57 protein-coding genes and 2 pseudogenes (1 of these 59 only partly in view) are annotated in these 55,089 nt (G+C 66.0%); 27 read left to right on the top strand and 32 right to left on the bottom strand.

The features are described 5' to 3' along the window. Positions 1-154: 154 nt before the first annotated feature. From EV674_RS12265 to EV674_RS12295, 7 genes are all read right to left on the bottom strand, one after another. Positions 155-1,285 (bottom strand): acyl-CoA dehydrogenase family protein, encoded by a 1,131-nt coding sequence (locus tag EV674_RS12265; RefSeq protein WP_119013672.1) that lies wholly within the window; start codon positions 1,283-1,285, stop codon positions 155-157. Positions 1,286-1,436: 151 nt separating this feature from the next. Then, positions 1,437-2,630 carry an acetyl-CoA C-acyltransferase gene (locus EV674_RS12270; protein WP_119013671.1) on the bottom strand — a complete coding sequence of 398 codons (1,194 nt, stop codon included), beginning with the start codon at positions 2,628-2,630 and terminating at the stop codon, positions 1,437-1,439. Positions 2,631-2,674: 44 nt separating this feature from the next. Then, positions 2,675-4,459, bottom strand: coding sequence for a bifunctional isocitrate dehydrogenase kinase/phosphatase (gene aceK, locus EV674_RS12275; RefSeq protein WP_119013670.1), 1,785 nt, complete (start codon positions 4,457-4,459; stop codon positions 2,675-2,677). 51 nt (positions 4,460-4,510) lie between these two features. After that, positions 4,511-5,170: a carbonate dehydratase gene (gene can / locus EV674_RS12280; protein ID WP_119013669.1), complete on the bottom strand. Its 660-nt coding sequence runs from the start codon at positions 5,168-5,170 to the stop codon at positions 4,511-4,513. A 31-nt stretch (positions 5,171-5,201) separates the two neighbouring features. Continuing rightward, positions 5,202-6,392, bottom strand: coding sequence for an isovaleryl-CoA dehydrogenase (locus EV674_RS12285; RefSeq protein ID WP_119013668.1), 1,191 nt, complete (start codon positions 6,390-6,392; stop codon positions 5,202-5,204). Between the two features lie 62 nt (positions 6,393-6,454). Beyond that, on the bottom strand, positions 6,455-6,916 hold the full coding sequence (locus EV674_RS12290; RefSeq protein ID WP_119013667.1) for a PaaI family thioesterase: 462 nt from the start codon (positions 6,914-6,916) through the stop codon (positions 6,455-6,457). Positions 6,917-6,970: 54 nt separating this feature from the next. Then, complete coding sequence (locus EV674_RS12295) at positions 6,971-7,366, bottom strand: MerR family transcriptional regulator (protein ID WP_119013666.1); 396 nt, start codon at positions 7,364-7,366, stop codon at positions 6,971-6,973. 120 nt (positions 7,367-7,486) lie between these two features. On the opposite strand from EV674_RS12295, the pseudogene EV674_RS12300 reads away from it, so the two are divergent. Further along, positions 7,487-8,556 (top strand): annotated as a pseudogene (locus EV674_RS12300) (MBL fold metallo-hydrolase). Positions 8,557-8,711: 155 nt separating this feature from the next. Here the strand turns inward: EV674_RS12300 and EV674_RS12305 are convergent. Next, the gene (locus EV674_RS12305) at positions 8,712-9,431 is read right to left on the bottom strand and encodes a YggS family pyridoxal phosphate-dependent enzyme (protein ID WP_119013665.1); all 720 of its coding nucleotides are present in this window, start codon (positions 9,429-9,431) and stop codon (positions 8,712-8,714) included. A 36-nt stretch (positions 9,432-9,467) separates the two neighbouring features. On the opposite strand from EV674_RS12305, the gene EV674_RS12310 reads away from it, so the two are divergent. From EV674_RS12310 to EV674_RS12325, 4 genes are read left to right on the top strand one after another with little or no spacing between them, the layout of a single operon-like run. Further along, complete coding sequence (locus EV674_RS12310) at positions 9,468-10,511, top strand: type IV pilus twitching motility protein PilT (protein WP_119013664.1); 1,044 nt, start codon at positions 9,468-9,470, stop codon at positions 10,509-10,511. 57 nt (positions 10,512-10,568) lie between these two features. Next, complete coding sequence (locus EV674_RS12315) at positions 10,569-11,213, top strand: cyclic nucleotide-binding domain-containing protein (protein WP_241524962.1); 645 nt, start codon at positions 10,569-10,571, stop codon at positions 11,211-11,213. Between the two features lie 39 nt (positions 11,214-11,252). Next, positions 11,253-12,389: a PilT/PilU family type 4a pilus ATPase gene (locus EV674_RS12320; protein ID WP_119013663.1), complete on the top strand. Its 1,137-nt coding sequence runs from the start codon at positions 11,253-11,255 to the stop codon at positions 12,387-12,389. Between the two features lie 46 nt (positions 12,390-12,435). After that, positions 12,436-13,350, top strand: coding sequence for an NAD(P)-dependent oxidoreductase (locus tag EV674_RS12325; protein WP_119013662.1), 915 nt, complete (start codon positions 12,436-12,438; stop codon positions 13,348-13,350). Between the two features lie 34 nt (positions 13,351-13,384). Here the strand turns inward: EV674_RS12325 and EV674_RS12330 are convergent, their stop codons facing one another. The 3 genes from EV674_RS12330 to EV674_RS12340 form a co-directional block, all read right to left on the bottom strand. After that, entirely contained in the window at positions 13,385-14,056 is a 672-nt protein-coding gene (locus EV674_RS12330) for a BON domain-containing protein (RefSeq protein ID WP_119013661.1), read from the bottom strand. Further along, a complete protein-coding gene (locus EV674_RS12335; RefSeq protein ID WP_119013660.1) occupies positions 14,056-14,652 on the bottom strand; it encodes an SIS domain-containing protein in 597 nt (198 codons plus the stop codon). Before EV674_RS12335 ends, EV674_RS12330 begins: the two co-directional genes overlap by 1 nt. A 77-nt stretch (positions 14,653-14,729) precedes the next feature. Further along, on the bottom strand, positions 14,730-15,128 hold the full coding sequence (locus EV674_RS12340; RefSeq protein WP_119013659.1) for a YraN family protein: 399 nt from the start codon (positions 15,126-15,128) through the stop codon (positions 14,730-14,732). On the opposite strand from EV674_RS12340, the gene rsmI reads away from it, so the two are divergent. The 7 genes from rsmI (at position 15,128) to EV674_RS12375 (ending at position 21,087) form a co-directional block, all read left to right on the top strand. Then, positions 15,128-16,054: a 16S rRNA (cytidine(1402)-2'-O)-methyltransferase gene (gene rsmI / locus EV674_RS12345; protein WP_119013658.1), complete on the top strand. Its 927-nt coding sequence runs from the start codon at positions 15,128-15,130 to the stop codon at positions 16,052-16,054. The genes EV674_RS12340 and rsmI overlap by 1 nt on opposite strands. Then, the gene (locus EV674_RS12350; protein ID WP_119013657.1) at positions 16,051-16,308 is read left to right on the top strand and encodes a cysteine-rich CWC family protein; all 258 of its coding nucleotides are present in this window, start codon (positions 16,051-16,053) and stop codon (positions 16,306-16,308) included. Before rsmI ends, EV674_RS12350 begins: the two co-directional genes overlap by 4 nt. Before the next feature lie 25 nt (positions 16,309-16,333). Further along, a complete protein-coding gene (locus EV674_RS12355) occupies positions 16,334-17,806 on the top strand; it encodes a DHA2 family efflux MFS transporter permease subunit (protein WP_119013656.1) in 1,473 nt (490 codons plus the stop codon). 27 nt (positions 17,807-17,833) lie between these two features. Further along, positions 17,834-18,598 carry a class II glutamine amidotransferase gene (locus tag EV674_RS12360; RefSeq protein WP_119013655.1) on the top strand — a complete coding sequence of 255 codons (765 nt, stop codon included), beginning with the start codon at positions 17,834-17,836 and terminating at the stop codon, positions 18,596-18,598. A 112-nt stretch (positions 18,599-18,710) separates the two neighbouring features. Further along, entirely contained in the window at positions 18,711-19,397 is a 687-nt protein-coding gene (locus EV674_RS12365) for a phasin family protein (RefSeq protein ID WP_119013685.1), read from the top strand. Between the two features lie 200 nt (positions 19,398-19,597). Next, a complete protein-coding gene (locus EV674_RS12370) occupies positions 19,598-20,260 on the top strand; it encodes a TetR/AcrR family transcriptional regulator (RefSeq protein ID WP_119013654.1) in 663 nt (220 codons plus the stop codon). A 53-nt stretch (positions 20,261-20,313) separates the two neighbouring features. Further along, the gene (locus tag EV674_RS12375) at positions 20,314-21,087 is read left to right on the top strand and encodes a tetratricopeptide repeat protein (RefSeq protein WP_119013653.1); all 774 of its coding nucleotides are present in this window, start codon (positions 20,314-20,316) and stop codon (positions 21,085-21,087) included. 27 nt (positions 21,088-21,114) lie between these two features. Here the strand turns inward: EV674_RS12375 and EV674_RS12380 are convergent, their stop codons facing one another. Then, positions 21,115-21,882 carry a type III pantothenate kinase gene (locus EV674_RS12380; RefSeq protein ID WP_119013652.1) on the bottom strand — a complete coding sequence of 256 codons (768 nt, stop codon included), beginning with the start codon at positions 21,880-21,882 and terminating at the stop codon, positions 21,115-21,117. Between the two features lie 167 nt (positions 21,883-22,049). Between EV674_RS12380 and lysM the strand changes: the two genes are divergently transcribed. Continuing rightward, entirely contained in the window at positions 22,050-22,532 is a 483-nt protein-coding gene (lysM, locus tag EV674_RS12385; RefSeq protein WP_119013651.1) for a peptidoglycan-binding protein LysM, read from the top strand. Between the two features lie 136 nt (positions 22,533-22,668). Here lysM and EV674_RS17805 read toward each other — a convergent pair whose 3' ends face one another. The 14 genes and pseudogenes from EV674_RS17805 to EV674_RS12450 form a co-directional block, all read right to left on the bottom strand. Beyond that, positions 22,669-23,082 carry a rhodanese-like domain-containing protein gene (locus EV674_RS17805; RefSeq protein WP_374761685.1) on the bottom strand — a complete coding sequence of 138 codons (414 nt, stop codon included), beginning with the start codon at positions 23,080-23,082 and terminating at the stop codon, positions 22,669-22,671. 18 nt (positions 23,083-23,100) lie between these two features. Further along, positions 23,101-23,781 (bottom strand): annotated as a pseudogene (locus tag EV674_RS17810) (MBL fold metallo-hydrolase); the annotation flags it as partial. 244 nt (positions 23,782-24,025) lie between these two features. Then, positions 24,026-24,940 carry a M48 family metallopeptidase gene (locus EV674_RS12395; RefSeq protein WP_119013650.1) on the bottom strand — a complete coding sequence of 305 codons (915 nt, stop codon included), beginning with the start codon at positions 24,938-24,940 and terminating at the stop codon, positions 24,026-24,028. Between the two features lie 64 nt (positions 24,941-25,004). Next, the gene (gene gmhB / locus EV674_RS12400; RefSeq protein ID WP_119013649.1) at positions 25,005-25,619 is read right to left on the bottom strand and encodes a D-glycero-beta-D-manno-heptose 1,7-bisphosphate 7-phosphatase; all 615 of its coding nucleotides are present in this window, start codon (positions 25,617-25,619) and stop codon (positions 25,005-25,007) included. 29 nt (positions 25,620-25,648) lie between these two features. Beyond that, a complete protein-coding gene (locus EV674_RS12405; RefSeq protein WP_241524961.1) occupies positions 25,649-26,323 on the bottom strand; it encodes a hypothetical protein in 675 nt (224 codons plus the stop codon). Then, entirely contained in the window at positions 26,320-28,452 is a 2,133-nt protein-coding gene (glyS, locus tag EV674_RS12410; protein WP_119013648.1) for a glycine--tRNA ligase subunit beta, read from the bottom strand. Before glyS ends, EV674_RS12405 begins: the two co-directional genes overlap by 4 nt. Before the next feature lie 20 nt (positions 28,453-28,472). Next, positions 28,473-29,423: a glycine--tRNA ligase subunit alpha gene (gene glyQ, locus EV674_RS12415; protein WP_119013682.1), complete on the bottom strand. Its 951-nt coding sequence runs from the start codon at positions 29,421-29,423 to the stop codon at positions 28,473-28,475. Between the two features lie 225 nt (positions 29,424-29,648). Next, a complete protein-coding gene (locus EV674_RS12420) occupies positions 29,649-30,722 on the bottom strand; it encodes a type II asparaginase (protein ID WP_119013647.1) in 1,074 nt (357 codons plus the stop codon). 239 nt (positions 30,723-30,961) lie between these two features. Next, on the bottom strand, positions 30,962-32,176 hold the full coding sequence (gene fabB / locus EV674_RS12425; protein WP_119013646.1) for a beta-ketoacyl-ACP synthase I: 1,215 nt from the start codon (positions 32,174-32,176) through the stop codon (positions 30,962-30,964). Then, a complete protein-coding gene (fabA, locus tag EV674_RS12430; protein ID WP_119013645.1) occupies positions 32,173-32,703 on the bottom strand; it encodes a 3-hydroxyacyl-[acyl-carrier-protein] dehydratase FabA in 531 nt (176 codons plus the stop codon). The genes fabB and fabA overlap by 4 nt, the downstream gene beginning before the upstream one ends. 201 nt (positions 32,704-32,904) lie before the next feature. After that, a complete protein-coding gene (lnt, locus tag EV674_RS12435; RefSeq protein ID WP_119013644.1) occupies positions 32,905-34,533 on the bottom strand; it encodes an apolipoprotein N-acyltransferase in 1,629 nt (542 codons plus the stop codon). Then, a complete protein-coding gene (locus EV674_RS12440; protein WP_119013643.1) occupies positions 34,533-35,432 on the bottom strand; it encodes an HlyC/CorC family transporter in 900 nt (299 codons plus the stop codon). The genes lnt and EV674_RS12440 overlap by 1 nt, the downstream gene beginning before the upstream one ends. Positions 35,433-35,569: 137 nt before the next feature. Next, positions 35,570-36,310, bottom strand: a complete 741-nt coding sequence (locus EV674_RS12445) for a GNAT family N-acetyltransferase (RefSeq protein WP_119013642.1) — start codon at positions 36,308-36,310, stop codon at positions 35,570-35,572. 140 nt (positions 36,311-36,450) lie between these two features. Beyond that, positions 36,451-36,933, bottom strand: a complete 483-nt coding sequence (locus EV674_RS12450; RefSeq protein WP_119013641.1) for an Lrp/AsnC family transcriptional regulator — start codon at positions 36,931-36,933, stop codon at positions 36,451-36,453. Between the two features lie 196 nt (positions 36,934-37,129). On the opposite strand from EV674_RS12450, the gene hppD reads away from it, so the two are divergent. Continuing rightward, positions 37,130-38,275, top strand: coding sequence for a 4-hydroxyphenylpyruvate dioxygenase (gene hppD / locus EV674_RS12455; protein WP_119013681.1), 1,146 nt, complete (start codon positions 37,130-37,132; stop codon positions 38,273-38,275). 83 nt (positions 38,276-38,358) lie between these two features. Continuing rightward, the gene (phhA, locus tag EV674_RS12460; protein WP_119013640.1) at positions 38,359-39,192 is read left to right on the top strand and encodes a phenylalanine 4-monooxygenase; all 834 of its coding nucleotides are present in this window, start codon (positions 38,359-38,361) and stop codon (positions 39,190-39,192) included. 96 nt (positions 39,193-39,288) lie between these two features. On the opposite strand, the gene EV674_RS12465 is transcribed toward phhA, so the two are convergent. Further along, entirely contained in the window at positions 39,289-40,194 is a 906-nt protein-coding gene (locus EV674_RS12465; RefSeq protein WP_119013680.1) for an esterase/lipase family protein, read from the bottom strand. A 276-nt stretch (positions 40,195-40,470) separates the two neighbouring features. Here EV674_RS12465 and EV674_RS12470 point away from each other — a divergent pair, with 276 nt between their 5' ends. Further along, positions 40,471-41,400: an MBL fold metallo-hydrolase gene (locus EV674_RS12470; RefSeq protein WP_119013639.1), complete on the top strand. Its 930-nt coding sequence runs from the start codon at positions 40,471-40,473 to the stop codon at positions 41,398-41,400. Between the two features lie 121 nt (positions 41,401-41,521). Further along, complete coding sequence (locus tag EV674_RS12475; RefSeq protein ID WP_119013638.1) at positions 41,522-42,916, top strand: phenylacetate--CoA ligase family protein; 1,395 nt, start codon at positions 41,522-41,524, stop codon at positions 42,914-42,916. 31 nt (positions 42,917-42,947) lie between these two features. On the opposite strand, the gene EV674_RS12480 is transcribed toward EV674_RS12475, so the two are convergent. Then, on the bottom strand, positions 42,948-44,984 hold the full coding sequence (locus tag EV674_RS12480) for a lytic transglycosylase domain-containing protein (protein WP_119013637.1): 2,037 nt from the start codon (positions 44,982-44,984) through the stop codon (positions 42,948-42,950). 14 nt (positions 44,985-44,998) lie between these two features. On the opposite strand from EV674_RS12480, the gene EV674_RS12485 reads away from it, so the two are divergent. From EV674_RS12485 to EV674_RS12495, 3 genes are all read left to right on the top strand, one after another. After that, a complete protein-coding gene (locus EV674_RS12485; protein WP_119013636.1) occupies positions 44,999-45,571 on the top strand; it encodes a 5-formyltetrahydrofolate cyclo-ligase in 573 nt (190 codons plus the stop codon). An 83-nt stretch (positions 45,572-45,654) separates the two neighbouring features. Continuing rightward, the gene (locus EV674_RS12490; RefSeq protein ID WP_119013635.1) at positions 45,655-46,347 is read left to right on the top strand and encodes a glutathione S-transferase family protein; all 693 of its coding nucleotides are present in this window, start codon (positions 45,655-45,657) and stop codon (positions 46,345-46,347) included. Between the two features lie 8 nt (positions 46,348-46,355). Then, complete coding sequence (locus EV674_RS12495; protein ID WP_119013634.1) at positions 46,356-46,664, top strand: NIPSNAP family protein; 309 nt, start codon at positions 46,356-46,358, stop codon at positions 46,662-46,664. Between the two features lie 89 nt (positions 46,665-46,753). On the opposite strand, the gene EV674_RS12500 is transcribed toward EV674_RS12495, so the two are convergent. Then, complete coding sequence (locus tag EV674_RS12500) at positions 46,754-47,209, bottom strand: hypothetical protein (protein WP_119013679.1); 456 nt, start codon at positions 47,207-47,209, stop codon at positions 46,754-46,756. A gap of 34 nt (positions 47,210-47,243) precedes the next feature. Here EV674_RS12500 and EV674_RS12505 point away from each other — a divergent pair, with 34 nt between their 5' ends. Then, the gene (locus EV674_RS12505) at positions 47,244-48,521 is read left to right on the top strand and encodes a multifunctional CCA addition/repair protein (RefSeq protein ID WP_119013633.1); all 1,278 of its coding nucleotides are present in this window, start codon (positions 47,244-47,246) and stop codon (positions 48,519-48,521) included. Here the strand turns inward: EV674_RS12505 and trxC are convergent, their stop codons facing one another. The 3 genes from trxC to EV674_RS12520 form a co-directional block, all read right to left on the bottom strand. Continuing rightward, positions 48,522-48,956, bottom strand: a complete 435-nt coding sequence (trxC, locus tag EV674_RS12510) for a thioredoxin TrxC (protein ID WP_119013632.1) — start codon at positions 48,954-48,956, stop codon at positions 48,522-48,524. It abuts the gene before it with no gap. A 197-nt stretch (positions 48,957-49,153) separates the two neighbouring features. Further along, positions 49,154-49,348, bottom strand: coding sequence for a DUF2905 domain-containing protein (locus EV674_RS12515; protein WP_119013631.1), 195 nt, complete (start codon positions 49,346-49,348; stop codon positions 49,154-49,156). Positions 49,349-49,373: 25 nt separating this feature from the next. Further along, positions 49,374-50,510, bottom strand: coding sequence for a class I SAM-dependent methyltransferase (locus tag EV674_RS12520; RefSeq protein ID WP_119013630.1), 1,137 nt, complete (start codon positions 50,508-50,510; stop codon positions 49,374-49,376). A 9-nt stretch (positions 50,511-50,519) separates the two neighbouring features. On the opposite strand from EV674_RS12520, the gene EV674_RS12525 reads away from it, so the two are divergent. From EV674_RS12525 to mgtA, 6 genes are all read left to right on the top strand, one after another. Then, positions 50,520-51,311: an SDR family oxidoreductase gene (locus EV674_RS12525; RefSeq protein ID WP_119013629.1), complete on the top strand. Its 792-nt coding sequence runs from the start codon at positions 50,520-50,522 to the stop codon at positions 51,309-51,311. A gap of 102 nt (positions 51,312-51,413) precedes the next feature. Next, a complete protein-coding gene (locus tag EV674_RS12530) occupies positions 51,414-51,785 on the top strand; it encodes a dihydroneopterin aldolase (protein ID WP_119013628.1) in 372 nt (123 codons plus the stop codon). An 8-nt stretch (positions 51,786-51,793) separates the two neighbouring features. Continuing rightward, positions 51,794-52,762 carry a tRNA 2-thiocytidine(32) synthetase TtcA gene (ttcA, locus tag EV674_RS12535; protein WP_165887099.1) on the top strand — a complete coding sequence of 323 codons (969 nt, stop codon included), beginning with the start codon at positions 51,794-51,796 and terminating at the stop codon, positions 52,760-52,762. A gap of 51 nt (positions 52,763-52,813) precedes the next feature. Next, positions 52,814-53,407: a DUF4136 domain-containing protein gene (locus EV674_RS12540; RefSeq protein WP_119013627.1), complete on the top strand. Its 594-nt coding sequence runs from the start codon at positions 52,814-52,816 to the stop codon at positions 53,405-53,407. Between the two features lie 64 nt (positions 53,408-53,471). Beyond that, on the top strand, positions 53,472-54,110 hold the full coding sequence (locus tag EV674_RS12545; RefSeq protein WP_119013626.1) for a histidine phosphatase family protein: 639 nt from the start codon (positions 53,472-53,474) through the stop codon (positions 54,108-54,110). A 172-nt stretch (positions 54,111-54,282) separates the two neighbouring features. Then, positions 54,283-55,089: the beginning of a magnesium-translocating P-type ATPase gene (mgtA, locus tag EV674_RS12550; RefSeq protein ID WP_119013625.1), read on the top strand. 1,923 nt of this gene lie beyond the right edge of the window; 807 of the gene's 2,730 nt are visible here — the first part of the coding sequence; its start codon is at positions 54,283-54,285; its stop codon lies beyond the right edge, outside the window.

Genomic DNA, 55,089 nt, shown 5'->3' on the forward strand with positions numbered 1-55,089 from the left:
CGCAAGTTTGGGGCCCAACTACAGCCCCAGACGGGCGCGCTTGTCAGCGAACGACTGTGGAATCAGGCTATTGAGATACCTATTTAGCAATCCCCCAAATCGACTTCCAGCCCTTACGCGCTGAGCGCTAGCAGCTATCGAATCAGGAGCATTCTCAGGCCAGCGCGCGCTGGATGATGATTTTCTGCACGTCGCTGGTGCCTTCGTAAATTTGGCAGACGCGCACGTCGCGGTAGATGCGCTCGACCGGAAAGTCGTTCACCACGCCGTAGCCGCCCAGCGTCTGGATGGCGGCGCTGCACACTTTTTCGGCCATTTCGCTGGCAAACAGCTTGGCCATGGCGGCTTCTTTCAGGCAGGGGCGGCCTGCATCGCGCAGCGCGGCGGCATGCCAGATGAGCTGGCGTGCGGCTTCGAGCTGCGTGGCACAGTCGGCCAGCCGGAAACCCACGGCCTGGTGGTTGAAGATGGCGGTGCCAAAGCTCTCGCGCTCTTTGGAGTAGGCCAGTGCGGCCTCGAACGCGCTGCGCGCCATGCCCACGCTTTGCGCGGCAATGCCGATGCGCCCGCCTTCGAGCGCGCCCAGCGCAATCTTGTAGCCCTCGCCCTCGGCACCGATGAGGTTCTCGGCGGGGATGCGGCAGTGGTCGAAGTTGATCTGCGCGGTGTCGCTGCTGTGCTGGCCCAGCTTGTCTTCCAGCCGCGCCACAACGTAACCGGGGGTGTTGGTGGGCACCAGAAAGGCGCTCATGCCGCGCTTGCCCGCGCCCTTGTCGGTCACGGCAATGACGATGGCCACATGGCCGTTCTTGCCGCTGGTGATGAACTGCTTGACGCCGTTGATGACGTACTCGTCGCCCTCTTTCACCGCCGTGGTGCGCAGCGCCGAGGCATCACTGCCCACATGCGGCTCGGTCAGGCAGAACGCGCCCAGCATCTCGCCGCGCGCCAGGGGCGTGAGCCAGTCGCGCTTTTGCTGGGCGTTGCCGTAGCGCATGAGGATGGCGTTGACGGGGCAGTTGGTGACGGAAATGGCCGTGCTGGTGCCGCCGTCGCCCGCGGCAATCTCTTCCAGCACCAGCGCCAGGGTGACGTAATCGAGGTGGGCGCCGCCAAATTCTTCGGGCACGCAGATGCCGTAGGCGCCCAGCGCGGCCAGGCCCTGGTGGGCGTCTTTGGGAAAGTGGTGTTCTTTGTCCCAGCGCGCAGCGTGGGGCCACAGCTCTTGCTGGGCAAAGTCGCGCACGGCGTCGCGGATCATTTCCTGGTCTTGGGTGAGCAGCATGGGGGGAGTCTCCGTTGTAGGGGGTGGCGGGCACTGCGCAAAAGGCCAGCACCGCCGGTGCTGGCCTGGTGAGAAACCCGGCCTGTTATTTCAAGCCCAAACAGGCTCTGGCGCTTTGCTGGTGAGCGCGAGCAGCTATGAATTCAGGAGTTCACAGCAGCTCGATGGCCATGGCCGTGGCTTCGCCGCCGCCGATGCACAGCGTGGCCAGCCCCTTCTTCAGGCCGCGCGCTTGCAGGGCGTAAATCAGCGTGACCAAAATACGCGCGCCGCTGGCGCCGATGGGGTGGCCCAGCGCGCAGGCGCCGCCGTTGACGTTGACCTTGTCGTGCGGAAGGTTCAACTCGTGCATCAGCGCCATGGGCACCACGGCAAAGGCTTCGTTGATTTCCCACAAGTCCACATCGCCCACGCTCCAGCCCGCTTTGGCCAGGGCTTTTTGCGTGGCGCCCAGCGGGGCGGTGGCAAACCACTCGGGCTCTTGGGCGTGCGTGGCGTGGGCCACGATGCGGGCCAGCGGCTGGCGGCCCAGCTTGTCGGCGGTGGACTGGCGCGCCAGCACCAGGGCGGCAGCGCCGTCGTTGATGCTGGAGCTGGACGCTGCGGTGATGGTGCCGTCCTTTTTGAAGGCGGGCTTGAGCGTGGCCAGCTTGTCCAGCTTGATCTTGCCCGGGCCTTCATCGACCGACACCACGGTCTCGCCCGCGCGGGTCTTGACGGTGACGGGGGCGATTTCTGCGGCAAACGCGCCCGAGGCGATGGCGGCCTTGGCGCGCTCCACGCTGGCGGTGGCAAAAGCGTCTTGCTGGGCGCGGGTGAAGCCGTATTTAGCAGCGCAGTCTTCGCCAAAGGTGCCCATGGAGCGGCCTGGCTCGTAGGCGTCTTCCAGGCCGTCGAGCATCATGTGGTCAAAGATGCGGTCGTGGCCGATGCGGTAGCCGCCACGGCCTTTTTGCAGCAGGTAGGGGGCGCAGGTCATGCTTTCCATGCCACCGGCCACCATCACATCGTGCGAACCGGCCAGCAGCATGTCGTGGGCGAACATGGCCGCCTTCATGCCCGAGCCGCACATCTTGGACAGCGTGACGGCGCCCGCTTCTTTGGGCAGGCCGCCCTTGAAGGCCGCCTGGCGCGCAGGCGCCTGGCCCTGGCCGGCCATCAGGCAGTTGCCAAACAGCACTTCGCCCACGGTGTCAGGCGCTACACCGGCGCGCTCCACAGCGGCGCGGATGGCCACGCCGCCCAGGTCGTGCGCGGCCAGGCTGGAAAAATCGCCCTGGAAGGCGCCCATGGGGGTGCGTGCGGCGCCCAGAATAACGATGGGATCGGTGGTGGATGTGCTCATGAAAGTCTCCTGTGTGGTGAAAAAAATGCGGGCCCCAGGCCCTGTCAGGCACCTGCTGCGTGCGTAAAGCGGCGGCGGGTGTCGTAGGGAAAAACGTCGTACACATGGCCCGCCAGAATGCGCTCCTTGTGCGACTGCCAGAACTCCACGCCCAGCAAGTCGGCGTGGTGCTGCATGAACACCTCGCGCACGGCGTCGTTGCCCAGCAGAAAAGGCGCAAAGGTTTCGGGAAACACGTCGTGCGGGCGCACCGTGTACCAGATCTCGCCGCTCATTTCCTCTTCTTCGGTGCGCGGCTGGGGCACGCGCCGGAAGTGGCAGTCGGTGAGGTATTCGATCTCGTCGTAGTCGTAGAACACGACCTTGCCGTCGCGCGTGACGCCAAAGTTTTTCCAGAGCATGTCGCCGGGAAAGATGTTGGCGGCCACCAGGTCTTTGATGGCGTTGCCGTACTCGATCACGCTGTGCTCGATCTGCTGGCGCGCACCGGCCTCCAGGGCCTCTTGCAGGTGCATGTTCAGCGGGATCAGGCGCCGCTCGATGTAGAGGTGCTGGATGATGACTTCCTGCTGGCCATCGCCATCGCGGTCGCTGATCTCGATCTGGCTGGGCGCGAACTTCTGGATCTCGGCAATCAGCTCGTCTGAAAAACGCTGGCGAGGAAAGGCCACCAGGCTGTATTCAAGGGTGTCGGCCATGCGGCCCACGCGGTCGTGCTGCTTGACCAGCAGGTACTTGCCCTTGACCTGCTCGCGCGTGGTTTCCTTGGGTGGCGGGTAGTAGTCCTTGATGAGCTTGAACACGTAGGGAAAGCTGGGCAGATCAAACACCAGCATGACCATGCCCTTGATGCCGGGCGCGATGCGCAACTGGTCGGTGCTGTGGCGCAGGTGGTAGAGAAAGTCGCGGTAAAACAGCGTCTTGCCCTGCTTGGCCAGGCCCAGCGCGTTGTACAGCTCGGCCCGGGGCTTGCGCGGCATGAGGCTGCGCAGAAACTGCACGTAGGCCGACGGAATCTCCATGTCCACCATGAACGAGGCCCGCGCAAAGGCAAACAGCATTTGCAGGTCGTCCTCGCCGAACAGGGCCGCATCGATGGTGAGCCGCCCCGCTTCGTCGTGCAGTATGGGCAGCGCAAACGGCAGCTCGGTAAAGCCGTTGATGACTTTGCCCACCACGTAAGCGCCCTTGTTGCGGAAGAACAGGCCCGAGAGCACCTGGATCTGGAAGTTGGCGCGCAGCTGAGCCTGCTGCAACCGCTCTTGCAGCGCGGCCAGCACCTGGGCCACATCGCCGGGCAGGTCGGCAAACTCGCGCTGGAGGCGGAAGTTGTGGATGAGCTGGGTCAGGGTCTCGCGCAGGGTCTCGCGCGAGGGGTAATAGGCCCAGTAGGTGGGGCGGGCGGTTTCCTCGTTCTCGATGTACTCCGTGCTGACGGCGGGGCGCACAAAGATGAAGTCGTTGTGGAAATGCGTGCGGTGCAGGATTTTGGTGGTCACCGAGTTGAAAAAAGTCTCGGCCAGCTCGGGCTGGTGGTGGTTGACCAGCAGCCCGATGTAGTGCAGCTTGATCTGGTGCCACACGTCCATGGGCTGCGCACCGGCCTGGAACTCTTTCTCCAGCCGCATCGTGCATTCCTTGACGCGCAGGTCGTAGAACTCGATGCGCTCGCGCTGGGCACGCTGCTGGCCGTGCCAGTCAGCGGTTTCAAAACGGTGCTTGGCGCGGGCCGATTCGGCACGGAACAGGCGGTAATGGCGGTTGAAGCCGTCCATCATCGCCTTGGCAATGGCATAGGCGTGGGGAGAGTCCAGGCGCTGGGGAAACATGGGCCAAGCTGGTGTGAAACCGCCAGTGCCAAGGCTGGTGCGCTGGCGCCTTCAGCGGCGCGCAGCGGCCACGCCCGCCACGGCAGCGCGGTACTTCGCATCCAGCCCCTCGTTGCTGTCGATGGACATGTGCAGGTTGTTGATGAGCCCGTCTTTCAGGCCATAGCACCAGCCGTGCAGGGTGACTTTTTCTCCGCGCGTCCAGGCGTCTTGCAGCACGGTGGTCTGGGCAATGTTCATCACCTGCTCGATGGCATTCAGCTCGCACAGCGCGTCGTGGCGCCACTCGGGGGCCAGGGCGGCCAGCAATTCACGGTGTTTGTCGCGCACATCCTTGACGTGGCGAATCCAGTTGTCGGCCAGCCCGACGCGGATGTCTTGCAGCGCCGCCAGCACGCCGCCGCAGCCGTAGTGGCCCACCACCATCAGGTGCTCCACGTGCAGCTGATCGACCGCGTACTGCACGGTAGAGAGGCAGTTGAGGTCGGTGGGCACCACCACGTTGGCCACGTTGCGGTGGACGAACACCTCGCCCGGCTCCAGCCCGGTGATCTGGTTGGCAGGCACGCGGCTGTCGGAGCAGCCAATCCACATATAGCGGGGTTTTTGCTGCGCCATCAAGCCGGTAAAGAACCCCGGTCGCTCACGCTCCATCTGCGCAGCCCAGGCACGGTTGTGGACAAACAGCTCTTCGATGGAGGTAGCGGGCATGGTCAGGGTTCTTTCAGGGTGGTCAAGGGTTTCAACAGGTTTCAGCGAACAGCTCGCGGCCAATCAGCATGCGGCGGATTTCGCTGGTGCCGGCACCGATTTCATACAGCTTGGCATCGCGCCACAAACGGCCCAAGGGGTACTCGTTGATGTAGCCGTTGCCGCCAAAAATCTGGATGCCGTCGCCCGCCATTTTGGTGGCTTGTTCGGCACACCACAGGATGACGCTGGCACAGTCCTTGCGCACTTGGCGGACATGGTCGGTGCCCAGCATATCGAGGTTCTTGGCCACGGTATAAGCGAACGAGCGGCCCGCTTGCAGCAGCGTGTACATGTCAGCCACCTTGCCCTGGATGAGCTGGAACTCGCCAATGCTCTGGCCAAACTGCTTGCGGTCATGGATGTAGGGCACCACGTTGTCCATCACGGCCTGCATGATGCCCAGCGGGCCGCCGGTGAGCACGGCGCGTTCGTAGTCCAGGCCGCTCATCAGCACCTTGGCGCCCATGTTGAGGCCGCCCAGAATGTTCTGCGCGGGCACTTCCACGTCCTGGAACACCAGCTCGCCGGTGTGGCTGCCGCGCATGCCCAGCTTGTCGAGCTTTTGCGCAATCGAAAAGCCCTTCATGCCCTTTTCGATCAGGAAGGCGGTGACACCGCGCGCGCCCAGCTCGGGCTCGGTCTTGGCATACACCACCAGGGTGTCGGCGTCGGGGCCGTTGGTGATCCACATCTTGGAGCCGTTGAGCAGGTAGTAGCCGCCCTTGTCCTCGGCCTTGAGCTTCATGCTGATGACGTCCGAACCCGCGCCGGGCTCGCTCATGGCCAGGGCGCCCACGTGTTCGCCGCTGATGAGCTTGGGCAGGTATTTGGCTTTTTGCTCGGCGTTGCCGTTGCGGTTGATCTGGTTGACGCACAGGTTGGAGTGCGCGCCGTAAGACAGGCCCACCGAGGCGCTGGCGCGCGAGATTTCTTCCATGGCCACCATGTGCGCCAGGTAGCCCATGTTGGCGCCGCCATGTTCTTCGGGCACGGTAATGCCCAGTACGCCCAGATCGCCCATCTTGCGCCACAAGTCCATGGGGAACTGGTCAGAGTGGTCGATTTCAGCGGCGCGCGGGGCGATTTCAGCCTGCGCAAATTCGCGCACGGCGTCGCGCAGGGCGTCGATGTCTTCGCCCAACTGGAAGTTCAGGCCGGGGATGTTGCCGGGAATGCTCATGGGGTTTGTCTCCTGGGGTGCTTGTGGGAAAGAAAAAGAAGAAAAGGCGGGGCGGGCGCGTGTCAGGTGCGCACGTCTTCGCGGCCCGTGATGGCCATCAACGTGCAGCCCATGGTGGCGACCAGTTTTTCGGTGCCGCCATGCAGCGCATAGGCGCGGCCCTCGCAGACGGTCACGGTGCGACCTGGCTTGAGCACCCGGCCTTCCATGCGAAAACACTCGCCGCGCGCAGGGGCCAGCAGATTGATCTTGAACTCGATGGTCAGCACTTCGGCATCAGCGGGCATCAGCGTGAAGGCGGCATAGCCGCAGGCCGAATCCAGCGCTGCCGACACCACGCCCGCATGCAAAAAGCCGTGCTGCTGCGTGAGGCCGGGTGCCCAGTCCAGCGCAATGTCCACGCTGCCCGGCGCCACCAGGCCCAGGCGTGCGCCCAGGGTCTGCATGATGCCTTGCAGGGCAAAGCTCTCATGCACACGCTGGGCGTATTGCGGGTTGCGGGGCTCCAGGCGGGATGTGCTCATGTGGTCTCCGATGGTATTTTTAATTTACGTTTACGTAAACGTCATAGCCAATTATTACTTCTTTTTTTCCATCTTGGCCAGCAGGGTGCGGGCTTCTTTTTCGTGCTCTTTGATTTCGTCCAGCGTGGCCTGCAAATCGGCCATCTGGTCTTCCAGCTGCAAGCGGTGCCCGGCCAGCACCGACAAAAACTTGTGCAGCTGCACGCCCGTGTCACGCGGGCTGTCGTAGATGTCGATGATGTCTTTGGCCTCGGTCAAGGACAGGCCCAAGCGCTTGGCGCGCAGCGTCAGCTTGAGCCGGGTGCGGTCGCGCGCGCTGTAGGTGCGGTTGCGCCCGCCGGGGCCGGTGCGCTCGGGCTGGAGCAGGCCCATGTCCTCATAAAACCGCATCGCGCGGGTGGTGAGGTCAAACTCTTTGGCGAGGTCGCTGATGGTGTAGGTGGTGGCCATGTGGTGCGGTAAGTGCTGCAACCCCGGGACGCGCAGATGACAGGCCCTGTGCCTGGTGGCTGCCTACAATGCGGCCCGTTATTGACGTTTACGTCAATCCTACCCCATACCGCCACGCCCATGAACACCCTCGAAAGCCAGCTCCTCTACCCCTGGGCAGACGCCCTGCCAGCGCCGGGCACCGCCCTGGAAGTGGCCCCCGGCGTGCGCTGGCTGCGCATGGGCTTGCCGTTTGCGCTGGACCACATCAACCTGTGGCTGCTGCGCGACCGCCAGCCCGGCCCCGGCGGCATGGTCGAGGGCTGGACGGTGGTCGATTGCTGCGTGGCCACCGAGGCGGCACGCGCGCAGTGGGAAGCGATTTTTGCCACCCAGCTCGAAGGGCTGCCGGTTCTGCGCGTCATCGTCACGCACATGCACCCCGACCACATCGGGCTGGCGCACTGGCTGTCCAGCGCTGGCAGGCGCCGCTGTGGATCAGCGCCACCGATTACTACACCGCACGGCTGGCCTGCCACGCCGGCCCGGGTCTGCACAGCGAGAGCGCCACCGACTTTTACGCCGCGCACGGCCTGCGCGACCCCGACTTTCTGGCCCACGTGCGGGGCCGCAGCCGCTACTACCCATCGCTGGTGCCCAGCGTGCCCGATCACTTCCACCGCCTGCTCGATGGCGACCGCCTGCGCATCGGCGCGCACCACTGGCACTGCCTCAGCGGCTACGGCCATGCGCCCGAACACATCGCGCTGCACTGCCCCGACCTGGGCGTGCTGATCAGCGGCGACATGGTGCTGCCGCGCATTTCCACCAATGTCAGCGTCTATGCCAGCGAGCCCGACGCCGACCCGCTGCGGCTGTTTCTGGCCTCGCTGGAGCGCATGCGCGCCCTGCCCTCAGACACGCTGGTGTTGCCCTCGCACGGACGGCCTTTTCGGGGGCTGCACCAGCGCCTGAACCAATTGCAGGCGCACCACGCCAGCCACCTGCACACCGTGCTGGCCGCATGCCAGCGGGCGCCGCAATCGGCCGCCGACATCCTGCCGCTGCTGTTCACGCGCGCACTGGATGCCCACCAAAGCACCTTTGCCATGGGTGAGGCCCTGGCCCACCTGCACCTGCTGTGGCACGCCGGGCAGCTCCAGCGCCACACCGACAGCGAGGGCGTGCTGCGCTTTGCGCCCGCCGCCTGAATACGCGGGCAAGCCTGCGCCGAGCGCATCCCACGGCACCCCCCCGCGCTGCGGGGTGGCACGGCGCCTCGAAAATACTCTTCTTTTGATAGCTGGTAGCGCGCACCACGCAAGGCTTTGAGGCCGATTTGACCTCAAAAAAGCAGCGTACAGCGTCAGGCAGCCGGGTAGTGGCGGCCACCAAAAATGCCGCTGCCCACGCGCACCAGGGTGCTGCCAGCGGCGATGGCCGCCTCCAGGTCGGCGGTCATGCCCAGCGACAACGTGTCCCAGGCAGGCGCACTGTCGCCCAGCGCAGCCTGAATCTGGTCAAACAACGCCTTGGCACGCAAATGAACGGCCAGCTGCGCGGCAAAGTCCGGCGCAGGCTCGGGGATGGCCATCAACCCACGCAACAGCAAGCGCGGGCACTGCACCACCGCGCGGGCCAGCGCCAGCGCCTCTTCAGGCGCCACGCCCGACTTGGCCACGCCGCCATCGACATTGACCTGTATGCACACTTGCAGCGGTGCCAAGTGCGCAGGCCGCTGCTCGGACAGGCGCTGGGCGATCTTGGCGCGGTCTACCGTGTGCGCCCAGTCAAAGTGCTCGGCCACCAGGCGCGTCTTGTTGCTCTGGATGGGGCCGATGCAGTGCCACTGCAACACAGGCAGTGCCGGATCGGCGCGCAGCAGCGCCATTTTTTCCACGGCCTCCTGGATGTAGTTTTCACCAAACGCGCGCTGACCGGCCAGCGCGGCATCGCGCACCGCCTCGGGGCCAAAAGTCTTGGAAACCGCCAGTAAAGCCACCGCACTTACGGGGCGATCAGCGGCGATACAGGCACGCTCTATGCGTGCATGAACCTGTTGGAGGTTGTTGAAAATCGTGGTCATAATGGCCGCCGAGCGTACCAAACGACAGAGGAATCCGTGGACATCACCCAGCTGCTGGCATTCAGCGTCAAGAACAAAGCTTCCGATTTGCACCTGTCCGCAGGGTTGCCACCAATGATCCGGGTTCATGGCGATGTGCGCCGCATCAACGTCGATGCGCTGGACCACAAAACGGTGCATGGCATGGTGTACGACATCATGAGCGACTCGCAGCGCAAAGCCTACGAGGAGTTTCTGGAGGTGGACTTCTCTTTCGAGATTGAGGGCCTGGCGCGCTTTCGTGTCAACGCCTTCAACCAGAACCGGGGCGCAGCCGCCGTGTTCCGTACCATTCCCAGCAAAATCCTCACGCTGGAACAGCTCAACTGCCCCAAGATTTTTGGCGATCTGGCCCTGAAACCGCGCGGCCTGGTGCTGGTCACGGGCCCCACGGGTTCGGGCAAATCGACCACGCTGGCGGCCATGGTCAACTACCTCAACGAAACCGAGTACGGCCACATCCTCACCGTGGAAGATCCGATAGAGTTCGTCCACGAATCCAAGAAGTGCCTGATCAACCAGCGCGAAGTGGGGCCGATGACGTTGTCGTTCGCCGCTGCCCTGAAGTCCGCGCTGCGCGAAGACCCAGACGCCATTCTGGTGGGCGAAATGCGCGACCTGGAAACCATCCGCCTGGCCATGACCGCTGCGGAAACCGGTCACCTGGTGTTTGGCACGCTGCACACGTCCAGCGCGGCCAAGACCATCGACCGGATCATTGACGTGTTCCCCGCCGACGAAAAAGAAATGGTGCGCGCCATGCTGTCCGAATCGCTGCAAGCGGTGATCTCGCAGACGCTGTGCAAGCTCAAAGACGGCTCGGGCCGCGTGGCCGCCCACGAGATCATGCTGGGCACCAGCGCCATCCGCAACCTGATCCGCGAGGCCAAGGTGGCGCAGATGTACTCCACCATCCAGACCAGCAGCAGCATGGGCATGCAGACCCTGGACCAGAACCTCACAGACTTGGTGCGCCGCAACATCATCAGCCCGGCTGAAGCGCGCAGCAAGGCCAAAATCCCCGACAACTTTCCCGGCTGACCAGCCTTTGACCATGACATTAGCCGCTTGCAGTGCAGCGGCAGCAGGAGTTTTGCCATGAAGAGCATTCTGGACAAATGGCGTTCGGCCACATCGGACGCCCACGGAGGCCATGCCCACACCGATTCCCAGGATTCGGTGTTCTTTTCTGCGGCCATGACCGAACATGAACAGGATGGCAACACCATCGCCCCGTGGGAAGCGCGGGCGGTGGAAATCGATGCCAAGCGCATGTCCGCCAGCCGCGGCGGCAAGCTCCTACAGGAGCAGTGCGCCAAAAACAAATTCATGGCGCAACTGCCAGGCGATCTGGTGGCGCGCATGGCGCCGTTCATGGATTTTGCCCAGATTGCCGCCGATCGCGATGTGGTGCGCCAGGACGAGTATGGCGACTTCATGTTCTTTCTGCTCTCGGGCACCATGGCCGTCAACCGCATCCAGCCCTGGGGCGAGAAACTGCTGCTGGCGCAAACCCGGCCCGGCGACCTGATTGGCGAGATGTCGCTGCTCGACAGCGGCATCCGCTTTTCCGCATGCACCACGATGACGGAATGCGAGATTGCCGTCCTCACCGCCCAGGCACTCGACGACATGATGCTCAAAGACCCGCAGTTGGCTGCTGCCTTGGTGGCGCTGCTGGCGCGCAAACTCTCGCTGCGGCTGCGTGCCGTCAGCGCTCGGCTGAGCGAAAACCAAAAATAAACACTGGCACACCGATGCCAGTCTGCGGGAGGAAATCTGATGGAACGCGATCAGGCCAGTAAATTCATCAACGATCTGCTCAGGCTGATGGTCAGTCGCAATGGCAGCGACCTGTTCGTCACCGCCGACTTTCCACCGGCCATCAAGGTCGATGGTGCTGTTACCAAGGTGTCGCCCCAACCGCTCTCGCCCAACCACACGCTGACGCTGGCACGCTCCATCATGAGCGACAAGCAGGCCGCCGAGTTCGAACGCACCAAAGAATGCAACTTCGCCATCTCGCCCTCGGGCATCGGGCGCTTTCGGGTCAACGCTTTTGTGCAGCAAGGCCGTGTCGGCATGGTCTTGCGTACCATCCCCCTGACGCTGCCCACCATCGATGGCCTGGGCATGCCGCAGGTGCTCAAGGAAGTGACCATGGCCAAGCGCGGCCTGTGCATTCTGGTGGGCGCCACGGGCTCGGGTAAATCCACCACGCTGGCGGCCATGGTGGACTGGCGCAACGAAAACTCGTTCGGCCACATCATCACCGTGGAAGACCCGGTCGAATTCGTCCACCCGCACAAGAACTGCGTGGTCACGCAGCGCGAGGTCGGCCTGGACACCGACAGCTGGGAAGCGGCCCTGAAGAACACGCTGCGCCAGGCGCCCGACGTGATCCTGATGGGCGAAATCCGCGACCGCGAGACCATGGAGCACGCCATCGCGTTCTCGGAAACCGGCCACCTGTGCATGGCCACGCTGCACGCCAACAGCGCCAACCAGGCGCTGGACCGGGTAATCAACTTCTTCCCCGAAGAGCGCCGGGCACAGTTGCTCATGGACTTGTCGCTGAACCTGCGCGCCATGATTTCGCAGCGCCTGCTGCCCAAGCAAGACGGCAAAGGGCGCGCAGCGGCGGTGGAGATCATGCTCAACACGCCCCTGATCACCGACCTGATCTTCAAAGGCGAAGTCTCCGAGATCAAGGAGATCATGAAAAAAAGCCGCAACCTGGGCATGCAGACCTTTGACCAGGCGCTGTTTGACCTGTTCGAGGCCAACGTCATCAGCTATGAAGACGCACTGCGCAATGCCGATTCAGTGAACGATTTGCGCTTGCAGATCAAGCTCAGCAGCCAGCGCGCGCGCGAAACCGACCTGTCTGCGGGCACCGAGCATTTCGCGATTGTCTGAACCGCACCCGGCCCCCTTTTTTCTGTACCGAACCCACGACCGCACCATGCCCAGCACCGCACCCCGCTCTTACACCGCCACCCCTGCCCGCAAGGTCGCCTTTCTGGGCCTGGGCGTCATGGGCTACCCCATGGCTGCGCACCTGGCGCTGGCAGGCCACCAGGTCACGGTGTACAACCGCACCACTGCAAAATCCATAGCATGGTGCGCAGAGTACGAAAGCCTTGGAGGCCAAAAACATGCCTCAACGCCGCGCCTGGCCGCCCAGGGCGCTGATCTGGTGTTTTGCTGCGTGGGCAACGACGATGACCTGCGCTCGGTCACGCTGGGGGCCGATGGTGCCTTTGCCGGCATGGAGCCGGGCGCGATTTTCATCGACCACACCACGGCCTCTGCCGAAGTGGCGCGCGAACTCTACGGCGCCGCGCGCACGCTGGGGCTGCAATTCATCGACGCGCCCGTCTCGGGTGGCCAGGCCGGGGCGCAAAACGGTTTGCTCACGGTGATGTGCGGCGGCGACCAAGCGGCATTCGATGCCGTGCAACCGGTGGCCATGGCCTTCTCGCGCGCCTTCACCCGCCTGGGCGATTCGGGTGCCGGGCAGCTGACCAAGATGGTCAACCAGATTTGCATCGCCGGGCTGGTGCAGGGTCTGGCCGAGGCGGTGGCGTTTGGCCAACGTGCCGGGCTGGACATGAACCAGGTGCTGGACGTGATCGGCAAAGGCGCCGCGCAAAGCTGGCAACTGGACAACCGGGGCAAAACCATGGCCGAGGGCAAATTCGACTTCGGCTTTGCCGTGGACTGGATGCGCAAAGACCTGGGTCTGGTGCTGGCCGAGGCCCAGCGCAACGGTGCGCGCCTGCCCGTCACGGCCCTGGTCGATCAGTTTTATGGCGACGTGCAACAAATGGGCGGGTGCCGCTGGGACACCTCCAGCCTGATCAAGCGCCTGGGCTGACCTGCGGCGCAGCGCCAGCAGCCCTGCGGCGCTATCAGGGCTCGTTGCGGGACGACGGCGCCTTGTCGGTGGTGACGGGGGCCGGGCGGGGGGTGCTCAGCCGCACCAGTTCGTCTTCGGTCAGGTACTCAAAAACCCGCACGACCTTGCTGACACCGTTCACGCCCCGGGCAATGTCGCTGGCGCGCTGGGCTTCGCGCTGCGTGACACGGCCCATCAGATAGACCACGTTGCGCTCGGTCACGACCTTGAAGGCGCCCGCAGTCAGGTCTTTGGCGTCCACCAGACTGGCGCGCACCTTGCCGGTGATGAAGGTATCGCCCGAGCGCGTGACCAGGGAGGAAGCGGGCAGCGCCGCCAGCTCGTTGACCACCGAATGGACGCCCTCCAGGCCGCGCACCATTTTCTCGATGGCCTGCACCTGCTCGGCGGTGGACGCCTCGCCGGTCAGCAGCACCTGGCGGTTGTAGCTGGTGATGTTGACGTGAACCCGGTCAGCGTACTGGCCGTGGATGCGGTTGACGGCCTGCAACTCGATGCGCTCGTCTTCGACCTGGGTGCCTGTGGTGCGCCGGTCTACGGCCATCATGCCGCCCACGGCGACGCCGCCCAGCACCACCGGGGCGCAACCGGCCAGCGCGGTGGTCAAGGCGGTGGCCGCCAGCAGCGCCATCAGCGGGCGGCGGGTGGTGCAAAGTGTTTTCATCACGGAATCTCCTGTTCACCAAACAATTGCGCATCCACGCCGTCGCACAGACAGTGCAACACCAGCGCATGGACTTCGCGCACGCGCGCGGCGCGGTCGTGGGGCACGCACATGAGCACATCGGTTTCACGCAGCACCGAGGCCAACGCGCCGCCACTGCGCCCGCTGATAACGACCACGGTCATGTCGCGCTCGTGCGCAGCGTGGACGGCAGCGATCACATTGGCATCGTTGCCGCTCACGCACAGCGCCAGCAGCAAATCACCCGCCTGCCCCAGCGCGCGCACCTGGCGGGCAAACTGCTGGCCGATATCGCCATGGCCGGCCACGGCCATGGCCAGCGCCGTATCCGAAGACAGCGCCACGGCAGCCAGCTCGGGGCGTTCGCGCTCAAACCCACCGACGCAGAAAGCCGCAAACTGCTGTGCATGCGCCACAGACGGGCCGTTGCCGCAAGCCAGAATCTTGCCGCCACTGGTAATGCAGGCCAGTACGGCCTGCACCGCATCGGCGATAGGTTTGCCAAGGGCCTGCGCGGCCTGGTATTTCAGGTCGGCGCTGTCGATGAAGTGCTGTTGGATGCGTTGCTCTAGCATGGGTGGTGGCAATGATAACGGTCTGTAGTGTTACAAATTTAGTAGCAGGTAGCGCCCACTGCACGGGCGCTGGCGGCTTATTGGGCATCAAAGGCAGCGCGCAGCCACTGCACACTCTGGCCATCGATCAGCACGGCATCAAAACGGCACGGCGGCGGCGCCCCCAGGCGCATCAGGTAGTGGCGCGCGGCAAACACAATGCGCCGCTGCTTGGCCGCGCTGATGCTGGCCCCAGCGCCACCAAAGGCGCGGCTGGCGCGGCTGCGCACCTCCACAAACACCAGCGTACCGTCGGGCTCACGCACAATCAGATCGATCTCGCCACCGCCGCGCCCAGGCGTTCGATAATTGCGCTCCACCAGGCGCAGGCCTGCCGCCTGCAAATGGGCCAGCGCCACATCTTCAGCCGCGTTGCCCCGCTGCCGGGTGGTTGCCGCCGCAGTCGTGCTGGTGGTTTTTTTACCGAGGAAATCCATTGAGCGCATCTTTCGCTTCAGCCCTGGGTGCCGCGCGCGAAGCGGCGGCTGCGCAGCATTATCCGCAAGGCGCCCTGTACGTGGTGGCCACGCCTATCGGCAACCTGGCCGACATCACCTTGCGCGCCCTGCACGTGCTGCAACTGGCCGACACCCTGGCCTGCGAGGACACGCGCCACACGCAAAGCCTGCTGCGCGCCTACGGCATCGACAAAAGCGGCGCGCAACTGCTGGCGCTGCACCAGCACAACGAACAGGAAGCCGCCCAGACCGTGGTGGCGCGCCTGCAAGCGGGCCAGCGCGTGGCTTTTGTGAGCGACGCGGGCACGCCCGGCATCAGCGACCCCGGCGCACGCCTGGCCTTTGCTGTGCGCGCAGCGGGCCTGCGGGTGGTGCCACTGCCCGGGGCCAGCAGCATCACCGCTGCACTGAGCGTGGCCGGTGCCGTGGCCAGCGGCGGCGCCGACAGCGGCTTTGTCTTTGCCGGCTTCTTGCCCGTCAAACAGGCCGAACGCGCCAGCGCCGTGCAGCACCTGGCCGCCGAGCCGCGCTGCGTGGTGCTGCTGGAGGCCCCCCACCGCATCACCGAATTGGCGCAGGCCCTGGCCGTACTGGGCGAGCGCCCGGTGACGCTGGCGCGCGAGTTGACCAAGCAGTTTGAAGAAATCACCACGCAACCTGCCCACAGCCTGAGCGCCTGGCTGGACGGCGGCGCCCAGCGCGCGCGCGGCGAATTCGTGGTGCTGCTGCACCCCGCCCCGCCCCCTGAGAACGCCAGCGACAGCCTGCGCGTGCTGCAGCTGCTGCTGCAAGAGCTGCCCCTGAAAACCGCCGTGCGCCTGACCGCCGACATCACCGGCGCGCCCCGCAATGCGCTGTACGACACGGCCCTGGCGCTGCGCCAGGCCGACAGCAAAACCCCATGAGCACCGACGCCCCCACCAAGGCAGCCACAGCAGCCTGGGCCCAGCAGTGCCCGCTGTGCCACCAGCCCAACCAATGCGCGCCAGCGCAAGGCCGCCCGCCTGAAGAATGCTGGTGCATGCGCACACCCGTAACGCCTGCGGCACTGGCCAAGATACCGGCTGCCGAGCGGGGCCAGCGCTGCATCTGCCCGGTCTGCGCACGCCCCGCGCCAGACGCCGCCCCGAGCGCCACGCCTCCAGGGCCGCGCTTATGATGCTTTTTTTCTCCCACATTCCAACATGACCGAATCCGGCTCCGCAGCCGCGCTGAAGGCGCGCTACGGCGAACGCTACCGCTGGCTGCTGCTGCTGTCTGTGATGGTGGGCACCATGGCCTCCATCATGTCGTCCACGGTGGTGAACGTCGCCATCCCCGACATGAGCGCGCACTTTGCGCTGGGGCAGGAACGGGCACAGTGGGTCACTTCCGGGTTCATGGTGGCCACGGCAGTGGCCATGCTCACCACACCGTGGCTGCTGGCACGGTATGGCTACCGGGCCACCTACGTGGGCGCAGTATTGCTGTTGCTGGTGGGTGGCGTGGTCGGCGGCGTGGCCAGCGACTACAACCTGGTGCTGGCCGCGCGCGTCATCGAGGGCCTGGCGGCGGGCGTGGTGCAACCCATCCCTGCCGTCATCATCCTGTACGCTTTTTTGCCCCATGAGCAGGGGCGTGCCAGCGGCATTTTTGGCATGGGCGTGGTGCTGGCACCCGCCATTGGCCCCAGTGTGGGCGGCATTTTGGTGGACTGGTGGGGCTGGCGGTCGATTTTCTTCATGGTGGTGCCACTGTGCCTGGCCTCGCTGTGGCTGGCCTATAAGTTCGTGCCCATCACCGGCCCCGGCGGCTCGCGCGCCAACCGCGACAGCGCTGCGCTGGACTGGCGCGGCCTGCTGCTGGGGGCCCTGGGCACGTTGTGCCTGCTCAACGGGCTGGTGGCCCTGCACAACGGCCCGGGTGGCCAGGCAGGCAGCCTGCTGGCAGTGGCGCTGCTGGCATTCGGGGTGTTTATCTGGTGGCAACGCCGGCAAACCGCCCAGGGCGGCCAGCCCCTGATGGATTTGCGCATCTTCAGCTACCGCCAGTTCGCCATGGGCAGCGTGGTGGCGTTTATCTACGGCACGGCGCTGTTTGGCTCCACCTACCTGCTGCCGGTGTTCATGCAACTGGGCCTGCACCTGTCGCCCTCGCATGTGGGCGCCATCATGCTCCCCGCCGGACTGGTGCTGGGCCTGACCATTCCCCTGGTAGGCCGCATGGCCGACCGCCAGCCCACGCACTGGCTGGTGATGACCGGGCTGGCATTGCTGGCCTTGTCATTCGGGCTGATGGTGCTGATGCGGCTGGACTCGGCGCTGTGGATTCTGGTGGCCTTCACCATTCTGGGGCGCATCGGCCTGGGCTTCATCCTGCCGTCGCTGAACCTGGGCGCCATGCGTCCGCTGGACAAATCGCTGATCTCGCAAGGCTCCAGTGCCATCAGCTTTGTGCGCATGCTGGGGGGTGCCGCCGGGGTCAGCCTGTGCGGCATCGTGCTGGAATGGCGGCTGTCGGCGCACGGTGCCTCGCTACAGGCCAGCGCCCAGGGCAGCGACCGCATGGCCGCTTTTGGCGAAACTTTTCTCATGCTCAGCGGCCTGTGCGTGCTGGCATTGGTAGCGGCCTGGCAACTGCGCACACCGCCCCCACCACCGCAACAACCCACTCTTTGAACCTACCCTGGAGGCTACCGCCCTGCCATGTGCCAACTGCTTGGAATGAACTGCAACACCCCCACCGACGTGACCTTCAGTTTCACGGGCTTTGCCCAGCGCGCGGGCAATACGGGCGACCACTGCGACGGCTGGGGCATTGCGTTCTTTGAGGACAAGGGCGTGCGCCATTTTGTCGACCACCAGCGCGCCATCGACTCGCCCGTGGCCGACCTGATCCGCCGCTATCCCATCCAGAGCCGCAACGTCATCGCCCACATCCGCAAAGCCACGCAGGGTGCCGTCAGCCTGCAAAACTGCCACCCGTTTGTGCGCGAGCTGTGGGGCCGGTACTGGGTGTTTGCGCACAACGGCGACCTGAAAGACTTTCGCCCCCGGCTGCACGGCCACTTCCACCCCGTGGGCGCCACCGACAGCGAACACGCCTTTTGCTGGATCATGCAAGAGCTGGCCAAGTCCCACGCCGATGTGCCCAGCGTGGCCGAACTGACCATTACCCTGCGCGAACTGGCCGCGCGCATCGCACCGCACGGCACCTTCAACTTTTTGCTCTCCAACGGTCAAGCGCTGTGGGCGCACGCGTCCACCCAGCTCTACTACATTGAGCGCCGCTACCCCTTTGCCGAAGCGCAGTTGGCCGATGAAGATGTGCGCGTGGACTTTGCCACCCAGACCGCGCCCAACGACAAAGTCGCCGTCATCGTCACCGCCCCACTGACCAGCAACGAGACCTGGCACGCCTTTGGACACCGCGAACTCAAGGTGTTCGTCGATGGGGCGGCCTGCCCCTGAGAATTTAGAAGCGCACGCCTACACGCCAACCTTCCACGCGCGTACAGTGGCTGCGTATGCCAAGGCTGTGTGCTACGGCACGCTTTTCCACCCTTTTCTCCAGGAGGCCGCCATGGTCAAAAAACTGCAAAAACTCAGCAATGACAAGAAAAAGTCCAGCAGCGTACTCGCCAGCACCGTGAAGGACTCGGCGCAGCAAATCTGGTTGGCAGGCCTGGGCGCGTTCGCCAAGGCTCAGGAAGAAGGTGGCAAAGTCTTCGAGGCCCTGGTGAAGGAGGGCATGAACATGCAGCGCAAGACCCAGACGGCGGCAGAGGACAAGCTCTCGGAGGCCAGCGAGCGCGTTTCGGGCATGGCCAATGACATTGGCGCCCGGGCAGCAGGCCGCTGGGACAAGCTGGAAAATATTTTCGAAGACCGCGTGGTCAAAGCGCTGGCCAAGCTGGGCGTGCCCTCTGCGCGCGACATTGAGGCGCTGCATGCCCGCATCGATGCCCTGGGCCTGCCGCCCCAGGCAGCGCCCGGCCCCACCCGCACGCCCCGCAAAGCCGCAGGCACTGTGGCCAGTCGGCGCGCTGCCAGCCCAGTGGCGGCGCCCACAACCCCAGCGCCCACAGCGGCAAAGCGGGCCGCCCCCCAAAAAGCAGCCGCAACGGCAGCCGCCGTAGCGGCTGTGGCCGAACCTGTGGCGATCCCGCCTGCGCTCGCCAAACGCGCAGCACCCAAGCGTGCTGCACGCACCAAGGCCACACCAGGCGCTGTGGCGGCATCCCCCGACAACACCCCGCCCACAGCCTGACCGCACAGCGCCTTTTCTTGCCAGTGGCTGCCCGCTTGATGCGCGGCAGCCACTTGGCTTTGGAGAGCGCACTCTAATGGTGCATTGCAGCACGCGCTGCACTCCAAATGCCTGGGTTAGAGTAGCTGCACAAGCCCGCTTTGCGGACACATCAGGAACGGATGGCCTGACACACCCAGCCCGTCGCAAGAGGTTTGCCCATGGTGAAAAAAGCGTCCCGCCGCACCGCTGAACGCATACTGGAGGTCACGCTGGACTTGTTCAACCGGTTTGGCGAACCCAACGTATCGACCACGTTGATATCGGCTGAATTGCGCATCAGCCCCGGCAACCTTTACTACCACTACCCGGCCAAAGATGAAATCATCAATGCACTGTTCGACCGCTATGAACAGGCGCTGACCGAACTGCTGGGCGCCAGCCACAGCGTGCGCCACGTCGAAGATGCCTGGTTCTTCATGCACACACTGTTCGAGCTGATATGGCAATACCGGTTCCTGTACCGCGACCTCAACGACCTGCTGTCCAAAAACCGGCACCTGGAGACGCACTTCCAGAGCGTGCTCCACAACAAAGTGCAAGCCGTGCATGGCTTGCTCAATGCCCTGGAGCGCACGGGCGCCATGCATATTGACGCGCGCGAAGTCAAGCCCGTTGCCACCAGCATGGTGGTGGTGCTGACCTACTGGCTCAGCTTCGAATATGTGCGCGACCCGCGCCGCGCACTGGAGCCCGAAAGCGTACAGGCCGCCCTGCTGCGCGGCGCCCACCATGTGCTGAACCTGCTCATGCCGTACCTGGAATCGGGCCAGCGCGCCCATCTGCTGGCGTTGGCCAGCGCCTACCAGCCCACAGACGACTGATGGCAGTGCGCCACCCCGACCACTTGCCCGCCCCATTACAGGAGACTGCCCACATGGCGACATGGCCCCCCTTCCCGCACGCGGGTCACTACCGATACGACCGCGCCAGCCTCAAAAAGAAGTGGCCCCGCCTGCACGCTGGCGATGCCGAGCCTGTGCCCCAGGATGGCGCGGTGCTCCAAGCCTGGGTCTTGTTCCATAACGGCCAATTCCAGCAAGCGACAGAAGCCGGCCTGGCCGCCGGTGGCGCAGGCATTACCGTGGCCAACAAGGCCACCGCCATCCATGCCAACTACCTGGAAAAAAAGGAAAAAACCCGCCTCGACCTGTTCTTGCAGGTGGCCGAGCGCGCGGCTGCACAGGCCGCCCGCGAGCCCAGGAACGCCAACGCCTGGTACTGGCACGCCTACGCACTGGGCCGCTACAGCCAGGGCATCAGCGTAGCCAAGGCGCTGGCACAAGGCCTGGGCAGCAAGGTCAAGGACGCCCTGGAGCGAACCATTGCGCTGGCCCCCGCACATGCCGATGCACACATTGCCCTGGGGGCATTCCATGCCGAAGTGATCGACAAAGTCGGCGCACTGATTGGTGGCATGACCTACGGCGCACGCAAGGACACCGGGCTCAAGCTGTTTCAGACGGCACTGGTGCTCAACCCGGACTCGGCCATTGCCCGCATCGAATACGCCAATGCCATGGTGATGCTTGAAGGCGATGCCCGGATGCAGGAGGCCACTGCGCTGTATGAACAAGCAGCCGCCAGCGAGCCGCAAGACGCCATGGAGCACCTGGACGTGGATTTGGCCCGTACCGAACTGGAAGACTGACGCCCTGCGCCGCCCACCCGCGCGGGCTCAGACCACAAAACGCCGTGCAGCGATCTCCAGCAGGCCATCAAAGATCAGGTTGTCTACCAGCTCGAAGTGGCGGCCCATGCTGGGCGCCATCTTCCACCCTGCTCCTCCGGTCATCATGCAGGCGGGCTCGGCGCCGCAGTGCTGTATCACGTGCTGCACCATGCGCTCCACGGCCCCGGCAATGGCGTAGGTGCCGCCGCTGGTGAGGGCATCACTGGTGTTGGTGGGAAAGGGGCGCACCTCGCCGGTGGGCACATGCAGGCCCGCCGTACCCGACTCCAGCGCGCGCAGCATGATGCCGTGGCCGGGCAGAATCAGCCCGCCCAGAAAGCGCCCCTCGGTGTCTATGGCCTCCACCGTCACCGCCGTGCCCACCATCACCACCACCAAAGGCCGCGCAGGCCCGTGGGCCAGCAGGCGCTGGCGTGCGCCGATCATGGCCACCCAGCGGTCGCAGCCCAGGCGCGCCGGGTGGTCGTAGCCGTTGGTCAGACCTGCCTCTTGCGCCGACGACACCACCCATTGGGCCGACACATCCCACAGCTCCATCTGCTCTTCGACGCGGCGCTTGATCGCATCGCCCGCCACCACGCAACCCAACATGCGCGTGGGGGCAGGCAACTGCGCCCACCCGCCCTCGGCCAAGCGGTCTACGTGATCCAGAAACTCAGCGCCCTGCGCCAGCAAGGCCGCGCCCGGACGGGGCGCCTCGTACAGGGCCCACTTGAGGCGGGTATTGCCGACGTCGATGGCCAAAAATGTCATGCGGCGGATTATCACGAGTTTTGCCGGGGGCATGGAGCCACCCGCGTTGCGCCCAGGCCAACGCCGCCAGGGTAGCCACCGAAGCACGCGCCGCCGTCCGACACGGGACTGCCGTGTTTTGCCGCTACAGTGGCCGCTCTTGTTTCATCAATCCGAGGAGGTTTGACATGGGTCTGTTCAGTTTCATCAAGGATGCGGGCGAAAAATTGTTTGGCGGCAAAGAAGCCCAGGCGGCCACGCCTGCTGCGCCGTCCCAGGACGAGCTCAATGCCAAAGCCGCGCAGGCCATTACGGCCTACATCGCCTCGCAAAATCTGGGCGTGAGCAACGTGCAGGTGGCCTACGACGCCACCCAGGGCAAAGTCACTGTGCAGGGTGATGCCCCAACGCAGGCGGCCAAAGAAAAAGTCACCCTGTGCTGCGGCAACGTCGCCAGCGTGACCAGCGTCGAGAACCTCATGAGCGTGACCCACCCCGAGCCGCAGGCGCAGTTCCATGACGTGGTGCGCGGCGATACGCTGTCGGCCATTGCCAAGAAGTTTTACGGCGATGCCAACAAATACCCCGTGATCTTCGAGGCCAACAAGCCCATGCTCACCCACCCCGACAAAATCTACCCCGGCCAGAAGCTGCGCATTCCGGCGCTGTAAGCTCCGCCCCCCTCTCAAACGGACTGTGTCAGTCCGTTTTTTTTTCGCCTGTGCCCCGCGTTGCAGGTGCCGCCAGCACAGCCCGAACGCAGAGGGCGTGCAGCGCACGGCCCCCTCGCCCTCACCCCTCGCTGCCTCAGCCCTGCCGCCAGGGCAGGCCGTGAAAGCGCCAGCCACCCCGGTGGCCGCGCTGGGCCTGGCTGTCGGGGTCGCCCTCGAAGCCTTCGAGTACGTTGTAGGCCATCAGGCCCAGCTCGGTGGCGCGGCGGGCGGCGGCAATCGAGCGCACGCCGCTGCGGCACAGCAGCAGCACCTGGGCCCCCGCAGGCACGGCGGCGCGCAGTTGCGCATCAAAGTCGGGGTTCATGGCCATGCCGGGCCACTGCTTCCAGGCCACGGCGGCGGCGCCGGGCACCTGCCCCACCCATTCGCGCTCGGCGTCAGTGCGCACGTCCACCAGCACGGCATCGCCGCTTTGCACCCATTGCCAAGCCAGTTGCGGCGAGACATCGCCCGCATAGCCCTCGGCTGCGCGCGGGGCCTGCAACAGCGCCGCACCGGCATCGTGGCGCAGGCCCGATTGCAGGTTGGCAGGCACGGCCTCGTCCATGCGCTGCGGGCGCGGCAGGTGCAGCCCTTGCATCAACAGGACGAACTCGGCCTCGCTGCGGCCTGCCACGCGCGCATTGCCCACTTTTTCAGCGGCGATGGTGGAGTGGCTGCGGCCCTGGTAGTCGTGGCCGGGCCAGACGGTGGTGGAGTCGGGCAGCGCAAACAGCACTTCGGTGATGCTGCGGTAGAGCGCGTGCGCATCGCCCGACTGGAAGTCGGTGCGCCCGCAGCCGTTGATGAGCAGCGCATCGCCCGTGAACACATGCTCGCGCCAGACATACGACATGCTGCCCACCGTGTGGCCCGGCGTATGCAGCGCGCGCAGGCGCTCGGCACCAAACTCCAGCACGTCGCCATGCTGCAACTGCACGGCGGCGGTGCCGATGCCGCAGCCCGCCGGGGCGGCGGTGCGCGCGCCGGTGTGCTCGGCCAGCAGACCGGCGCTGGTGATGTGGTCGGCGTGGGCGTGGGTTTCCAGCGCCCAGCGCAGCGTCAGGCCACGCGCTTGCAGTGCGGCCAGATCGCGTTCGAGCTGGGCGTCCACCGGGTCGATGATGAGGGCCTCGCGCGTGGCCGGGTCGTGCAGCACATAGGTGTAGGTGCTGGAGGCGGGGTCGAAGAGTTGCAGGGGAATCATGGCGGCGGGTGGCTCCAAAAACGGCTGGCACAAACGGAACAGAACGCCATCACCAGGCACTGGCACTGGCGGCAGCAGCGCCCCGGCACGGCAGCTGGCCATTGTGGCGCAGCGCGGTGCATTCCCCGGCGGGCACTGTATGGCGAAGCAGGGAGGGCGCAAGCAGGGCCGCCACCCCATAAACAGGTCAAATCACCCTCCAGGCCCCGTACACAGTGCGCTACAAGCTATTTATTTGATAGCATCAATCCCAGCGCGGCACGCTCTCGTCGCGCAGGCGGCGGCGCAGCGCAGCGTGGTCGGGCACCACAGTGGCCAGAGTGCTCCAGAAGCGCGGGCTGTGGTCCATCACGCGCAGGTGGGCCAGCTCGTGCGCCACCACGTAGTCGATGACGGCGGGGGCGTGGTGCAGCAGGCGCCAGTTCAGGGCGATGGAGCCATCGGCCTTGGCGCTGCCCCAGCGGGTCTGGGCGCTGGACAGGCGCAGGCGGCTCCAGCGCACGCCCAGCAGCGGGGCAAAGTGGTCTAGCCGCGCGGTGAAGTGCGCCCGCGCCTGGCGCATCAGCCAGGCCTGCACAGCGGCGCGAATCTGCTCCGGGCTGGCGTGGGCGGGCAGGTTCAGGGGCAGTGCGGCTGGCGTTGCCAGGTGCGGGTCGCCGGGGATGTGGTGCAAGGGCGCGCTGGGCAGGCTGTGGTCGGGCGGTGGCACCCTGGCCGCCGGAGCCAGTACCAGCCGCAGCGGGGCGCCCAGGTAGGGCAGCACGGCGCCATCACCCCAGACGATGCGCGCTTGTTCCTGGCGCTGCTGGCGCTCGCGCACCTCGTGGAGCTTGCGCAGTATCCAGGCGGCTTTGTGCTGCAAGGCGGCATCGACTGTGGCCAGCGTGGCACGGGCAGGCGCACGCACTGTCAACCCCTCGGCCCCGACCGTAAAACCTATGCTGCGCCGCTGCGCCCGGTGCAGCACATAGGCCACCTCGGTGCCTTGGAGCTGCACGCGGCGGTTGGCCTGCGGGTGGTGCCAATGCGGTGGCGGCGGCCCCGGCTCAGGTGCGGGCGGTGCAGACGCTGGCCATTCCGGTGGTGCTGGCACGGGCGCTGGCACAGCGGGCGCCGGGGGCCATTCCAACCAGTCCAGCATGCGTTGGATGAGGGCCATTTTGAGATGTTTCAGGGCTCCAGACCTTGCAGGGAAAGCGCCTACAGCTCTCTTTTCGATAGCGTTATGGCGATGGCTGCGCTGCCGATACCAGCGCAGGCATGGGCATGGCTGTAGATGCTGGTGTGGGCCGGGTCAGCAGGTGCTCGACCAGGGCACCCAGGTTGGCGTGCAGGCGTGTTCCGGGGGGCCATTGGGGCGCCAGCGGGGCAGCGCAGTCCAGCGCTGCCGCTTCACCCGTGGCGACCAGATGCAGCGCCGCACCCAGCGCTGCGCCCGCTTGCAGGTGCTCAGGGCAGCTGCCGACCACGCACACCTTGTCGGTATCGACACCGTAGCGGTCACAAATCTGCTCCAGCAAGCCGGGGGCGGGCTTGCGGCAGGCGCAGGCCTCGTCGGGGGCGTGGGGGCAGTAAAAAATGGCCTCGATGCGCCCGCCCAGCGCCGCCAGTTGCTTGTGCATCAGGCCGTGGATGGCGTTGAGCGCAGCCACGTCGAACAGGCCGCGCCCCAGGCCGGGCTGGTTGGTGGCCACCACCACATGCCAGCCCGCATGGTTGAGGCGGGCAATGGCTTCGAGCGCACCGGGCAGCGGCTGCCAGTCGGCGGGCGAGGCGATGAAGTCCTCATCGCCCAAGGCGTTGATGGTGCCGTCGCGGTCGAGAATGGCCAGTTTCATCCGTGATTTTCCCGAGAGATGGCTCCCCTTCACGGGGAGGTGGTGGGGGACGCTGCTGCTTGCCAGCCAGTAACAAACCAACCGCTGTAGCGCCCGCGTGCCCATTGCAGCGCCAGGCGCTGGCCAGGGCGCCACTGCGCGGCCTGCGGGTCGTCGATCAGCACCTGTTGCAGTGGCTCCAGGGTGTCAATGCGCAGCACCAGCTGCGTGCCGCCGGGGCCGCGCGCGCTGGGCGCCAGGATGCGGCTGCCCAGCACCTGGGCCTGCACGGGTGCCAGCGGCTGCACGCCGCGCACATTGAGGTGGCGCCACAGCAGTGCCGCCGTGCCCGCCACGCAGGCGGCCACCCACAGCACCATCCAGACGCGGCCCACCGGGCGCCAGCCCCAGCGGCGCGCCGCCAGCAGCGTGCCCGCCACGCTGGCGCACAGCGCCAGCAGCGTCCACAGCACCGGCCACAGCAGGCCCCAGACATCTTGCGTGGCGACAAAAGGTGTCAGCGGCAACACCGGCAGCTGCGGGGCGCGGTCGCTTTGCCATTGCAACACCCAACGCAGCCCCACCAGCAGCGCCGGGGGCGCAAACAGCCACCAGACAGTGCGCTGCTGCTGCGCCCGCAGCGCGGCGGGGCTGGGGGCGTCGGGGGCGCAAGCAGCGGATGCGGAGGGCTCGTCCATGCCGGTCTGCGCAGTCAAGGCGCTCAAGCGGCCAGGCGCGAGAGGTCGGCCACGCGGTTCATGGCGTCGTGCAGGCTCTTGAGCAGACCCTGGCGGTTCAGGCGCAAGTCCAGTTCTTCGGCGTTGACCATCACGTCGTCAAAGAACGCATCGACGGGCGCGCGCAGCACGGCCAGCGTTTGCAGGCTGGCGGTGTAGTCGCCCGCATCGAACTGCGCGTTGGCCTCGGGCACAAAGCGTTGCAAAGCGGCGTACAAGTCTTTTTCCGCCTGCTCTTGCAAGAGCGCGGGGTTGACGTGGGCATCGACCTCACCGGCTTTTTTCAGGATATTGCCAACGCGCTTGTTGGCGGCGGCCAGGGCAGGGCTCTCGGGCAGCGCGGCAAAGGCGCGCACTGCCGCCAGCTGCTGACCGACCAGCGCCAGGCGCTGTGGGCGCAGCGCCAGCACGGCATCGACCTCTTGCGCGCTGTAGCCCTGTTCGCGCAGGTTGCCAGCCAGGCGGTCGTAGATGAACTCGGCCAGTTGCGCCGAGGCATCCTGAATCTTGTCACCGAATGCGGGCACGGCACTGGCCAGCAGCGCTTGCAAATCCAGCGGCAGGTCTTTCTCGACCAGCATGCGGATCACGCCCAGCGCGTGGCGGCGCAGCGCAAACGGATCGCGGTCGCCTGTGGGCAGGTTGCCAATGCCGAACATGCCCACCAGCGTTTCGAGCTTGTCGGCCAGCGCCACCACCACGCCCGCCAGGTTGCGCGGCAGGCTATCGCCGGCAAAGCGCGGTTTGTAGTGGTCTTCGATGGCGTCGGCAATCGTCTCGCCCAGGCCGTCGTTGAGCGCGTAGTAGCGGCCCATGGTGCCTTGCAGCTCGGGGAACTCGCCCACCATGTCGGTCACGAGGTCGGTCTTGGCCAGTTGGGCGGCCAGGTCGGCGTCGGCCACCACAGCGGCATCGCCCAGCTGCGTAGCAATGGCTTTGGCAATCGCGCGCACGCGCTCCACGCGCTCGCCTTGCGTGCCCAGCTTGTTGTGGTAGACCACCTTGCCCAGGCCATCGACGCGCGAGGCCAGCGTTTTCTTGCGATCCTGGTCGAAGAAGAACTTGGCATCGGCCAGGCGCGGGCGCACCACGCGCTCGTTGCCGCCGGTCACAAAGCTGGTGTCTTCGGGGCTGATGTTGCTCACTACCAGGAATTGGTTGGTCAGCTTGCCCGCAGCGTCGAGCAGCGGGAAGTATTTTTGGTTGGCCTTCATCGTGAGGATGAGGCACTCCTGGGGCACGTCGAGAAACTCTGGCTCAAAAGCGCAGATGAGCACGTTGGGGCGCTCGACCAGCGCGGTGACTTCGTCCAGCAGCGCATCGTCTTCGATGGGGCGGGCGCCGCTACCCACCTGGGCTGCGGCGGCCTGCAACTGGCGGGCAATCTCGGCCTTGCGCTCGGTGAACGAGGCGATCACGGCGCCCTGCGTGCGCAATTGCCCGGCGTAGCTGTCGGCATCCTGGAGCACCACGGGCGAGACGGCGGCCTCGAAACGGTGGCCCTGGGTGGCGTTGCCTGCCGTCAGGCCCAGCGTCTGCACGGGCACCACGTCGCTGCCGTGCAGTGCCACCAGCCCGTGCGCGGGGCGCACAAAGCTCACGCTGCTCCAGCCCGGCATGTCACAGCCTGCGGCGAGCTGGTAGCGCATCACCTTGGGGATGGGCAGTTTAGCCACGGCCTCGTCCAGCGCTTTTTGCAGGCCCTCGGCCAACGTGGCGCCGCGCACAGTGCTGTGGTGGAACAGAGCCTCTGCCTTGCCATCGGGGGCGCGTTGCAGCGCGGCCACGGCAGCGGCGGGGTCGGACACATCGGCCCCGAGCGCGGCCAGCTTTTTCAGCAATGCGGGGGTGGCGTTGCCTGCAGCGTCCAGGCCCACGGCCACGGGCATGAGTTTTTGCGACTGGGCCTTGTCAGCGGCCTGCGGTGCCACGGCGCTGATGTGGGCAGCCAGACGGCGCGGCGATGCGTAAGCGGTGAGCACAGCGTCCGGCGCGGCCAGCCCCTGGGCCTGCAACTGTGCCAGCAACACGCCAGCGAAGGCGTCGCCCAGTTTTTGCAGCGCCTTCGGGGGCAGCTCTTCAACAAACAGTTCAACCAGCAAATTCGGATGGGTCATGGTGTTTCTCTTGCGTCGCCTCAGGCTGCTTTTTTCTGTTGCTGCTGGGCCTTGTCCAGTTCGGCCAGCACCTCCTCGGCCCAGGCCCGGGGCGCCATCGGAAAGCCCAGGCGGGCGCGGCTGTCAAGGTAGCTCTTGGCCACGGCGCGTGCCAGGTTGCGGATGCGGCCAATGTAGGCAGCGCGCTCGGTCACGCTGATGGCGCCGCGCGCGTCCAGCAAGTTAAAGCTGTGCGCAGCCTTCAAAACCTGCTCGTAGGCGGGCAGGGCCAGTTGCTCTTGCATCAGGTGCTGGGCCTGCTTTTCGTGGGCGTTGAAGGCGGTAAACAGAAAATCGGCGTCCGAGTGCTCAAAGTTGTAGGTGGACTGCTCGACCTCGTTTTGCTTGTACACATCGCCGTAGGTCAGCTTGGCGCCGTCAGCGCCTTCCGTCCAGGTCAGGTTGTAGACGTTGTCCACGCCTTGCAGGTACATGGCCAGGCGCTCCAGGCCGTAGGTGATTTCGCCCGTGGCGGGCTTGCAGTCGATGCCGCCCACCTGCTGGAAATAGGTGAACTGCGTCACTTCCATGCCGTTGAGCCAGACTTCCCAGCCCAGGCCCCAGGCGCCTAGCGTGGGGTTTTCCCAGTCGTCTTCCACGAAGCGGATGTCGTTCTTTTTCAGATCGAAGCCCAGCGCCTCCAGGCTGCCCAGGTACAGCTCCAGGATGTTGGCGGGCGCGGGCTTCAAGACCACCTGGAACTGGTAGTAATGCTGCAAGCGGTTGGGGTTTTCGCCATAGCGGCCATCCTTGGGGCGGCGGCTGGGCTGCACGTAGGCAGCCTTCCAGGGCTCAGGGCCGATGGCGCGCAAAAACGTCGCGGTGTGCGACGTACCGGCGCCCACTTCCATGTCGTAGGGCTGTAAAAGCGCGCAGCCCTGGGCATCCCAGTAGGACTGCAGCTTCAAGATGATTTGCTGGAAGGTCAACATGGCTTTGAGAGGCACTCTGGCAGGGCCAGGGCCTGGCAATAAGAAAGGGTAGAAAGACGCGCGCTGGCAATGCCAGCCCACGTACAGCCCCTGATTTTAGGGTGCAGGTGGCACGCCGACCGATTGCGCAGCCCCCCAGCAACAAAGGCCAGCGCCCTTTGGGGGTGCTGGCCTTGTCAAATAGCAGGTGCCAGGCAGGTTGCCCCCGGGCCTTCTGGCAAAAGATCAATATTCCCAGAAGATGCGCTGCAACTCTTTGCTGTCATTGGTTTTGGTCAGTGCGACCATGGCCAGGATGCGGGCCTTTTGGGGACGCAGGTCGTGGGCAACCACCCAATCGTATTTGTCATCGGGCTGCTCGGCGTTGCGCAGCACAAAGCCGTCGGGTACACGGGCCGAGCGCACGATCTGCACACCCTGGGCACGCAGGGCCTTGAGCGAATCCACCGCCTGCGCAGCCACCGAGCCGTTGCCAGTGCCTGCATGCACCAGCGCTTTGACGCCCGCTTTGCCATAGGCTTCGATGCCGGTGGTGTTCATGTTGCTGTAGCCATACACGATGTCCACGGCAGGCAGGGCCTTGATGTCGTCAATGTTGAATTCGGAATTCATGGTGTGGCGCTTGACCGGGGCGCGGAACCAGTAGTTCTTGCCCTCTACCACCATGCCCAGCGGCCCCCACTGGCTCTTGAAGGCCTCGGTCTTGATGTTGATGGTTTTGCTCACATCACGGCCACTTTGGATCTCGTCGTTCATGGTGACCAACACGCCCTTGCCCGCCGCATCCTTGCTGGCGGCCACGCTCACGGCGTCATACAGGTTCAGGGCGCCATCTGCCGACAGGGCCGTGCCAGGCCGCATCGATCCCACCACCACAATCGGCTTGGTGGTGTGAACCACCAGGCTCAGAAAGTAGGCGGTTTCTTCCAGGGTGTCTGTGCCGTGGGTGATGACGATGCCGTCCACATCGGGCTGCTTGCTCAGGGCAGATACGCGCTGGCCCAGCTTGAGCAGATGCTCGTTGGTAAAGCTCTCGGAGGCGATCTGAAACACCTGCTCACCCGAGACTTTGGCCACGCTGCTCAACTCGGGCAAGCCCGCCAGCAGCTTGTCCACAGGCACTTTGGCAGCAGCATAGGTGGCACTGTTGGCCGCCGACGCGCCCGCGCCGGCAATGGTGCCGCCGGTGGCCAGCACGACCACATGGGGTTGGGCCGCCTGGGCCATGGCCACAGCAGACAGGGCCGACAGCACGACGCCAGCGAACCAGCGACGGGAGATGGGGGAGGAAATGTGCATGAGTGAGCTTTCCGAAGGATGGATCAGAACCCGCTGATGAAGCGGATTAGCCGCACCTGCTTTTTGGGCAGATACACCATCTTATGGGTAATTGGCACACAGTTAAATCAAACATTTACTGAAATCTTGCAAAAAATTTCCCCCTGAATGTTTTGCGCGCCACCGATGGAAAAAGCAAAAAGCCTGCCTGCGCAATGACACGCAGGCAGGCTTTGGCAGGGAGAACGGGGCGCGGGGGTTTAGCAGTCCCAGCGGCGCAGTACCAGGCTGGCGTTGGTGCCGCCAAAGCCGAAGCTGTTGGACAGGGCCGTGCGAATGGGCGCATCCACCGTCTGGCGCACCAGCGGCATGCCTTCGGCGGCGGGCTCCAGCGTTTCGATGTTGGCCGAGCCGGCAATAAAGCCCTGCTGCAACATCAACAGGCAGTAAATGGCCTCTTGCACGCCCGTGGCACCCAGCGAATGGCCAGTGAGCGACTTGGTGGACGAGAAGCGCGGAATGGCATCGCCAAACACTTCGCGGATGGCGCGCAGCTCGGGCACATCACCCACGGGCGTGGAAGTGCCATGGGTGTTGATGTAGTCAATGGGCTCGCTTACCGTGGCGATGGCCTGGCGCATGCAGGCCACGGCGCCGTCGCCCGAGGGCGCGACCATGTCGGCACCATCGGAAGTAGCGCCAAAACCGATCACCTCGCCCAAAATGGTGGCACCGCGCGCCAGGGCGTGGTCCAGACTCTCGAGCACCACGGCACCGCCGCCGCCCGAGAGCACAAAGCCGTCACGGTGGGCGTCGTAGGCGCGCGATGCTTTTTCAGGCGTGGCGTTGTAGGCGCTGGACATGGCGCCCATGGCGTCAAACAGCAGGCCCATGCCCCAGGTGACTTCTTCGCCGCCACCGGCAAACATCACGTCCTGCATGCCCCAGGCAATTTGCTGGGCCGCTGCGCCAATGCAGTGCGCCGAGGTGCTGCACGCCGAGGTGATGGAGTAGTTGATGCCCTTGATGGCGAAGTTGGTGGACAGGCAGGCCGACACCGTCGAACTCATGCAGCGCGTGACCTGGTAAGGCCCCACGCGGCGAATGCCCTTGCTGCGCAGAATGTCAGCCGCTTCAATCTGGTTGGCTGGCGAACCGCCGCCCGAGCCCATGATGAGGCCGGTGCGCGGGTTCGACACCTGGGCTGGCGTCAGGCCCGAGGCGGCAATGGCATCGGCCAACGCAATGTGCGCGTAGGCTGCTGCATCGCCCATGAAGCGCAGTTGCTTGCGGTCAATGCGCTCTTCGAGGTTGATTTGCGGCACACCCGCCACCTGGCTGCGCATGCCCAGCTCGGTGAACTGCGGCATGGCGCGGATGCCCGAGCGGCTCTCGCGCAGGGCCTGGGTGACGGTGGCGTTGTCGTTGCCAATGCACGAGACGATGCCCGTGCCGGTGATGACGACCCGTTTCATGCTGCGGCTCCTTGTGCTGCGCCGTCTTCCTCGCGTTTGAACAAGCCCACACGCAGGTCGTTGGCCACGTAAATTTCTTTGCCATCGGCCAGCAGGCGCGCATCACCAATGGCCATGCACAGCTTGCGTTTGATGACGCGCTTGATGTCGATCTCGTAGGTAACCAGCTTCACGTCCGGGCCCACTTCGCCGGTGAACTTGACCTCGCCCGCACCCAGTGCACGGCCCCGGCCCGGCAGTTGCAGCCAGGTCAGGTAAAAGCCGATGAGCTGCCACATGGCATCCAGCCCCAGGCAGCCCGGCATGACCGGATCGCCCTGGAAGTGGCAGGCAAAAAACCACAGGTCGGGCTTGACATCCAGCTCGGCGCGGATTTTGCCCAGGCCGTGGGCACCACCATCGGCGTCGATGTGCGTGATGCGGTCGAACATCAGCATGGGCGGCAGCGGCAGACGCCCGCTGTCCGGGCTGAACAGCCGGCCCTCGCCCGAGGCGATCAATTGGTCGTAGGAAAAGGAATCTGCCATTTTCAGTCGTGCTCCAGAACGGCGGCCGGGCCACCTCGATTTTTCACAGCCTGCGCCGGGCGCAAGCAATCACAGCCGCCTATTATCAAGGCACTGGGCGCACCCGGCGATAGCAAGCGCCCCTATGGCAGCGCGGCCTCGGGTGCGCCCCATGACCTGGATCAAGCAGCCCAGCACCTGCCAGACCGCGCACTGCGCACCTCAGTGCCGCCCCTGGCGACGCAGCCCCCACGCTGCCAAGACCACCCCAGCGCCAAAAATCCACAGCGGCCACAGGCCAAACCGCGACACCCAGGCCGCATATGGCGTGATGGCGCCGCTGCGCCCTTGCACCTGCCCCGTGAGCACGCCGCGCGTGGCGCGCGCCAGCTGGTGCGTGACCACGCCGCGGTGGTCGATGATGGCCGTGGCGCCGGTGTTGGTGGCGCGCACCATGGGGCGCTCGAATTCGAGGGCGCGCATGCGGCTGATGCTCAGGTGCTGGTCGATGGCCACGCTGTCGCCAAACCAGCCGATGTTGCTCAGGTTGACGAACACCGTGGGCGCCTGGGCCGGATCGGCAAAACGCGCGCCCAGCTCTTCACCAAACAGGTCTTCGTAGCAGATGTTGGGTGCGATGCGCTCGCCGCGCCAGACAAAGGGCGTCTGGCGCAGACTGCCCCGGTGGAAGTCGCCCAGGGGAATGTTCATCAACTCGGTGAACCAGCGAAACAGCGGCGGTATGAACTCGCCAAATGGCACCAGGTGGTGTTTGTCGTAGCGGTAGGGCGCGCTCTGGCCCGGGCGCCAGCCCTGCACGGAGTTGGTATAGCCCTGCTCCAGATCGCCCAGGGGCATGCCTACCAGCGCGGCCTGTCCGCCCTGGGTGTAGCGCTGCGCGATGGCCTCCAGGTAGCCCGGCATGAGCTGCTGGGGCAGCAGCGGGATGGCCGTTTCGGGTGCCACCACCAGCTGCGCCTGCGCGCTGTGCAGTTGCTCGGCATACCAGCGCAGCGCCAGGGGCACACCGCTGCCGGGCTGGAATTTCTCATCCTGCGGGATGTTGCCTTGCAGCAGCGCCAGGCTCAGGGCGGGCGTGGGCGCCGATGCCGGAGCGCCGCATTGTTCGATGGCGCAGTGGCGCTGCCAGGCCAGTGCGCCCAACCCGGCCAGCAGCGTGGCGGCCAGCGCCCAGGCACGGGGGCTGCGCACATCGCTGCGGCGCACCTGGGCCAGCAGCATGGCCAGCATGGCGGCCACGCTGCTGATGCCGTACACGCCCACGGTGCGCGCCAATGCAGCCAGCGGCCCATCGACATGGGCGTAACCGCTGGCGCCCCACGGAAAGCCCGTCCACCAGGTGCCGCGCGCCAATTCGGCGAGCAGCCAAAGCGCTCCGAAAACAATAGCTGCTCGCGCACGACCAGCGGGCGCCAGAGCCGCAAAAAGCCCTAAAACCAGGGCGTAATAACTGGCCAGAAACACCGCCAGACCCAGCACCGCCAGCACCGCCAGCGGCGCCGCCAGACCGCCATAGGTGTGCATGGAGATGAACAGCCACCAGAACACGCCCACCAGCCAGGCTGAGGCAAACACCCCGCCCAGTGCGGCTGCACGCCGCCAGGGTGTGCCAGGGCGCACCAGCCAGGCCAGCGCGGCCAAAGACAGCCACTGCAGCCCGCCTTGCGGCGCACCGCTGCCCGGCAACGCCAGCGACGCCGCCTGCGCCAGCCCGGCCAGCAGCGCCAGCGCCCAGTGCCAGCGCGCAGCGCGCGGCGCGCTGATGGCCACGGATGTGGATGGCGCGGTCACAGGGGCCAGTGCCGGCGCGGATGCGGTGGCCAACGCCATCAGCCCGCCAGCGGGGTATCGGCGTGGGTAGCGCCCGCGTCTGGCGCGGGAGCGGCCACCTTGAACCAGCGCACCGCACCGCCCTTGGTGTGCAGCACCACCCATTGCAGGCCGCACAGTTGCAATTGCTCGCCGCGCTTGGGCACGTGGCCCACTTCATGGGCCACCAGGCCACCGATGGTGTCAAAGCACAGGTCGGGATCGCTGCCCACGATGGCCACGCCCAGGGCCTCGGCCACGCGCTCAATGGGCGCATCGCCGCGCACGCGGTAGGTCTGGTCGCCCATGGGCAGGATGTCGCCCTCGTCCTCGGGCAGATCGAATTCGTCCTCGATTTCACCGACGATCTCTTCCAGCACATCCTCGATGGTGGCCAGCCCGGCCACGCGGCCAAACTCGTCAATGACGATGGCCATGTGGTTACGGTTGCTGCGAAAGTCGCGCAGCAAATCGTTGAGCGCTTTGGTTTCGGGCACAAAAGTGGCCGGGCGCAGCAAAGAGCGCACCGGCAGCCCCGGCGTGCGTTGCAGCTTGAGCAGGTCTTTGGCTATCAGGATGCCGATGATGTTCTCGCGCTCGCCCTCGTACACCGGAAAGCGCGAATGCGCGGTGCTGATGACCACTTGCAGCAGCGCATCGAGCGGGGCGTCGATGTGCAGCATGTCCATGCGCGGGGTGGGCACCATCACATCGCCCACGGTCAGGTCAGACAGGTGCAGGATGCGCTCCATCATGGTGCGCGCTTCGGGGTCGATGACAGCGTTGTCTTGCGCATCGGCCAGCACCCCGATCAGCTCGGCCCGCGAGTCGGGGCCGGGGTGGATGAATTCGACGACTTTTTGCAGAAAAGTGCGCTTGTCTTCTCTGTCAGGAAGGCGCGCGGGGTAGGGGTCTGACACAGCCTTGGGTGCAGGACGTGCGGTAGTGAAACGGGCGTCTAGGATACCGGATTGCTGTGGCAATACGCCGCCAGCGCCCCGCCCGCGCTGCCCCGGCGCAGGCAAGCCACCCGGGCCTGCCTGTGTTCACTGCTTCTTTATTCAGCAGACTGGTGGCGCGCGGCGCGCACGCCCTGGCGCACCTCTTGCACGCCTGCCAGAAAGTCCCAGAACTGCTTGGCCTGCTTTTTCAGGCGGTAGTCCATCTCGGCCCACTGCTGCTCGACGATTTCGCTCACGCGCGAGTCCAGGTTGGCGGGCGGCAGGGCCAGGTAGGCCTCGGACTCGGAACCATCGCGCTCAACCGTGGCACCGGCGTTGCGGGCAATCTTGAGCATGGCCGTGTTCTCGGACAGCGCATGGATGAACACCATGTGAACGCCCTCATTGCGCGCATGCATGATGGCGCGATCGAACAGGCGAGCACCCAGACCACGGCCGCGCGCCTTGCCCAGCACCGACACGCCAAACTCGGCGCACTGGCTGTGCTCGGGGTGCTCGGCAAACGCCAGGTGGGCCATGGCCACCAGCTCCAGGCGCCGGTTATAGACGCCAAAAATTTCATCGCGCTCAAAGTCCAGCTGGGCCACGTAGCGGCGAATCTGGTCGTCGTTGGCTGCGTAGCCAAAGCGCAGGTAGCGGTCGGCGGGGGGCAATGCCAGCAGGTGGGCCGCAATGCGATCGCGGTACGTGGCACCCAGAGAACGGATGGGAACCACCACCGGAACCCTGGGGGCGTGGTGGGGAAGGGCATCGCCGGTTTCCCGGTCGCTCACTGGGCGCAGCAGATCAATGCCAGCACCCCAGGATGCCCTGAGCCAGTCTTTGGTTGGGATCATGGGAGCAACTCTAAGGGTTTTCCCTTAACTCGCCAAGCTTTTTTTGTTGCACTGCAACAAATTAGGGGAAATACCCGGTTCCTGAATGAAATCAGGCGCTTACGTGTAAAGGGGCCACTGCGCGCGGCCCGGAGGCGGTGCTACACCGGCACAGCGGTGGTGGTTTTGACGCGATCCAGCACAAAGCTGGTCTTGCAGTCCTGCACGCTGGGGTGCTTGAGCAGGGTATCCATGATGAAGCGGCTGTAGTGCGCCATGTCCTGTACCACCACGCGCAGCAGGTAGTCCATCTCGCCGGTCAGGGCGGCGCATTCGACCACCTCGGGCCAGGTCTGCACGCTCGCGCGGAACAAGTCCATGGGGTTGCGCTTGTGGCTTTCGGTGTTTTTTTCCAGGCGCACGTTGAGGTAGGCCGTCAGCCCCAGACCCACGGCCTCGGGAGTGACCAGGGCCACGTAGCGGTCGATCACGCCCGTCTCTTCCAACCGCTTGACCCGGCGCAGCACCGCACTGGGCGACAAACCCACCTGCGCACCGATCACGTCATAGGTTTCGCGACCATTGTCTTGCAGGCGGCGCAAGATGGCTTTGTCCAGCTTGTCCAGGGCTTGGGGGGCGTTCATGGCGACCCATTTTACGAAGCACTTTGGCACAGCCAGAAAGCGAAAAAAAAATCATGCTTCAAAACATAATTCTTCACATCTTTCCTGCAAAAGAGCACCTGTAAAGCCATTGTTTTTCCAAAAAACTGCTGTAACACGCGCCTACAGTGCATACCTTGTGCGCCACACGCACCGACCCACTACCACCGGAGACACCATGAACGCCACGTTGCCCACCCACCCCCCGCAAGACACCGCCGCCTGGGACAACCCCATGGGCACCGACGGCTTCGAGTTCATCGAATACGCCGCCCCCGACCCCGCCGCCATGGGCCGCGTGTTCGAGAGCATGGGCTTCCAGGCCGTGGCCCGCCACCGGCACAAAAACGTGACCCTGTACCGCCAGGGCACTATCAACTTCATCATCAACGCCGAGCCCGACAGCTTTGCCCAGCGCTTTGCACGCCTGCACGGCCCCAGCGTCTGCGCCATTGCGTTCCGCGTCCACGACGCCAAGGCCGCCTACGAGCGCGCCATCAACCTGGGCGCCTGGGGCTACGCGGGCAAAGCCGGCCCGGGCGAGCTGAACATTCCTGCCATCAAGGGCATTGGCGACAGCCTGATTTACCTGGTAGACCGCTGGCGCGGCAAAAACGGTGCGCAGCCCGGCGACATCGGCAACATCGGCTTTTTTGATGTGGACTTCGAGGCCCTGCCCGGCCTGAGCGCCGAACAAGCCCTGCACCCCTTCGGCCATGGCCTGACCTACATCGACCACCTCACGCACAACGTCCACCGGGGCCGCATGGCGGAGTGGGCCAGCTTTTACGAGCGCCTGTTCAACTTCCGCGAGATCAAATACTTCGACATCGAAGGCCAGGTCACGGGCGTCAAGAGCAAGGCCATGACCAGCCCCTGCGGCAAGATCCGCATTCCCATCAACGAAGAAGGCAAAGACAAGCCCGGCCAGATCCAAGAGTATTTGGACATGTACAACGGCGAGGGCATACAGCACATCGCCATGGGCTCGGACGACCTGTACGCCACGGTGGACCAACTGCGCGCCAGCGGCGTGCGCCTGCTGGACACACCCGACACCTACTACGAGCTGGTGGAAAAACGCATCCCTGGCCACGGCGAGCCACTGGCCGCCCTGCGCGAGCGCAAAATCCTCATCGACGGCAAGAAGGATGCGCTGCTGCTGCAAATTTTCAGCGAGAACCAGCTCGGCCCCATCTTCTTCGAGTTCATCCAGCGCAAGGGCGACGACGGCTTTGGCAACGGCAACTTCAAGGCGCTGTTCGAGTCGATTGAACTTGACCAGATGCGCCGTGGCGTGCTGCAAGCGCCCACCAGCGCCTGAGGCCCATGCGGGCCACCAGAGCCCGCGCCCGCCACCGCAGGCTGTTGCGCTGCGGTGGCTTCGCAGAAAAAAAGGAGACTCCCATGGCCGTCGAACCCGTCGTCTATGGCGCCAGCGAACGCCCACCGCGTGGCGACTACGCCCGCGCTGGTGCCGACTACACCTGTGCGCAAGACTTTGCCCGCTACACCAGCGCCGACCACGACACCTACCGGCGCCTGTACGAGCGCCAGTCGGCCCTGCTGCCCGGGCTGGCCAGCGATGCGTTCATCGCCGCCCTGCCCTCGCTGGGCGCCCAAGACCGCATCCCGCGCTTTGAAGAAATCAACGAGCGCCTGTACCGCGCCACGCGCTGGGAGATCGTGGCCGTGCCGGGGCTGATTCCCGAGGTGCCGTTCTTCACGCTGCTGGCCAACCGCAAATTTCCGGTGACCGACTGGATTCGCACGCCCGAAGAGTTCGATTACATCGTCGAGCCCGACATTTTTCACGACCTGTTTGGCCATGTGCCGCTGCTGTTCAACCCGGTGTTTGCCGACTATGTGCAGCGCTACGGCCAAGGCGGCCTGAAGGCGCAGGGCCTGGGCGCCTGCGAGCTGCTGTCGCGCCTGTACTGGTACACCATCGAGTTCGGCCTGATCCGCCAAAGCGACGGCTTGCGCGCCTACGGTGCGGGCATCCTCAGCTCGGCGGGGGAGCTGGCGTACTCGGTGCAAAGCCCCGCGCCCCAGCGCCTGCCGCTGCAACTGGAGCGCACCATGCGCACGCGCTACAAGATCGACACCTACCAGCAGACCTACTTCGTCATCGACAGCTTTGAGCAGCTTTTTGACATGACCGCTGCCGACTTTGCCCCGGTGTACGAGCGCGTGCGGGCGCTGCCCGAGTACGCCGCCGACCAGCGCGACAGCGCCTGAAAACTTCAAGTGTTTTGTGCCTCCAGCGCCCGGCTGGTGTGCGCTGACAGCTATTCAAACAGTAGCAAAGAGCCCTGCCGCGCCCTGGGCAGCGGCTCAGTCCAGCGCTTGCAGGCAGGCCTGCATGACCTGGGGGTGGCTGGCCATCTGCATGTGGCCCACGCCGCCGATCAAGCGGTGGTGCGCACCGGGCAGCGCCGCCGTGCTGGCCGGAAAAACAATGTTGTCGCAGTTGGAATACCAGCAGGTGAACAACGCCGCGCGCTGGGGCGGCTCCTGGCGCTGCAACTGCGCCAGCCAATCGCTGTGCAGGCGCATCTGCTGGCCGTTGGGCGCCCGGCTGTAGCGCCCCCACCAGGTGCCCGCGTGCGGTGTGCCCAGGGTGATGGCGCCGTGGATGCGGGCGTCGGCCTGGGCATCGGTCTGCGCCGCTGCCCGCAGCCAGGCGCGCACGGCCAGCCCGCCCATGCTGTGGCCAATCAGCACCGGCGGCTGCCCGGTGGCCTCGGTGACGCGGCGCACGGCCGCTTCGATCTGCGCCACGTAGCCGTCGATGGGGCCAAACACCGGCTCCAGGTTCACCGCCACAAAAGCGTGGCCACCGGCGCGCAACGGCGCCATCCAGGGCAACCACACGCCCCGGTTGCACAAAAACCCATGTACCAGCACCACGCCGCGCCGGCCCGTGGGCGTGGCGGGCAGCCAGTCGGGGCAGCTGGCACTGCGAAACGGCTGGCGCCAGCAAAACACCACCAGCATGGCCCCGGCCTCGGCCCACCAGGCGCGCAGCAGTGCGGGCCAGCGCGCGCGGGGGGCGGCATCCTCGCGGTTGATGCGGTGCATGCAGACAAACTGCGTGCCAATCACCAGCGCATGGCACAACCCGGCCCACGCCAGCCCCGCCAGCGCCCACGCAGGCGACTGCGGCCACACCCGCCAACACCACCAGGCCAGGCCCGCGATGAGCGACAACGTCCAGAACTGCTGCAAGCGGGCGATCATGGTGGTGGCCATCCTTCAAAAACTGCATTGTGCAACCGGGGTGCCAGCACCCGGCCCCGGCACACCGGCGGGCACACGGCACACGGCACACGGCACACGGCACACGGCACACGGCACACCATACTGGGGCAAGCCCGCTGGCGCGCGTGTGCCCACTGCTTGAACAATAGGGGGCCTGCGCCCGGGTGCAGGCGATGGCCGCAGAGCCACCCACCGGCGGACTGTTTCGCCAAGTGGCCTGCACGCCCGCCCGAATCACTCCTTATTTGATAGCTAATGGCGCACACCACACGGGGCCTACCGCCCGAAATCACTGTATTGGAACGCGGCTGGCTGTCGGCCAACCACATCGTATTTCGCGGCAAACACTCGGGCACCGCCGTGGTCGATACCGGCTACTGCGCCCATGCCGCGCAAACCGTGGCGCTGCTGGCCAGCGCGCTGGAGGGGCGCGCACTGGAGCGCATCCTCAACACCCACCTGCACAGCGACCACTGCGGTGGCAATGCCGCGCTGCAAGCGCACTGGCCCGGAGCACACACCAGCATCCCGCCCGGCCAAGCCGCGCACGTACACCACTGGGACGCCTACGCCCTGAGCTACACCCCCACCGGCCAGGAGTGCCCGCCGTTCCGCGCCGATGCGCTGTTGCAGCCGGGCAGCGAGGTGGTGCTGGGCGATGCGCCCTGGCAAATCCACGCCGCGCCGGGGCACGATACGCACGCCATCGTGCTGTTCGAGCCACACGCGCGCGTCCTGATCTCGGGCGATGCGCTGTGGGAGAACGGCTTTGGCGTGGTCTTTCCCGAACTGGAGGGCGAAGCGGCCTTTGCCGAAGTGGCCGCCACGCTCGACCTGATCGAGCGTCTGGCGCCGCGCACCGTCATTCCGGGCCACGGCGCCGTGTTTACCGACACGCCCCGGGCGCTGGAAGTCGCGCGCCGCAGGCTCGACGGCTTTGCGCGCGCGCCGGCCAAACACGCGCTGTACGCGGCCAAGGTGCTGCTGAAATACAAGCTGCTGGAGTGGCAACAGATCTCGCTGACCGACCTGAGCGCCTGGGCCAGCGCCACGCCCTACTTCGGCCTGCTGCACCAGCGCTATTTTGGCGATCAGGCCCTCACCGCCTGGCTGCACAGCCTGGCCGACGACCTGGTGCGCTCGGGCGCCGCCACACGCCAGGGCGAGCTGCTGCACAACGCATAGACCCGCACGCGGCAGGCGCCCGGGCCGGGGCTTCTATGATGGATGCCACCCTTAGCCACCAAGGAGCGCCGATGTCCACGCTGATCTCCACCGCCCAAGGCGCCCGTGCGCCCCGCCCGGCATGAATACCGTGTTCGACCCGCTGCGCCTGTCCACCGTGTCGCTGGACGTAGCCGTGGCCCAGCGTGGCACCCCGCAAGACATAGCGCAGCGCCAGCGCACCCGGCTGGCCCTGCTGATGGAAGCGACCCTGCGCGGCTCCCGCCTGTACCAGCGGCTGTGGCCAGCGGGCACCACAGCCCACACCCCACTACAGCAGCTGCCCGTGGTCACGCGCGCGCGACTGATGGCGGATTTTTCCGGCTGGGTGACCGACCCCCGCCTGAAGCTCGATGCGTTGCAGGCTTTCACCGCCGACCCTGCGCGCATCGGCCAGTCCTGGCTGGGGCGCTACCTGGTGTGGGAAAGCTCGGGCACCAGCGGCCAGCCCGGCATTTTTGTGCAAGACGCCCAGACCATGGCCGTGTACGACGCCCTGGAGGCCCTGCGCCGCAGCCCGCCGCCCAAGCCCCCTGCGCCCTGGTGGAACCCGCTGGGCATGACCGAGCGCACCGCCTTCATCGGCGCCCTGGACGGGCACTTTGCCAGCTACGTCTCGGTGCTGCGGCTGTGCGCCATCAACCCCTGGCTGGCGTGCAGCACGCGCAGCTTTTCGATCATGGAGCCGTTATCGACGTTGGTGCAGGCGCTCAATGCGTTTGGCCCCACCGTCATCGCCACCTACCCCACGGCAGCAACCCTGCTGGCCGACGAGGCCCTGCGCGGCACCCTGCACATCGCCCCGCGCGAAATCTGGACAGGGGGCGAGTGCCTGGGCAGCGCCGCCCGCGCGCACATTGCCCGCCACCTGAAAGGCGCCGTGCGCAACAGCTACGGCGCCTCGGAGTTTCTGGCCATGGGCTGGGAATGCGCGCACGGCCAGATGCACCTGAACGCCGATTGGGTGATTCTGGAGCCCGTGGACGAGCACCACCGCCCCGTGCCCGCAGGCCAGCCCTCGCACAGTGTGCTGCTGACCAACCTGGCCAACACCGTGCAGCCGCTGATCCGCTACGAGCTGGGCGACCACGTCACGCTGCACGCCGAGCGCTGCACCTGCGGCTCGCCCCTGCCCGTGATCGAGGTACAGGGCCGCCACGACGAACCCCTGGTGCTGGCGGGCAGCAACGGCGAGAGCGTGACGCTGCTGCCCCTGGCGCTATCGACCGTGATGGAAGATTGCGCCGGGGTGTTTGACTTTTACCTGTGCCAAATCGATGACCGCACGCTGGAGCTGCACCTGCCACTGGAGGGCGCAGCCGGAGAACGCGCCCTGGTGCGCAGCCGCGCCGCGCTGCAAGCGTTTGCCACGGCCATGGGCGCTGCCCCCATCGAGGTGTGCGTTCTGCTGGGCCAGAGCGTGCCGCGCGGGCGCAGCGGCAAGGCCTGCCGCATCGTGGCGGCACCGCAGGGCTGAGGGCGCGCCCCCCAGGCGCACCGCAGGCTGCTCAGGGCAGGTCTTTGTTCGACTCGGGGGCAGCCGCTTCGCGCGGGCCGACCATGCCCAGGCGGCTTCTCAAAGACTGGGGCTGGCCCGTGAGGATGGCGGCGTAGTTGGTGGTGTTGGCCAGCACCTTTTTGACGTAATCGCGCGTCTCGGTGAAGGGCACGTTTTCGGCCCAGATGGCAGCGTCCAGCACCGGGCCATTGCGCCAGTTGCGCGGGCGGCCTGGGCCAGCGTTGTAGGCAGCGGCAGCCATGGGCATGGAGCCGGCAAAGTCGTCCAGCGCCAGCTTGAGGTAGGCCGTGCCGATGGTGATGTTGGTGTCGCGGTCGTTGATCTGCTCGGGGGTGAAGCCGTTCAGGCCGATTTTCTTGGCCGTCCAGCGCGCCGTGGCGGGCATCACCTGCATCAACCCCGAAGCGCCCACGCCCGAGCGCGCATCCATGATGAAGCGGCTCTCCTGGCGGATCAGGCCGTACACATAGGCCGGGTCCAGCCCGATGCCCTGGCTGCGCGCCACCACGGCGCTCTGGAACGGCATGGGGTAGCGCTGGCCAAAGTCCATCACGGCGCGGGTGCGCTCGCTGGTGTTGATGCAGCGGTCCCAGACTTCGCGCTGGCAGGCCAGGTCGGCAGCGGCCAGCAGCTCGCGGTCGGCCATGCCACCGGGCGCGTGCAGGTTGGTGGCGTAGTTCCACTCGCGCGTGCCTTCGCTGCGCAGGCCAGCGGCAATGGCGTACAGCGCCCGGTTCAGCGACGGGTTGGCGCGGGCAGCGGCTTTTTCTTGCGCCGTCAGCGGCGCGGGCGCGGGCGGCACGGTGATGCGCTGGCCCAGGTCTTCCAGGGCCAGCTGCTCGTAAAAACCGCGCGGGCTGGCAATGCCTTCCAGCAGGCTGCGGGCACGGGTGCGGTCGGCCTCGCTGGGCTGGCCCGCCAGCAGGGCGCGCGCCTCCCAGTAGGCCCAGGTGCTGTCCTGGCGCGTGGGCTCGCTCATGGCCTCGATGGCGCGGCGCACGGTACGCCACTGCCCGGCGCGCAGGGCGCTGCGCACCTTCCAGCCCAGCAGGTCGTCGTTCAAGTCCTGGTCTTTGCCGACTTTGTTGAAATACCCCTGCGCGGAAGGCGACAGGCGCAGCGCTGCCTGCTTGCCGATCACGCCCCAGACCCAGTGGCGCTCTTCTGCACTCAGATGCACGCCCCATTTGTTCTCCAGCAGCTCGGCGGCGACATCGGGGTCACTGGCGGCCTGGCGGATCAGGGCCAGCACCACCAGCTCCTGGCGCTGGCGCGTGGGGGCTGTGGCGCGGGCGCGCAGGAACTGGGCGGGCTTGTCGTGCAGCTCGGCCACCTGGTTGAGCACCTCGGGCGCCACGATGGCCACGGCATTGCGCACCGCGCGGGGGCGGTTGGCCTCGGCGCTCAGGCGCGCCTCGCGCCACACGTCCAGCGCCGACAACTGGCGCGCGGCAAAAAATTCGCCCGCAGCGTGGGTGCAGCCGTCGTCGGCATCGCGCAGGCCGTTCCAGTGGCGCAGCACCTCTTGCGCCGCACCCTCGGGCGAGGTGCCGCGCACCAGGTCGATGGCCAGCGCGTAGCAGCGCACTTCGCGGTCGTCGGACATGCGGTACTGCGGATGCTGCTCGGCAAAGCGGACCCAGTCGCGGCGCTGGCCCAGCAGCAGCAGCCAGTCGTTGCGCAGCCGGTCTTCCTGGTAGGTGCCCGCAAAGCGCTGCAAAAAGCCGGTGATTTCAGCGGGCTGCGCCTCTTCCAGGCGCACACGCAGTTCCCAATAAGCGGCCCAGGGCTCCAGCACATGGCCGCGCGCCAGGGGCAGCAGCTGCGTGAGCTTGCGGCTGTCTTTCTTGCGAAACGCCTGCTGCATTTCTTTGATGACATCGTCGCCTTGGGCAGGCGGCTGCGTGCTGGCGTTGGCGCCCGCAGGCAAGGCGGTGGCGACCTGGGTTTGTGCAGCGGCGGGCAGCGCCGCGCAGGCCAGCAGCGCGCTGGCGGCCAGGGGTGTCAGAATCTTGGGCAATTGCATGGGGGAATTATGTGATGGACAAAGCAGCCCTGCGCCGCACTCTGGTTGAACAACGCCTCAATCTGCCTGACCGCCTGGAACGCGCTGACCTGCTACAGCGGGTGATGCGCATCTGGCTCATCCACCGGCCCGATGCCGTGATTGGCGCCTACTGGCCCATCAAGGGGGAGTTCGATCCGCTGCCCGCCCTGCACCGCTGGAAGGAAGACGGCGAACTGCTGGACGAACCCCAGCGCCGCCGCATCGGCCTGCCGGTGGTGAACAAACAGCACAAAACGCTCACCTTCCACGCCTGGTACCCGGGCTGCGAGATGGAAGCAGATGCCTACGGCATCCCCAAGCCCAAAGACACCGAGCTGATCGTGCCCACGCTCTTGTTTGTGCCCTGCGTGGGCTATGGGCCGGGCGGCTACCGGCTGGGCTACGGCGGCGGTTTTTACGACCGTACCCTGGCCACGTTGCAGCCACGCCCCTTCACCGTGGGGCTGGGCTACACGCACGGCTACCTCGACGAGTTCGAACCCGAGCCGCACGACCTGCCGCTGGACGCCATCCTCAACGACAACGGCGTGGTCTGGCCCATTTGAGCCACCAACCTGGCCGTGGTGCCCGCCCATGCCGCTAGCATGGTGGGCTCACTTTTTTTGCGTCCCATCGACAGGTGCCCACCATGCTCCAACTGTATATCGGCAATAAAAACTACTCGTCCTGGTCCATGCGCCCCTGGGTGCTGCTGCGCCAGGCCGGGATCGCCTTCAACGAAGTGTTCGTACGCTTTGACAGCTTTGATGCCAGCTCCGAGTTCAAACGCGCACTGGGCCCCGTCAGCCCCACCGGCAAGGTGCCCGTGCTGGTGGACGGCGACCTGATCGTCTGGGATACGCTGGCCATTGCCGAGTACGTGGCAGAAACCTGGGCCGACAAGCAACTCTGGCCCGCAGCCCCCCAGACCCGCGCGCGCGCCCGCAGCGTCTGCGCGGAAATGCACAGCGGCTTCACCGCCCTGCGCAGCCACTGCCCCATGAACATCGAGGCCGATTTGGCCCACGCCGGCGCGTTGATCTGGCGCGACCAGCCTGGCGTGCGCGCCGATGTGCAGCGGCTGGTGCAGATGTGGAGCGCCCTGCTGCAAGAGCACGGCGGCCCGATGTTGTTTGGCGAGTTCTCCATCGCCGACGCCTACTTTGCCCCCGTGTGCATGCGCCTGCACAGCTACGCCCTGCCCCTGCCAGCCCACATCGCCGCCTACGTGCAGCGCGTGCGCGAGTTGCCCGGCGTGAAAGCCTGGATCGATGAGGCCCTGGCCGAGCAGGACTTTCTGGACTTTGAAGAACCCTACCGCCTGCAACCCACACAAGGCTGAACCGCACCATGGCCGTCACCATCTCCCTGCGCTACGTGCTCAACCCCCGCAAGCTCCAAGAATTTGAGCACTACGGAAAACTGTGGATTGCGCTGGTCGAAAAATTCGGCGGCCAGCACCACGGCTACTTCATGCCCAGCGAGGGCGCCAACAACATCGCCCTCGCCCTGTTCACTTTTGACAGCCTCGCGGCCTACGAGGTGTACCGCCAGCAGTCGATGCAGGACGCAGCCTGCCAAGCCGCGTTCCGCTATGCCGAAGAGACCGACTGCATCGTCAGCTACGAACGCAGCTTTTTCAGGCCGGTGTTTTCTTGAAAAGCCCCTGGCCCCACATCAGGCCAGGGGCCAGAAACGATCACCGTACCGCAAAACGGCCGCAGGCTTGCGCAAGCCACATGCGCGGACTACCTGAACTGCTTGCGCAGATACGGCTTGTGCCGGGCAATGTGCGCCAGTTGCACCGGGGCAATGGTGCCGCCCAGGTCTTCGTCTTCGGTGTTGAGCACGCGGTTGGCGTTGGCCAGGGCGCGCGCCACCACCTCGGCTTCGCTCACGCCCAGCTGCGCGGCCAAATCCATGGCCACCTGGCGCATGGCGCGCTGCGACAGCATCCACATGGCGCCAAACGCATCCCAGGCGCTGGCCGCTTCCAGGGCTTTGCTGCGGTCGGCCAGGATGTCGGTCAAAGGCTTGGCCAGCACCTCCTCCAGCGCCGCCACCTTGGCTTGCAGGGCATCGAACTGGGCCTCGCGCGCCAGGGCCTGGGCGGCGGCGTTGGCAGCGGCGTCGGGCGCAGGCGGAATCGGCACGCTGCCATCGGGGTTTAACTGGGCAATGGTGAGGGAGCGGGACAAGGACATGCGAAGGATTTTGCCAGCGCCTACACTGCCGCCCATGAAAATCTACATGGTTGGCGGCGCGGTGCGCGACCGCCTGTTGGGCCGCCCGGTCAATGACCACGACTGGGTGGTGGTGGGCGCCACGCCCGAAGACATGGTGGCGCGCGGCTACCTGCCCGTGGGGCGCGACTTTCCGGTGTTTTTGCACCCGCACACGCGCGAGGAATACGCCCTGGCCCGCACCGAGCGCAAAAGCGGGCGCGGCTACCGGGGCTTTGTCATCCAGACCTCGCCCGACGTGACGCTGGAAGAAGACCTGGCGCGGCGCGACCTCACTATCAATGCGATAGCTGTCAGCGCAGACCCAGCGGGCTTTGAGGGCCATTTTGACCCTTATGGCGGCGCGCGCGATCTGCACAACAAAGTGCTGCGCCACGTCACCGATGCCTTTCGCGAAGACCCGGTGCGCATCCTGCGCGTGGCGCGTTTTGCCGCGCGCTTTACCGACTTCACCGTGGCGCCGGAAACCATGCAGCTCATGCGCGAGATGGTGCAGCACGGCGAGGCCGACCACCTGGTGGCCGAGCGCGTCTGGCAGGAACTCTCACGCGGGCTGATGGAGGCGCAGCCCTCGCGCATGTTCGAGGTGCTGCGCGAATGCGGCGCGCTGGCCGTGGTGCTGCCCGAGGTAAACCGCCTGTGGGGCGTGCCCCAGCGCGCCGAGTACCACCCCGAAATCGACACCGGCATCCACCTGATGATGGTGCTGGACATGGCCGCGCGGCTAGAGGCGCCGCTGGCCGTGCGCTTTGCCTGCCTCACGCACGACCTGGGCAAGGGCACCACGCCGCCTGATGTGCTGCCACGCCACATCGGCCACGAGCAACGCAGCGCCAGACTGCTCAAGGCACTGGCCGGGCGCCTGCGCGTGCCCACCGACTGCCGCGAGCTGGCCGACGTGGTAGCCCGCGAGCACGGCAACATCCACCGCAGCAGCGACCTCCAAGCCGCCGCCCTGGTGCGCCTGCTGGAGCGCTGCGACGCCATCCGCAAACCCGCGCGCTTTGATGAGGTTTTGCTGGCCTGCGAATGCGACGCGCGCGGGCGCCTGCACTTCGAGGAATCCGCCTACCCGCAGCGCCCACGGCTGAATGCTGCACTGGCGGCGGTGCAGTCGGTTGCTACCAGTGTGATAGCTGATCGCGCAGCAGCGGCGGGCGTTACAGGCCAAAAAGTGGGTGAATGGATACACGCGGCCCGGGTGCAGGCCGTAGCGGCCCGGGTGCAGGCCGTAGCGGCCTGGCCGGGCCTGGCGGCCGCAGACAACGCCTGATTACAGCGCTGCGCGCACCCAGCGCACGATGTCAGCCGCCCCCAGTGCGCCCGAGATGCGCGCCACCTCGCTGCCGCCCTTGAACAGCACCATCGTCGGAATGCTGCGGATGTGGTGGGGCGCCGCCACCTGCGGGTGCGCCTCGGTATCGAGCTTGGCCAGGCGCACCTGCGGCTCCAGTTGCTGTGCGGCCTGGGCAAACGCCGGGGCCATCTGGCGGCACGGCCCGCACCAGGGCGCCCAAAAATCGACCAGCACCGGGATATGGCTGCGCCCGGTGTGCTTGGCAAACGTGGCCGCATCCAGCGCCAGCGGCTCGCCGGTGAACAGCGGGCGGTGGCAACTGCCGCAGTCGGGGCTGCTGTGCAACTGCGCGGCCTGCACGCGGTTGGTGGTGTGGCAGTGCGGACAGACGATGTGCAAGGCTTCGGTCATGGGGTGCTTTCACAAAAGGCAATGCCCAGACATCGGGCCATGCAGGCCCGAATTCAAGCCGCAGCCCCCCCACCCAGCCACCTGCCACCTGCCACCTGCCACCTGCCACCTGCCACCGCACAAAAGCTACAAAAAAGAGAGCTGCCAGCGCATATCCAGCAAGGCGGAGAGGCCGGTTTGCTTATAGTTCCAGAGCACTACCACCACTTGACCGCCAAACTCAGCACCAGGCTCAACAGCACGGTGCTGGCCAGCGGAATAAACCAATCGCGGCCAAACAGGCGAAAGTGAAAATCCCCCGGCAGCCGCCCCAGCCCCAGTTTGCGCAGCCAGGGCGCCAGGCCGTTGATCAGCACCAGCGCCAGAAAAATCACGATCAGCCAGCGGATCATGGCGCGCCTCGGACGGCTTGGCCGCTCATAAGCGGTGGGTACGGTCGCCGTGGGTAAAGCCCACCGCATCCCAGGGCTGGCCCTTGCACAGCGCCAGCACCTTGAACAGCTCGCCCATCTCGTGCTCCATGATCAATTTGGCCGCCAGCGCCCGGCCAGCCAGCGGTTCTAGCTCCATTTTTGCTAGCAAACCGCAGTTGATCAAAAAGTGCGCCTGCGTGGTGTAGCCCAGCACGCTCCACGCCTGGTCGGGGGGCAGGGGCTGGTCTTGGGCGGCCAGCGCCATAGCGGTGAAGTTGACGTGGGCGGTGATGTCTTTCAGGCCCACATCCAGCAGCGGGTTGTCGTCGGCCTGGTGCGCGCGGTGGCACATCACCGTGCCCATGTGGCGCTGGGGGTGGTAGTACTCGCCCTCGCCAAAGCCGTAGTCGATGAAGAAGGCCGCGCCGCGCACCAGCCGGTCGCCCAGGGTGTGGATGAAGGCTTCGGCCTGCGGGTGGATTTCGGTCAGGTAGTCGTGTGGGCCGTCGATCTCTATCGGCGGACGCAGCTCGGTGGGGCGGTCTTGCCAGGCAAATTGGCCTTGCACGTCCAGCACCACACCGCGCTCGTGCCAGACGCCGCCTTGTGCGCCACCGTGGCGCGCGATCAGCTGCACGGGCATGGCGTCCAGCACCTCGTTGCCGACGATGACGCCCTCCATCTGCGCGGGCAGCGCGTCCAGCCAGCGCACTTTGTGCGCGTGCGCCGCCAGCAGCGCCTGCTGGCGCGCGCGCAGGCTGCCCGACAGATCGACGATGGTGTAGCGCTGCACCTGGTCGCCCAGCGCATCGAGCAATTGCAGCGCCAGCGCGCCCGAACCCGCACCAAACTCCCAGACCTCGTGCGTGCCGGTGTGCGCCAGGGCATCGGCCACCTGCGCGGCCAGCGTCTGGCCAAACAGCGGCGTGAGTTCGGGCGCGGTCACAAAGTCGCTGCCCGACTGGGGCATGGCGCCAAACTTGGGCAGCGCGCCGGCGTAGTAGCCCATGCCCGGCGCGTACAGGGCCAGCTGCATGAAGCGGTCAAAGCCGATCCAGCCGCCAGATGATGCAATGGCCTGCGCGATGTGGGCGTGCAGGGCGCTCGTTAAACTTGTTGGTTCTGTTGTCACGGCCCGCATTGTCCCCGAATGTCCTCCCCCTCCTGCCCCCGCCCCCGCACCGTGTTGGTCACGGGCGCCGCCCGGCGCCTGGGCCGCCAGATTGCCCTGACGCTGGCAGCAGGCGGCTGGCAGGTGGCCGTGCACTACCGCGCATCCACCCAGGACGCTATTGAAACCGTAGCTGCTTGCGCAAGACTGGCGGGCGCCAGCGCCCATTTTGAAGCAGATTTTTCTGACGAAGCTGCCGTGCGTGCGCTGCTGCCGCGCGTGGTGGGGCACTTTGGTGCTGTGGACGCCGTGGTCAACAGCGCCTCGCTGTTCGAGCACGACGACGCGGCCAGCTTCGGCTTTGCCACGCTGGAACAGCACCTGCGCAGCAACACCGGCGCGCCCATCGTGCTGGCGCAGGCGCTGCACGCGCACCTGCAGGCCCGCGCCGCTGCGGGCGAGGCAGATGCGCAAGGCGCCGTGGTCAACCTGCTCGACCAGAAGCTGTGGAACCAGAACCCCGATTTTTTGAGCTACACGCTCTCCAAAGCCGCGCTGGAGGCCGCTGGCACCATGCTGGCCATGGCGCTGGCGCCGCGCGTGCGCGTGGTGGGCGTGGCGCCGGGCCTGACCCTGACCAGCCACCTGCTGAGCGACGAAAAATTCCAGCAACTGCACCGCCTGAGTCCGCTGGGGCGCTCGTCCACCCCCGAAGACGTGGCCAGCGCCGTGCAGTTTGCGCTGGCCAACCGCGCCCTGACGGGCACCACGCTGCTGGTCGATGGCGGCCAGCACCTGATGAAGTTTGAGCGCGATTTTTCGCTGATGTGAGCGTGCCGTGGCGCGCTGCGGTGATCGCCGGTGGCAGCGCTGGCGCTTTTTTGGATACGACCCAGGCCAACGCCTGCCCCTTTTTTGCTTTTGGTTTTTGATATGACCCACGTTGCAGGCACCCAGATCCTCACGCTCACCGGTTTGCGCTTTGACGCCAACCTGGGCATCCTCGCGCACGAAAAAAGCGCGCCCCAGCCCATCCAGGTCGATGCCGAGCTGAGCCTGGGCGTGCAGCCCCTGGCGCCGCGCGACGACGACATCGCGCACGTGCTGGACTACCGCAAAGTGCGCCAGATCATCATCGACGAGTGCACCGCCGAGCACGTCAACCTGCTGGAGAGCCTGATCGGCAAACTGGCCCAGCGGCTGATGCAACTGCCCGGCGTGCGCGGCGTGCGCGTGAAAATCGCCAAACTGGAAATTTTTGACGACTGCGAAGTCGCCATCCGCATGGAAACCGGACAGTGGTAAACACCCCCATGAACGCAACAACCGACACCCGCACCGCCACCGCCTGGACGGGCGAAGACACCGCCCCGGCCACGGCCGCCGCACCGCGCGCCCCAGCCGACTTCAAAATCGAGCGCGAAACCCACAAGCTGGAAAAGCGCCTGTGCCGCGAAACCGGCAAAGCCATCGTGCAATACAACATGATCGAAGAGGGCGACAAGGTCATGGTGTGCATGTCGGGCGGCAAGGACAGCTACACGCTGCTGGACATCCTGCTCAAGCTCAAGGCCCGCGCGCCCATCCACTTTGACCTGGTGGCGGTCAACCTCGACCAGAAGCAGCCGGGCTTTCCCGAGCATGTGCTGCCCGACTATTTGAAAAGCACCGGCGTGCCGTTCCACATCGAGAACGAGGACACCTACAGCATCGTCAAGCGCCTGATCCCCGAGGGCAAGACCACCTGCAGCCTGTGCAGTCGCCTGCGCCGGGGCATTTTGTACCGCGTGGCCGACGAGCTGGGCGCGACAAAAATAGCCCTCGGCCACCACCGCGACGACATTGTGCAAACCCTGCTGCTGAACATGTTTTTTGGCGGCAAGCTCAAAAGCATGCCACCCAAATTGGTCAGCGACGATGGCCGCCATGTGGTCATCCGGCCCCTGGCGTTTGTGGCCGAAAAAGACACCACCCGCTGGGCCGCACACCGCAACTTTCCCATCATTCCGTGCAACCTGTGCGGCAGCCAGGAAAACTTGCAGCGCAAACAGGTCGGCGAGATGCTGCGCGACTGGGAAAAGCGCTTTCCGGGCCGGGTAGAAAACATGTTTAACGCGTTGCAAAACGTAGTTCCCAGCCACTTGCTGGATGGGGCGCTGTACGATTTTCAGGGGGCGCGCGCCACCGGCGTGGCCGACGAGAACGGCGACAAGGCGTTCGACACAGAAGAGTTCCCCGCCGCGCCCACACTGGCGGGCATGCAGGTGGTGCAGATCGGCTGACCTGCGCCGCCGGGCCCGCCGCAGCGGCTTTTTGTGCAAAGGACACTGGCCATGCAACGATGGATCACCCTGCCCTGCCTGGCGGCTGCGCTGGCCCTGAGCGGCTGCGCCAGCACCCGCCTGGTGGACAGCGATGTGCAGGCGTTCGCCCACTGGGACGCCCCGCACACCACACCCGACACCTACCGTTTTGAGCGCCTGCCCTCGCAGCAAGCGCAGGGCGACGCACAGGCCACCATCGAGGCCCAGGCCGCGCAGGCCCTGGCCAAAGTGGGACTGCACCCTGCCGCCGATGGCACAGCGCCGTCATACCGCGTGCAGGTGCATGCACGCACCGAGCGCCAGCGCACACCCGGCGGCTACGACCCGTGGTGGGGCTGGGGCGGCTGGGGTTGGGGCAGTGGCCATGGCTTTTACGGCGGCCTGTCCATGCGCCTGGCGCCACCGCCCACCTACCGCAGCGAAGTCAGCCTGGTGCTGCGCCAGGCCAGCAGCGGTGCGGTGGTGTATGAAACCCACGCCGTCCACGAGGGCGTGTGGAGCGACGACCAGGCCGTGCTGGGCGCCCTGTTCGAGGCGGCCCTGGACGGCTTTCCGCGCCCGCCCGCCGGTTTGCGCCGCATCCACCGGGAAATTCCGCGCTGACCCGTGCCCGCCCGGCACAGCCGCCCCCCCGGCCCCTTTCCCCACCCCACGGACTGCACCGCCCATGAACGCCACCCGCCTGATTGCCATTCGCCACGGTGAAACCGCCTGGAACGTGGACACCCGCATCCAGGGCCACCTGGACATTCCGCTCAACGACACAGGCCGCTGGCAAGCGCAGCAGTTGGCGCGCGCCCTGGCCGATGAGCCGGTGGCCGCCATCTACGCCAGCGACCTGCAACGCGCCCACGCCACCGCCCAGGCCGTGGCCGACGCCACGGGCGCGCCCCTGGTGCCCGAACCCGGCCTGCGCGAACGCAGCTTTGGCGCGCTGGAGGGCCGCACCTTTGCGCAAATCGAAACCGAGCTGCCCGAGATGGCCTTGCGCTGGCGCAAGCGCGACCCGCACTTTGCCCCCGAGGGCGGCGAGTCGCTGACGGCGCTGCGCGCGCGCATCCAGGCCACCGTCCACCGCCTGGCCGCCCACCATGCGGGTGGGCAGGTGGTGCTGGTGGCCCACGGCGGCGTGCTGGACGTGCTCTACCGCCTGGCCACCGGCCAGGAGCTGCAAGCGCCGCGCACCTGGCAGCTGACCAACGCCGCCATCAACCGCCTGCTCTGGACGCCCGAGGGCCTGACCCTGGTGGGCTGGGCCGACACCCAGCACCTGGACACCGCCACCCGCGACGAGACCACCGCCTGACGGGCACCGAAACTATCATTTTGATAGCCGTAAGCGCTCACCCCGTAAGGGCTACAGGCTATTTTTATTGAAAACCCCTGGGCCATCCCACCCCGCCCGGACAGCCAAATACACCACGGCGCGCCGCCTGCTGCCACACTGCCTGCACCTCTGACTCCGATTTGGCAGCACGATGGCCCAGCACTTCTTCAAGACCGGGTTTGCGGCGTTTTTGCACAGCCGCCGCGCACTGCGGCATTTCCGGCGCCGGCTGATGTTCGAGTCGCTGGGCACGCCAGCGCACACGGTGCCCGTGCCGGCGCCGCTGTCGCAAGCGCTGCGCCAGGCCAGCGAGGACGACGCCGCTGCGGTGCTGGCACGCACCGGCAGCCACGCCGCGGGCCTGACCGAGGCCCAGGCCAACGCCATCCGCGCGCGCACCGGCCCCAACGAGGTCGAACATGAAAAGCCCCTGCCCGCCTGGCTGCACCTGTGGCAGTGCTACCAAAACCCCTTCAACCTGCTGCTGACAGCGCTGGCCGCCATCTCTTGGCTGACGCACGACACCAAGGCCACGGTGGTGATCGCCAGCATGGTCGTGCTGTCCACGCTGATGCGCTTTGTGCAGGAGGGGCGCTCGCACCGCGCCGCCGAGCAGCTCAAGGCCCTGGTCAGCAACACCGCCACCGTGCTGCGGCGCAGCCAGGGCAACGCAGACGCCAGCGTGCCCACAGAGCGGCCCATCCACGACCTGGTGCCGGGCGATGTGATCGTGCTGTCGGCGGGCGACATGATCCCGGCCGACTGCCGCGTGCTGCAGGCCAAAGACTTGTTTGTCAGCCAGGCGGCCATGACGGGCGAGTCGCTGCCGGTCGAAAAACACGCCCATGCGGCCAGCGCCGCCACCGATGCCAGCGACAGCGTGCTGGCCGCCGCCAACCTGCTGTTCATGGGCACCAACGTGGTCTCGGGCGCAGCCACGGCGCTGGTGCTGGCCACG

The organism is Simplicispira metamorpha, assembly GCF_004341365.1.
Lineage (GTDB): Bacteria > Pseudomonadota > Gammaproteobacteria > Burkholderiales > Burkholderiaceae_C > Simplicispira > Simplicispira metamorpha.

What these genes read in the sequence shown, in the direction of transcription:
- EV674_RS12445 (WP_119013642.1), bottom strand. Translation starts at nt 36,310, where the DNA reads ATGATCCCAACCAAAGACTGGCTCAGGGCATCCTGGGGTGCTGGCATT.
- glyS (WP_119013648.1), bottom strand. Translation starts at nt 28,452, where the DNA reads ATGACCCATCCGAATTTGCTGGTTGAACTGTTTGTTGAAGAGCTGCCC.
- EV674_RS12335 (WP_119013660.1), bottom strand. Translation starts at nt 14,652, where the DNA reads ATGCTAGAGCAACGCATCCAACAGCACTTCATCGACAGCGCCGACCTG.
- EV674_RS12370 (WP_119013654.1), top strand. Translation starts at nt 19,598, where the DNA reads ATGGTGAAAAAAGCGTCCCGCCGCACCGCTGAACGCATACTGGAGGTC.
- EV674_RS12480 (WP_119013637.1), bottom strand. Translation starts at nt 44,984, where the DNA reads ATGCAATTGCCCAAGATTCTGACACCCCTGGCCGCCAGCGCGCTGCTG.
- EV674_RS12450 (WP_119013641.1), bottom strand. Translation starts at nt 36,933, where the DNA reads ATGAACGCCCCCCAAGCCCTGGACAAGCTGGACAAAGCCATCTTGCGC.
- aceK (WP_119013670.1), bottom strand. Translation starts at nt 4,459, where the DNA reads ATGTTTCCCCAGCGCCTGGACTCTCCCCACGCCTATGCCATTGCCAAG.
- EV674_RS12295 (WP_119013666.1), bottom strand. Translation starts at nt 7,366, where the DNA reads ATGGCCACCACCTACACCATCAGCGACCTCGCCAAAGAGTTTGACCTC.
- trxC (WP_119013632.1), bottom strand. Translation starts at nt 48,956, where the DNA reads ATGACCGAAGCCTTGCACATCGTCTGTCCGCACTGCCACACCACCAAC.
- hppD (WP_119013681.1), top strand. Translation starts at nt 37,130, where the DNA reads ATGAACGCCACGTTGCCCACCCACCCCCCGCAAGACACCGCCGCCTGG.
- EV674_RS12495 (WP_119013634.1), top strand. Translation starts at nt 46,356, where the DNA reads ATGGCCGTCACCATCTCCCTGCGCTACGTGCTCAACCCCCGCAAGCTC.
- fabB (WP_119013646.1), bottom strand. Translation starts at nt 32,176, where the DNA reads ATGAAACGGGTCGTCATCACCGGCACGGGCATCGTCTCGTGCATTGGC.
- EV674_RS12475 (WP_119013638.1), top strand. Translation starts at nt 41,522, where the DNA reads ATGAATACCGTGTTCGACCCGCTGCGCCTGTCCACCGTGTCGCTGGAC.
- EV674_RS12350 (WP_119013657.1), top strand. Translation starts at nt 16,051, where the DNA reads ATGAGCACCGACGCCCCCACCAAGGCAGCCACAGCAGCCTGGGCCCAG.
- EV674_RS12365 (WP_119013685.1), top strand. Translation starts at nt 18,711, where the DNA reads ATGGTCAAAAAACTGCAAAAACTCAGCAATGACAAGAAAAAGTCCAGC.
- EV674_RS12515 (WP_119013631.1), bottom strand. Translation starts at nt 49,348, where the DNA reads ATGATCCGCTGGCTGATCGTGATTTTTCTGGCGCTGGTGCTGATCAAC.
- EV674_RS12340 (WP_119013659.1), bottom strand. Translation starts at nt 15,128, where the DNA reads ATGGATTTCCTCGGTAAAAAAACCACCAGCACGACTGCGGCGGCAACC.
- EV674_RS12485 (WP_119013636.1), top strand. Translation starts at nt 44,999, where the DNA reads ATGGACAAAGCAGCCCTGCGCCGCACTCTGGTTGAACAACGCCTCAAT.
- EV674_RS12325 (WP_119013662.1), top strand. Translation starts at nt 12,436, where the DNA reads ATGCCCAGCACCGCACCCCGCTCTTACACCGCCACCCCTGCCCGCAAG.
- phhA (WP_119013640.1), top strand. Translation starts at nt 38,359, where the DNA reads ATGGCCGTCGAACCCGTCGTCTATGGCGCCAGCGAACGCCCACCGCGT.
- EV674_RS12265 (WP_119013672.1), bottom strand. Translation starts at nt 1,285, where the DNA reads ATGCTGCTCACCCAAGACCAGGAAATGATCCGCGACGCCGTGCGCGAC.
- EV674_RS12395 (WP_119013650.1), bottom strand. Translation starts at nt 24,940, where the DNA reads ATGGCCCTCATCCAACGCATGCTGGACTGGTTGGAATGGCCCCCGGCG.
- EV674_RS12380 (WP_119013652.1), bottom strand. Translation starts at nt 21,882, where the DNA reads ATGACATTTTTGGCCATCGACGTCGGCAATACCCGCCTCAAGTGGGCC.
- can (WP_119013669.1), bottom strand. Translation starts at nt 5,170, where the DNA reads ATGCCCGCTACCTCCATCGAAGAGCTGTTTGTCCACAACCGTGCCTGG.
- EV674_RS12305 (WP_119013665.1), bottom strand. Translation starts at nt 9,431, where the DNA reads ATGACCACGATTTTCAACAACCTCCAACAGGTTCATGCACGCATAGAG.
- EV674_RS12505 (WP_119013633.1), top strand. Translation starts at nt 47,244, where the DNA reads ATGAAAATCTACATGGTTGGCGGCGCGGTGCGCGACCGCCTGTTGGGC.
- EV674_RS12360 (WP_119013655.1), top strand. Translation starts at nt 17,834, where the DNA reads ATGTGCCAACTGCTTGGAATGAACTGCAACACCCCCACCGACGTGACC.
- EV674_RS12500 (WP_119013679.1), bottom strand. Translation starts at nt 47,209, where the DNA reads ATGTCCTTGTCCCGCTCCCTCACCATTGCCCAGTTAAACCCCGATGGC.
- glyQ (WP_119013682.1), bottom strand. Translation starts at nt 29,423, where the DNA reads ATGTTGACCTTCCAGCAAATCATCTTGAAGCTGCAGTCCTACTGGGAT.
- EV674_RS12530 (WP_119013628.1), top strand. Translation starts at nt 51,414, where the DNA reads ATGACCCACGTTGCAGGCACCCAGATCCTCACGCTCACCGGTTTGCGC.
- EV674_RS12320 (WP_119013663.1), top strand. Translation starts at nt 11,253, where the DNA reads ATGGAACGCGATCAGGCCAGTAAATTCATCAACGATCTGCTCAGGCTG.
- EV674_RS12285 (WP_119013668.1), bottom strand. Translation starts at nt 6,392, where the DNA reads ATGAGCATTCCCGGCAACATCCCCGGCCTGAACTTCCAGTTGGGCGAA.
- EV674_RS12375 (WP_119013653.1), top strand. Translation starts at nt 20,314, where the DNA reads ATGGCGACATGGCCCCCCTTCCCGCACGCGGGTCACTACCGATACGAC.
- fabA (WP_119013645.1), bottom strand. Translation starts at nt 32,703, where the DNA reads ATGGCAGATTCCTTTTCCTACGACCAATTGATCGCCTCGGGCGAGGGC.
- EV674_RS12420 (WP_119013647.1), bottom strand. Translation starts at nt 30,722, where the DNA reads ATGCACATTTCCTCCCCCATCTCCCGTCGCTGGTTCGCTGGCGTCGTG.
- EV674_RS12355 (WP_119013656.1), top strand. Translation starts at nt 16,334, where the DNA reads ATGACCGAATCCGGCTCCGCAGCCGCGCTGAAGGCGCGCTACGGCGAA.
- EV674_RS12270 (WP_119013671.1), bottom strand. Translation starts at nt 2,630, where the DNA reads ATGAGCACATCCACCACCGATCCCATCGTTATTCTGGGCGCCGCACGC.
- EV674_RS12290 (WP_119013667.1), bottom strand. Translation starts at nt 6,916, where the DNA reads ATGAGCACATCCCGCCTGGAGCCCCGCAACCCGCAATACGCCCAGCGT.
- gmhB (WP_119013649.1), bottom strand. Translation starts at nt 25,619, where the DNA reads ATGAAACTGGCCATTCTCGACCGCGACGGCACCATCAACGCCTTGGGC.
- EV674_RS12465 (WP_119013680.1), bottom strand. Translation starts at nt 40,194, where the DNA reads ATGATCGCCCGCTTGCAGCAGTTCTGGACGTTGTCGCTCATCGCGGGC.
- ttcA (WP_165887099.1), top strand. Translation starts at nt 51,794, where the DNA reads ATGAACGCAACAACCGACACCCGCACCGCCACCGCCTGGACGGGCGAA.
- EV674_RS12470 (WP_119013639.1), top strand. Translation starts at nt 40,471, where the DNA reads ATGGCGCACACCACACGGGGCCTACCGCCCGAAATCACTGTATTGGAA.
- EV674_RS12520 (WP_119013630.1), bottom strand. Translation starts at nt 50,510, where the DNA reads ATGCGGGCCGTGACAACAGAACCAACAAGTTTAACGAGCGCCCTGCAC.
- EV674_RS12490 (WP_119013635.1), top strand. Translation starts at nt 45,655, where the DNA reads ATGCTCCAACTGTATATCGGCAATAAAAACTACTCGTCCTGGTCCATG.
- EV674_RS12315 (WP_241524962.1), top strand. Translation starts at nt 10,569, where the DNA reads ATGAAGAGCATTCTGGACAAATGGCGTTCGGCCACATCGGACGCCCAC.
- EV674_RS12540 (WP_119013627.1), top strand. Translation starts at nt 52,814, where the DNA reads ATGCAACGATGGATCACCCTGCCCTGCCTGGCGGCTGCGCTGGCCCTG.
- lysM (WP_119013651.1), top strand. Translation starts at nt 22,050, where the DNA reads ATGGGTCTGTTCAGTTTCATCAAGGATGCGGGCGAAAAATTGTTTGGC.
- EV674_RS12545 (WP_119013626.1), top strand. Translation starts at nt 53,472, where the DNA reads ATGAACGCCACCCGCCTGATTGCCATTCGCCACGGTGAAACCGCCTGG.
- EV674_RS12525 (WP_119013629.1), top strand. Translation starts at nt 50,520, where the DNA reads ATGTCCTCCCCCTCCTGCCCCCGCCCCCGCACCGTGTTGGTCACGGGC.
- EV674_RS12330 (WP_119013661.1), bottom strand. Translation starts at nt 14,056, where the DNA reads ATGAAAACACTTTGCACCACCCGCCGCCCGCTGATGGCGCTGCTGGCG.
- lnt (WP_119013644.1), bottom strand. Translation starts at nt 34,533, where the DNA reads ATGGCGTTGGCCACCGCATCCGCGCCGGCACTGGCCCCTGTGACCGCG.